35 protein-coding genes are annotated in these 47,385 nt (G+C 63.5%); 21 read left to right on the top strand and 14 right to left on the bottom strand.

Translation table 11 applies throughout. The features are described from left to right. Positions 1-341 precede the first annotated feature (341 nt). From lepA to KA354_18510, 3 genes are all read right to left on the bottom strand, one after another. The gene (gene lepA, locus KA354_18520) at positions 342-2,144 is read right to left on the bottom strand and encodes a translation elongation factor 4 (protein MBP7936641.1); all 1,803 of its coding nucleotides are present in this window, start codon (positions 2,142-2,144) and stop codon (positions 342-344) included. 95 nt (positions 2,145-2,239) lie between these two features. Beyond that, complete coding sequence (locus KA354_18515; GenBank protein ID MBP7936640.1) at positions 2,240-2,653, bottom strand: hypothetical protein; 414 nt, start codon at positions 2,651-2,653, stop codon at positions 2,240-2,242. Positions 2,654-2,671: 18 nt separating this feature from the next. Then, the gene (locus KA354_18510; protein MBP7936639.1) at positions 2,672-3,049 is read right to left on the bottom strand and encodes a sulfatase-like hydrolase/transferase; all 378 of its coding nucleotides are present in this window, start codon (positions 3,047-3,049) and stop codon (positions 2,672-2,674) included. A gap of 264 nt (positions 3,050-3,313) precedes the next feature. Between KA354_18510 and ugpC the strand changes: the two genes are divergently transcribed. The 8 genes from ugpC to KA354_18470 all read left to right on the top strand — a co-directional run bounded on the left by ugpC (position 3,314) and on the right by KA354_18470 (position 15,976). Next, positions 3,314-4,459, top strand: a complete 1,146-nt coding sequence (gene ugpC / locus KA354_18505; GenBank protein ID MBP7936638.1) for a sn-glycerol-3-phosphate ABC transporter ATP-binding protein UgpC — start codon at positions 3,314-3,316, stop codon at positions 4,457-4,459. A 188-nt stretch (positions 4,460-4,647) separates the two neighbouring features. After that, complete coding sequence (nusA, locus tag KA354_18500; protein ID MBP7936637.1) at positions 4,648-6,045, top strand: transcription termination/antitermination protein NusA; 1,398 nt, start codon at positions 4,648-4,650, stop codon at positions 6,043-6,045. A 15-nt stretch (positions 6,046-6,060) separates the two neighbouring features. Continuing rightward, the gene (infB, locus tag KA354_18495; GenBank protein MBP7936636.1) at positions 6,061-8,892 is read left to right on the top strand and encodes a translation initiation factor IF-2; all 2,832 of its coding nucleotides are present in this window, start codon (positions 6,061-6,063) and stop codon (positions 8,890-8,892) included. A 48-nt stretch (positions 8,893-8,940) separates the two neighbouring features. Beyond that, positions 8,941-9,363: a 30S ribosome-binding factor RbfA gene (gene rbfA / locus KA354_18490; protein ID MBP7936635.1), complete on the top strand. Its 423-nt coding sequence runs from the start codon at positions 8,941-8,943 to the stop codon at positions 9,361-9,363. Beyond that, positions 9,360-10,409, top strand: a complete 1,050-nt coding sequence (locus tag KA354_18485; GenBank protein ID MBP7936634.1) for a hypothetical protein — start codon at positions 9,360-9,362, stop codon at positions 10,407-10,409. Before rbfA ends, KA354_18485 begins: the two co-directional genes overlap by 4 nt. 42 nt (positions 10,410-10,451) lie before the next feature. After that, complete coding sequence (locus KA354_18480; protein MBP7936633.1) at positions 10,452-11,330, top strand: ATP phosphoribosyltransferase; 879 nt, start codon at positions 10,452-10,454, stop codon at positions 11,328-11,330. Positions 11,331-11,379: 49 nt separating this feature from the next. After that, a complete protein-coding gene (locus KA354_18475) occupies positions 11,380-15,060 on the top strand; it encodes a tetratricopeptide repeat protein (protein ID MBP7936632.1) in 3,681 nt (1,226 codons plus the stop codon). A 166-nt stretch (positions 15,061-15,226) separates the two neighbouring features. Then, positions 15,227-15,976, top strand: coding sequence for a YebC/PmpR family DNA-binding transcriptional regulator (locus KA354_18470; GenBank protein ID MBP7936631.1), 750 nt, complete (start codon positions 15,227-15,229; stop codon positions 15,974-15,976). On the opposite strand, the gene KA354_18465 is transcribed toward KA354_18470, so the two are convergent. The 4 genes from KA354_18465 to KA354_18450 form a co-directional block, all read right to left on the bottom strand. Continuing rightward, positions 15,954-16,529 carry a TlyA family RNA methyltransferase gene (locus tag KA354_18465; GenBank protein ID MBP7936630.1) on the bottom strand — a complete coding sequence of 192 codons (576 nt, stop codon included), beginning with the start codon at positions 16,527-16,529 and terminating at the stop codon, positions 15,954-15,956. The two genes, KA354_18470 and KA354_18465, sit on opposite strands and share 23 nt — an antisense overlap. Positions 16,530-16,704: 175 nt before the next feature. Continuing rightward, positions 16,705-16,977 (bottom strand): 30S ribosomal protein S20, encoded by a 273-nt coding sequence (rpsT, locus tag KA354_18460; protein ID MBP7936629.1) that lies wholly within the window; start codon positions 16,975-16,977, stop codon positions 16,705-16,707. Between the two features lie 99 nt (positions 16,978-17,076). After that, positions 17,077-18,561 carry a tetratricopeptide repeat protein gene (locus KA354_18455; GenBank protein ID MBP7936628.1) on the bottom strand — a complete coding sequence of 495 codons (1,485 nt, stop codon included), beginning with the start codon at positions 18,559-18,561 and terminating at the stop codon, positions 17,077-17,079. 231 nt (positions 18,562-18,792) lie between these two features. Then, positions 18,793-19,860 carry an aldo/keto reductase gene (locus tag KA354_18450; protein ID MBP7936627.1) on the bottom strand — a complete coding sequence of 356 codons (1,068 nt, stop codon included), beginning with the start codon at positions 19,858-19,860 and terminating at the stop codon, positions 18,793-18,795. Between the two features lie 292 nt (positions 19,861-20,152). Here KA354_18450 and KA354_18445 point away from each other — a divergent pair, with 292 nt between their 5' ends. From KA354_18445 to KA354_18405, 9 genes are all read left to right on the top strand, one after another. Beyond that, entirely contained in the window at positions 20,153-21,244 is a 1,092-nt protein-coding gene (locus KA354_18445) for a hypothetical protein (protein MBP7936626.1), read from the top strand. A gap of 13 nt (positions 21,245-21,257) precedes the next feature. Continuing rightward, a complete protein-coding gene (locus KA354_18440) occupies positions 21,258-21,641 on the top strand; it encodes a hypothetical protein (protein ID MBP7936625.1) in 384 nt (127 codons plus the stop codon). A 309-nt stretch (positions 21,642-21,950) separates the two neighbouring features. Continuing rightward, positions 21,951-22,583, top strand: coding sequence for a dephospho-CoA kinase (locus tag KA354_18435; protein MBP7936624.1), 633 nt, complete (start codon positions 21,951-21,953; stop codon positions 22,581-22,583). 62 nt (positions 22,584-22,645) lie between these two features. Further along, positions 22,646-24,244, top strand: coding sequence for a transcription termination factor Rho (rho, locus tag KA354_18430; GenBank protein ID MBP7936623.1), 1,599 nt, complete (start codon positions 22,646-22,648; stop codon positions 24,242-24,244). A 341-nt stretch (positions 24,245-24,585) separates the two neighbouring features. After that, entirely contained in the window at positions 24,586-27,321 is a 2,736-nt protein-coding gene (locus KA354_18425; GenBank protein ID MBP7936622.1) for an insulinase family protein, read from the top strand. Positions 27,322-27,367: 46 nt separating this feature from the next. Further along, a complete protein-coding gene (locus tag KA354_18420) occupies positions 27,368-28,111 on the top strand; it encodes a MotA/TolQ/ExbB proton channel family protein (GenBank protein MBP7936621.1) in 744 nt (247 codons plus the stop codon). Positions 28,112-28,192: 81 nt separating this feature from the next. After that, on the top strand, positions 28,193-28,585 hold the full coding sequence (locus KA354_18415; GenBank protein ID MBP7936620.1) for a biopolymer transporter ExbD: 393 nt from the start codon (positions 28,193-28,195) through the stop codon (positions 28,583-28,585). Positions 28,586-28,621: 36 nt separating this feature from the next. After that, complete coding sequence (locus tag KA354_18410) at positions 28,622-29,155, top strand: biopolymer transporter ExbD (protein ID MBP7936619.1); 534 nt, start codon at positions 28,622-28,624, stop codon at positions 29,153-29,155. Further along, the gene (locus KA354_18405) at positions 29,152-31,962 is read left to right on the top strand and encodes a hypothetical protein (GenBank protein ID MBP7936618.1); all 2,811 of its coding nucleotides are present in this window, start codon (positions 29,152-29,154) and stop codon (positions 31,960-31,962) included. The genes KA354_18410 and KA354_18405 overlap by 4 nt, the downstream gene beginning before the upstream one ends. Here KA354_18405 and kdsA read toward each other — a convergent pair. The 3 genes from kdsA to KA354_18390 are packed head-to-tail and all read right to left on the bottom strand — an operon-like array spanning position 31,910 to position 34,242. Then, on the bottom strand, positions 31,910-32,767 hold the full coding sequence (kdsA, locus tag KA354_18400; GenBank protein MBP7936617.1) for a 3-deoxy-8-phosphooctulonate synthase: 858 nt from the start codon (positions 32,765-32,767) through the stop codon (positions 31,910-31,912). The two genes, KA354_18405 and kdsA, sit on opposite strands and share 53 nt — an antisense overlap. 11 nt (positions 32,768-32,778) lie before the next feature. After that, complete coding sequence (locus KA354_18395; GenBank protein ID MBP7936616.1) at positions 32,779-33,675, bottom strand: diacylglycerol kinase family lipid kinase; 897 nt, start codon at positions 33,673-33,675, stop codon at positions 32,779-32,781. Positions 33,676-33,684: 9 nt separating this feature from the next. Further along, the gene (locus tag KA354_18390) at positions 33,685-34,242 is read right to left on the bottom strand and encodes a hypothetical protein (protein ID MBP7936615.1); all 558 of its coding nucleotides are present in this window, start codon (positions 34,240-34,242) and stop codon (positions 33,685-33,687) included. 130 nt (positions 34,243-34,372) lie between these two features. Here KA354_18390 and hslV point away from each other — a divergent pair, with 130 nt between their 5' ends. From hslV to KA354_18375, 3 genes are all read left to right on the top strand, one after another. Continuing rightward, the gene (hslV, locus tag KA354_18385) at positions 34,373-34,918 is read left to right on the top strand and encodes an ATP-dependent protease subunit HslV (GenBank protein ID MBP7936614.1); all 546 of its coding nucleotides are present in this window, start codon (positions 34,373-34,375) and stop codon (positions 34,916-34,918) included. A 126-nt stretch (positions 34,919-35,044) separates the two neighbouring features. Continuing rightward, complete coding sequence (locus KA354_18380; GenBank protein MBP7936613.1) at positions 35,045-36,253, top strand: PQQ-like beta-propeller repeat protein; 1,209 nt, start codon at positions 35,045-35,047, stop codon at positions 36,251-36,253. Positions 36,254-36,369: 116 nt separating this feature from the next. Continuing rightward, a complete protein-coding gene (locus KA354_18375) occupies positions 36,370-37,659 on the top strand; it encodes a PQQ-binding-like beta-propeller repeat protein (GenBank protein ID MBP7936612.1) in 1,290 nt (429 codons plus the stop codon). A gap of 122 nt (positions 37,660-37,781) precedes the next feature. Here the strand turns inward: KA354_18375 and KA354_18370 are convergent, their stop codons facing one another. The 4 genes from KA354_18370 to KA354_18355 all read right to left on the bottom strand — a co-directional run bounded on the left by KA354_18370 (position 37,782) and on the right by KA354_18355 (position 44,755). Then, a complete protein-coding gene (locus tag KA354_18370; protein MBP7936611.1) occupies positions 37,782-39,209 on the bottom strand; it encodes an amidophosphoribosyltransferase in 1,428 nt (475 codons plus the stop codon). 176 nt (positions 39,210-39,385) lie between these two features. Further along, the gene (locus KA354_18365; GenBank protein MBP7936610.1) at positions 39,386-40,573 is read right to left on the bottom strand and encodes a Gfo/Idh/MocA family oxidoreductase; all 1,188 of its coding nucleotides are present in this window, start codon (positions 40,571-40,573) and stop codon (positions 39,386-39,388) included. Positions 40,574-40,806: 233 nt separating this feature from the next. Next, positions 40,807-43,518 carry an amidohydrolase family protein gene (locus tag KA354_18360; protein ID MBP7936609.1) on the bottom strand — a complete coding sequence of 904 codons (2,712 nt, stop codon included), beginning with the start codon at positions 43,516-43,518 and terminating at the stop codon, positions 40,807-40,809. 175 nt (positions 43,519-43,693) lie between these two features. After that, entirely contained in the window at positions 43,694-44,755 is a 1,062-nt protein-coding gene (locus KA354_18355; GenBank protein MBP7936608.1) for an acyltransferase, read from the bottom strand. Between the two features lie 205 nt (positions 44,756-44,960). Here KA354_18355 and KA354_18350 point away from each other — a divergent pair. Further along, a partial coding sequence (locus tag KA354_18350) for a beta-galactosidase (GenBank protein ID MBP7936607.1) occupies positions 44,961-47,385 on the top strand: 2,425 nt, incomplete at its 3' end.

The following is a 47,385-nucleotide window of genomic DNA, read 5'->3' as shown; positions in this document are numbered from 1 at the left end:
CATCTTCAAGAGGGTAGGTTTCCACTACATCGCCGAAAACGCCATCCAACCCCGCTGATCGCCCGGAGAACGCGGATGCCAACCCGAAGATCTTTTCAAAATCGCAGTTGTTCAGTAACTTGGGCTAACCGGCTGGTTGTGGTCGTCCTGGTCCACGACTGGTGTACCGGCGACTCGGGCAAGCGTGACTACTGGCAGTCGTTCCTCGATTCCCTGGACGAAGCCGCGGGCAAGGGCACGTTCGTGACGACCCGGGTGCTGGTCGACGCCTCGAACCGAGGTGCCGGCATCGTTGCACGGGCAGGCGGTCCGACGGTGGCTGCGGCCGGTCTCGAGCCCGGTCAATCGTCTCCCGGGTCCAGAACGGCCATGAAGGCCTCCTGCGGGATGGTCACCGAGCCGACCATTTTCATGCGCTTCTTGCCCTCCTTTTGCTTCTCAAGCAGTTTCCGCTTGCGGGTGACATCGCCGCCGTAGCACTTGGCGGTGACGTTCTTGCGCATGGCCTTGATGGTCTCGCGGGCGAGGATCCGGCCGCCGATGGCGGCCTGCAAGGGGATGTCGAACATGTGCCGGGAGATCTCCTTGCGGAGTCGGTTGATCAGGGTCCGCCCTCGGCGTTCGGCCTTGTCGCGATGGACGATGATCGACAGCGCGTCGACCGAGGTGCCATTGACCAGAATGTCGAGCTTGACGAGCTTGTCGGGGTGATAGCCGGCCAGCTGGTAGTCCATGGTGCCGTAACCCCTGGTCGCGGCCTTGAGTCGGTCGTAGAAGTCGAAGATAGTCTCTGCCAGCGGGAACCGATAGGTCAGCATGACGCGCTGGGTGGAGAGATACTCGGTCTTCTTGTAGATTCCCCGGCGGTCTTCGGCGATCTGCATAATCGCCCCGATGGCGTCGGCTGGAACGATCAGATTGGCGTCGATCATTGGCTCCCGAATTTCCTCGACCTTCGACATATCGGGCAACTCGCTCGGCGAGTCGATGGTGAGCAGTTCGCCGTTGCTCGTCAGCACCTGGTAATTGACGGTGGGAGCGGTCTGGACCACGTCGATGTTTGCCTCGCGCTCGATGCGTTCCTGGATGATTTTCATGTGTAGCAGGCCGAGGAATCCGCAACGGAACCCGAAACCCAGGGCGGTGCTGTGCACGGGTTCAAACGAGAACGAACAGTCGTTGAGCCAGAGGTTCTCGAGGGCGGCGCGAAGTTCCGGCGCCTCGGTCATCGGGCCGGGGTAGAAATCGCAGAACACCATGCGTTGAGGCGGCTGATAACCGGGAAGGGGTTCCGCGGCCCGCGGGTCGTCGTGCGTGATGGTGTCGCCGATGGTGACGTCGTTGAGCGTCTTGATGCCGGCCACCATGTAGCCTACCTCGCCGGCGGCGAGGACATCGACCGCGGTCGGCTTGGGTGTGAACTTGCCGACCTCAATGACCGTGTAGGTTCGCTGGGCGGCCATGAGGAAGACCCTGTCGCCCCGCCGGATCTGGCCGTCCATGATGCGGAGGTGGCAGATCACGCCTCGGTGGACGTCCGGCTTGGCGTCATAGACCAAGGCTCGCAACGGGGCATCCAGGTTCGCCGTCGGCGGGCGGATCTTCTCGACGATCGCCCGGAAGACGTCGTCCAGTCCGACGCCGGTCTTGGCCGAGGTGAAAACCGCGCGATCGGCGGGAATGCCCAGGACGTGTTCCACCTCGAGGGCGGCGTCCTCCGCCCGGGCCGTGGGCAGATCGATCTTGTTGATGACCGGGATGATCTCCAGGTCGGCCTCGACGGCCTTGTAGGCGTTGGCTACGGTCTGAGCCTGGACCCCTTGCGTGGCGTCGACGAGCAGCAACACGCCTTCGCAGGCCGCCAGGGCCCGGGAGACCTCGTAGTGGAAGTCCACATGGCCAGGCGTGTCGATCAGGTTGAGCATGTACTCCTGGCCATTGCACTCGTAGAAGACGGTCGCCCGGTTGGCCTTGATGGTAATGCCCATCTCCCGCTCGAGTTCCATATCATCGAGGAACTGCTCGCGCATCTCGCGCTGGGCGACGGCTCCGGTCGCGACAAGAATGCGGTCGGCCAGGGTGCTCTTTCCGTGGTCGATATGGGCGATGATACTGAAGTTACGGATCAGCTGGCGGTCAAACATCGGTCAATGGTCTTTCGTTCTCGCTGCGAATCCTCAAACGCATAGTGTATCCGGATTCGCAGCCGGGGCCAAGGACGGCGGGAGCACAAGACGCGTCAGCAGAGTCGGAGCCAGTGCGTGCCTTCGGGGTAACCTGATCGGCCGGGTCGCGTTTCGAGGTAGGCGCCGCCCCGTGGCGTGACGATGAGCGGCGCGGTGGGATCGTGCTTGGGGTTGTGCCACGGGTTGCTGGTTGCCAAGCCGGCATGCTCGGCCTGGGCCTGGACTCGTGGATCATCGTCCCACGCTTGCCAATCCCAGTTGTCCCAGAAGCCCAACAGGTGGGCCGCCGCAATCAGACGCATCGCGTTCTGGCCGTAGCCCAGCAGGATAAGGCGTCGCGGGCTCGGGTGTCGACGTGCGAGGCGGTGGAGGGGGACGTTCTTGTCGAGGTGATCGTCATGGGGGTCGAAGTAGTGGAGCCAGCAGAAGACACGCTGACGACCGACGTCGGTCAGCAACTGGTCCACGGCTTGGTTGAGCCGGTCTCAGGTCTGCCAGCATCCTCCTCGGCAGGTCATGGTTCCGTCGTGGATGTCCCGGTAGAGATCGAATCCGCGGTTGAGCCCGGTTGGCGAGTTCAAGACAAGGGTGGAAGGGAACCCGGCGGTGAGGAATCCTGCCCGGCGGGTGTACTCGGCCAGGGTGGGGATCTTCTGGTTGCACAACTGGCCCAGGAGGAGACGCACGCCGGTTCGGAAGGGGTATACACCGGTCAGCAGGCTGGCGATGGCCGGCGTCGTGAAGGGCGCGTGGCAGACCGCCTCGGTGAAGATCGCCGCTCCCTGCGCCAGCTTGTTGATGACGGGGGGTTGCCGACCCTGCGGATCGTACACACCCAGGAAATCCGGTCGGAGGGAGTCCATGGAAATGGTGAACACCTCTCGCAGCATCTGGGTGCCCTGGAAGATCTGTATCGTTATTGACGACAATGAGTTACGGACGATCTGGGTATCCGCACGTCTCCTGGTTTAAGCTGTCGGAATGGTGGGGGAATTGGCTGCCCCGAAAGCTCGGTCGGGCGGCCTTGGTCGTCCAGGGCTGCTTGACGTGTGGCGGAGTGCATTTATAATCGGTGACACTCAAGGGCCCAACGGCGTGAAATCCGCCGTCGGGTGAGGTGTAACTCTATGGCAGAGGTGGTCTTAGAGAACGTTGTGAAGGTCTACCCTGGGAATATCAGGGCGGTGGACAACGTTTCGCTGGCCATCCGAGACGAAGAGTTCATTGTCTTGGTTGGGCCGTCCGGATGTGGCAAGAGCACGACGCTCCGGATGGTGGCCGGTCTCGAGGAGATCAGCGACGGCACGATCCGGATCGGTGAGCGTGTGGTCAACAGCGTTGCGCCGAAGGATCGCGATATCGCGATGGTCTTCCAAAACTACGCTCTGTACCCGCACATGTCGGTGTACAAGAACATGGCGTTTGGCCTGAAGCTCCGGCGGGTGCCCAAAGCGGAGATTGATGAGCGGGTGCGGGGGGCGGCCAGGATGCTGGGCATCGAGCACCTGCTGGACCGAAAGCCGAAGGCCTTGTCGGGCGGGCAGCGACAGCGGGTGGCGGTGGGGCGGGCGATCGTTCGGACGCCGAAGGCGTTTCTGTTCGACGAGCCGCTGAGCAACCTGGATGCGAAGCTGCGTATCGAGATGCGGGCGGAGTTGAAGAAGCTCCACCGCAAGCTACGGACGACGACGATCTACGTCACCCACGACCAGGAAGAGGCGATGACGCTGGGAGACCGGATCGTGGTCATGAAGGACGGCGTCATTCACCAGTGTGGCAGTCCGCTGGAGGTTTACGAGCGGCCGGTGAATCGCTTTGTTGCAGGGTTCGTGGGCACGCCGCCGATGAACTTCCTGAAAGGGCGTGTCGTGGGGGGGGAGAACGGCGGTTTTTGGTTCGACGAGGGATCCGGCAGACTGCGTTTGCCGGACCGTTTGGCCCGGGCCATGGCCGGTTGCAGCGGACGGGAGATGGTGCTGGGCGTGCGTCCGGAGGGGATTGGTCTGCGTTCCGAAGGCCGATTCGCAGGGCGAGAGAATGTCTTGAGCGTGGCGGTGACCGTGGTTGAGCCGCTGGGCGATCGAATGGACGTGCATGTTCAGACCGGGCGGCACGACCGTATCGTCTGCCGAGTGGATGCCGACCGGACGATCAGGGACGGGATGAGACTTCCGATGTACCTGGACATGGAGCAGGTGCATGTTTTCGAGCCGGGAGACGAAGGTGTGAACGTCAGCCTGACCGGAAGTGGAGACCACGCCAGTGCGGCCTAGTCGGGTTCAGCACTGGTCGAGTTGGTTGTGGGTGGGGTCGCAACGGATCGTCGGGAGGCCTGCGATGCGTTGACGGCGAAGCATCCACGTCTGGTGGCTGGTCCCGGGAAACCCGCGGGCCGGCGGCTCGAAAAGTGGGTCCCGAAGGCGTCCCACTTTTTTGTTTGGAAATATGAGGATGATCGCAGATGAACGCTGAGTTGGTTCGAATCGTTGACAGCATTGCTCGGGACAAGAACATTGAGAAGGACGAGGTCTACCTTGACCTCGAGCAAGCGATGGAATCCGCGGTCCGCAAGGCTTATGGGCAGCTCGATGAAGTCAAGGTCTCGATTGATCGCCTCACCGGAGACATCAGCGCGGCCCGCAACGGCCAGCCGATCGACATGCGCGACCTGGGGCGCATCGCGGCCCAGACCGCCAAGCAGGTCATGATCCAGAAGATCCGGGAGGCTGAGCGCGGCAGCATCTTTGACGAGTTTCAGGATCGCAAGGGCACGGTCGTGACCGGCACCGTCTCGCGATATGAGGGCGGGGCTTTGATCATCAATCTGGGTCGTGCGGAGGGATTCTTGCCCAAGAGCGAGCAGATCCCGGGTGAGACTCACCATCCTGGCGAGCGGATCCGCACGCTCATCCTCGATGTCCGGGAGTCGCCCCACCAGGTCAAGATCGTGTTGAGCCGATCGCATCCGGACTTCATCCGGCGGTTGTTCGAACTTGAGGTTCCGGAGGTTTCCGAGCGGATCATTGAGGTGAAGGCCCTGGCTCGCGAGGCCGGGTATCGGACGAAGATCGCGGTCTCATCGATTGACATGAAGGTGGACGCGGTGGGCGCGTGCGTAGGTGTTCGCGGGAGCCGCATCAAGAACATCGTCGTGGAGCTGGGTGGAGAGAAGATTGACATCGTGCGCTGGAATGAATCCTCCCAGATCCTGATTAACAATGCCCTCAAGCCCGCTGAGGTCGAAGAGACGGCCCTTTGCTTCGAACTGGGGAGAGCGACCGTCGTGGTTCCGGACGACCAGCTGTCCCTGGCCATCGGCAAGCGAGGCCAGAATGTTCGTCTGGCGGCCCGACTGACCGGCTGGGACATCGATATTCTCACTCCGAAGGAATACAACAAGGGCCTGGATGACATGGAGAAGGTGCTGTCCTCCCTTGAAGGCATGACCAGCGAGAAGATCGAGAAGATGATGGCCATGGGCATCATTTCGCTGGGCGATGTCGAGGAGATCGGGGTCGAGCCGCTGATGAAGGTTCTCGGATTGAGCGAGGAACTGGCCCAGCAGGTGATCAGCACGAGCAGTGAGGCTGCCAAGCGGTTGATGGCTGAGGCGGAGGCGGCGAAGGCCGCGGCAGTGGCTGCGGCCGCCGCGGAATCGGCAGCGACAAGCGTGACGGACGGGGTCGAGACGGACTCGGAGATCCGATCGGCCACGGCTGCGGAGGAGGCGGGTGCGGTGGATGGAGCGACCGTGCCGTCTGATGCCGGTGACGGGCCGAAGCCCGAAGCTCCGGCGGAGCCGTTGGGGACGGAGGGAGTCCAGACGCCGGAGACGGGTGCCTCGCAACAGCCGGCGTAGCCAAGGAGACTGATTTTGGCTGACAAGCTACGCGTTCATACGCTCAGCAAGGAACTGGGCGTGACCAGCAAGGCGATCCTCGACAAGTGCAAGCTTGAGGGGGTCGATGGGATCACGAACCACATGTCGACCGTTTCGGCCGGACTGGCGGAGACGATCCGCGAGTGGTTCAGCGGGGGAACGCACGCCACGGCGGTGGAGGAGGCCGCTCCTGTCGACCTGGACAAGGTTCGAAGTCGACGCCGAGGCGGAGCCCGCAAGTCGGCCAAAGGCGAGGAGGCTGGCGAACACGTCGAAGCCGAGAAGGGAGCGGAGACGGTGCCGGCGGGTCTGGAGACGACCGTTGTGGTGCCCGAGGTTGCGCCGCCGACGGAGGCGTCTCCGGCAGTCGTCCCCGCGGTCGCCGCTGAGGCCCCGGCGGTGATTGCCCCCGAGCAGCCGGTACCCGCCGTCCAACCGGACAGCCTCGCGGCTGTGGCCTCGCCGGTCACGGTGGCGGCGGCAGCGCCGGTGGTCGAGACGGTTGCGGCCGCACCCACCGACGCTGCGGCCGTGGTCGCGCCGACCCCGGCGGCTCGGACTCCCGCCCATGCTCATCCGTCGAAGGCGGCCAAGCCCGCTCCGCCGGCTCGGCCGGCGGCGGTGATTGCTCCGGCCGGTCCACAGAACGTTCCCGCGCCGGCCCAGATGAAAGGTCCGCGCGTCGTCGGCTTTGCCAAGCCGGATGTCATTCCCCGGCCTGTTCCGCGTGCCCGGCCCGGCGAACCCCTGGTTGCGCCCGATGATCTTGCGGAAACGGGCGAGGGTCGCGGGCGGCAGGGTCACGGCCGGACGGCGGCGAGGGATGACGAAGGGCGTAAGAGCAAGGTTCGGGCCAACCCGCGCCGGACGCGCGGGTCGCTGGCCGAGGTTGGCGAGCGCCTGCGTGAATGGAACGACCGGGATCTGCTCGAGCGGCAGGAGAGGCTTCAGGAAGCAACAGGCCGGGGCATTCACGCCCGGCGGGCTCGTGAGAAGGCGGCGGCCCACGCTCCGGGCGTGGTTGCTCCGCGCAAGACTCGTGCCCAGGTGACTGAACCGATCCTGGTGCACCAGCTGTGCGCGGCCACGGGCATCGGGCTGAACCAGCTATTCCCGAAGCTGAAGAACGAACACAATCTGATGATCAGCAGGAATAGCGTCATTCCGACCGACGTGGCCCAGGTGGTGATGCTTGACTTTGGAGTCGAACTCGAAGTGGTGAAACCGAAAACCGAGTTGGAAAGACTTAAGGACGAGTTCGATGCCCGGGAGCGTGGCAACCTGCAGCGCCGCCCGCCGGTGGTGACGATGCTGGGGCACGTGGACCATGGCAAGACCAGCCTGCTGGACGCGATTCGGAGGACTTCGGTGGCCAGCGGAGAAGCGGGCGGGATCACCCAGCACATCGGTGCTTACCGCGTCGAGCGGGGTGACCTGTCGGTGACTTTCCTCGACACCCCGGGCCATGAGGCGTTCACCGCGATGCGGGCTCGTGGCGCCCACATGACCGACGTGGTCGTGCTGGTCGTTGCCGCCGACGATGGTCTCATGCCCCAGACGATCGAGGCGATCAACCACGCCAAGGCGGCCAAGGTCGCCATCGTGGTTGCCCTAAACAAGATCGATCTGCCCGGGGTGGACATCAACAAGATTTACGGCCAGCTTTCGGAGATGGGGCTGGCTCCGACAGAGTGGGGCGGAGAGACGGACGTGATCAAGACCTCGGCCACGACCGGGACGGGCGTCGAGGCGCTGATCGCCCACTTGGCGACCCTGTCCGAGCTACTGGATTTGAAGGCGGATCCGACCGTTCCGGCGCGTGGAGCGGTGATCGAAGCCCAGATGCAGTCGGCGGTGGGGCCGGTGGTGCGCATGCTGGTTCAGGAAGGGACGCTGAAACGCGGGGACTACCTGGTCTCCGGCCCCGCCGCCGGTCGGGTGCGGATGCTGCGCGACGATCGCGGGCGGGTCCTGAAGTCAGCCGGACCCGGCGTGCCGGTCGAGGTGGCAGGTCTGGATGCCGTGCCCAACGCGGGCGACTCGTTCTACTGCGTCGAGTCTCTGCAGCGGGCCAAGTCGGTTGCGGCCGAGACCGGCAACCTGCGTCGCCAGGAAGCCCTGGTTCAGCTGCAGAAGCCGAAGACGCTGGATGACCTGTTCCAGCAGCGGGAAAGCGGCCAGATTCCGGAACTGAATCTGATCCTTCGAGCCGACGTGCAAGGTTCGGTTGACGCTCTGGTGAAGGTGTTGAAAGAGATTCCCAGCGAGGAGGTCAAGCTGACCTTCCTGCACACCGGGATCGGTGCGGTAAGCGAGAGCGATGTGGTGCTGGCCGCGGCGAGCGGGGCGATGGTGGTTGGTTTCAACGTGGCCGCAGACCCGACCGTGCAGCGGATGGCTGATGCCGAGGGCGTGACCGTCCGGCTGTACCGGATCATCTATGACGTGGCCGACGACATCCGCAAGGCGCTGGAGGGCCTGCTGCCGACGGAGAGCAAGGAAGAGAGCCGGGGCAAGGCCGAGGTTCGCGAGACGTTCCGGGTGTCGCGGGTCGGCGTCATCGCGGGCTGCCTGGTCACCGACGGCATCGTGGCTCGAGCGCACAAGCTGCGGGTGATCCGCGACGGGCAGATCATCGTCCCAACAGCCGATGATGTGAAGCGCGGGCGGCATCGGTCGGTGGGGTCTCTACGCCGGTTCAAGGACGATGTTCGGGAAGTGCGATCGGGCATGGAGTGCGGCATCCGGGTTGAGGACTTCGACGACGTCAAGCCGGGCGACGTGATCGAGGCTTACGAGGTAATTGAGACCGCGCGCAAGCTCTAGCTATCAGCCGGGCAAGGTGATGGGTTTGGCGCGACCGGGGTCAGGTGTATGAAGTCATTTCGGCCGGAACGGGTAGCCAGCGTGGTCCAACAGGTGGTGAGCGAAGCCATCGCGCAGAAACTGAGCGACCCGCGGATCGAGCCGATGACCAGCGTGACCCGAGTGGAGGTGACTCAGGATCTCGAGCATGCCAAGGTATTCGTGAGCGTGATGGGTGACGACGCGGTCCAACGGCGGACCATGCAGGGACTCAGGTCCGCGGCGGGTCTGGTGCAGAAGCTCTTGGCCGGGGAATTGCCGATCAGGCAATGCCCCCACCTGAGTTTCCATCTGGACGAATCGATCAAGCGGGCGGCGGAAACCTACCGCCTGATCGACGAAGCCATGGCCGAGATTCGCCGAGACGAAGCCTCCCGGGGGTCGGCGAAGGACGGGCAAATGATGGGTGAGTCTGGCGGAGAAGACGCATGAAGCATGGCAAGGAGTATGCCAAGCGAATCAAGCGGCTGCATCACGACCTGGTGAGCAAGTACGGGAAGCCAGCGGCAGTCGAGTCCGTCGATCCGCTCGAGCAGTTGGTGATCGGGATCCTGGCGATTGACAGTACGGAGACCAAGGCACAAGCGGTCTATCGGAAGATCACCCAGCAGATGGTCGATCTGAACGAGCTTCGGGTCACACCGGCTCTGGAGTTGGCCGAGATGATCGGGGACAGCGTACCCCACGCGACGGACAAGGCGAGGCGGATCGTTGAGGCCCTGAACGCGGTGCGCCGCCGGCAGGACACGCTGGATCTTTCCTTCTTGCAGCAGCGTGGGCGTCGTGAAGCTCGGGAATACCTTGAGTCACTGGACGGCGTGCCCCGGGCGGCGGCCGCTTCAGTCGTCCTGTTCTCTTTGGGCGGACATGCCATTCCTGTTGACGACCTGACGCTTTACATTCTTCGCAAGGAGGACATGATCGATCCGGCCGTTGACGGGGTTGAGGCTCAGGCCTTCATTGAGCGGCACATCACTGCCGCCGAGGCCCCGATGTTCGCGCTGCTGCTCAGTCGCTACGTCGCCGCGCATGCCATGCGGATTGATGTGGAGGCCATTCCGACGTTGATGCACCCACCGGCCTCCAAGCCGGCCCCCGACCAGCTCGCTCTCAAGGCAGAGCCCCAGCCGCCGCTGAAAGCGGAGACTACCCCGGCCAAGCCGGCCGGCAAGCCGGAGCCCTCCAAAGGTTCCCCCAAGGCCGAGGCGACCAAAACGGCTGCCAAGCCTGCGGCCGCGGCGAAAGCGACTGCGAAGCCGCGGCCGAGTCCCAAGCCATCGTTCAAGGTGGATGCAGCCTCTAAGCCGCCCTCGAGACCCGAGTCGGCGGTCAAGACCTCATCCGGATCTGAAACTGCATCCAAAGCGGGGGGTAAGCGCGATCCTGGGGCCAAGGGACGCGGCAAGGTGGAGCCAGCAGTCAAATCAACCGCAGGCAAACCCAAGAAAGCGGTCGCGACGGCCAAAACCAAGAGATGAGCCAGGCCGGCCGGCCATGCGTATGGACCAGGAGAAGCTCAAGTGACTGATCAGCGGATTCTGAAGGTGGGTATCCCCAAGGGCAGCCTTGCTGATTCCACCGTCGATCTCTTTGCCCGCGCGGGCTTCAGCCTGCAGATCTCCTCACGGGGGTACTACCCGTCGATCGACGATCCCGAATTGAGTTGCGTGATGTTCCGGGCTCAGGAGATGAGCCGCTATGTCGAGGACGGCGTTCTGGATGTCGGCCTGACCGGTCACGATTGGATCAAGGAGAACGGCAGCGACGTGCACGAGGTCTGTGAGCTGGTGTACTCCAAGACGAGCGCCCGCCCGGCCCGGTGGGTGCTGGCCGTGCCCAACGAGTCGAACGTGAAGCGTGTCGAGGATCTTGATGGAGGTATCATCGCCACCGAGCTGGTCAATGCGACCCGGCGGTACTTCGAGAGCAAGGGTGTCAAGGTCCGCATCGAGTTCAGCTGGGGAGCCACCGAGGTCAAGGCCCGCTTAGTGGACGGCATTGTCGAACTGACCGAAACGGGCTCGTCGCTGCGGGAGAACAACCTGCGGATCCTGGACGAGGTGCTCACGTCGACCACGCGGCTGATCGCGAATCGCCGGTCGTACGCAGACTCGTGGAAGAAGGAGAAGACGGACTCGCTCGCCTTGCTGTTGCGCAGTGCCATCGAAGCGAAGGCCAAGGTCGGCCTGAAGCTGAACGTGGGCAACGAGAACCTCGAGAAAGTGCTCGCCCTCTTGCCGGCCCAGCTGTCCCCGACGGTCTCGCCGCTGGCCAACGGGCGTTACAGTGCCGTGGAGGCCATCCTCGAGGCCAAGGCGGAGCGAGTGCTTGTTCCGCAACTCCTGAAGGTCGGAGCCTCGGGGATCATCGTCTATCCGTTGAGCAAGGTTATTCCCTAGCGATCGGTGGCAGGTGGCCGCCGGTTGCGAGGGCGGAGGTGAGATCGCAGTGCCGTCGCCGCTCATCCGACATCGTGGGTCGGGCATCCTGGCCTTTCTGGGTGCGGCTCTGCTCGGCGGTTGCTCCGAGTTGTCCGGGGCGGGGGCCGATCCGGCGACCACACGTTTTTTCGCGGCTCCCGAACGACCGGCGGGTTTTGACGTGGAGCGAGCCGAGGCGTCGCTCGATCAGATCGCCGATGATCCTCCGGCGCCCCCCAAGGACCGGTCTGTTCCCGATGTCGAACTGCCCCGCCAGGCAACTCGCCATGTCGAGGAAGCCCGGCGGTTGTTCGCGGAGCAACGATTCAGCGAGGCGATCAGCGAGTTGGGCAAAGCCCTTCGTTACCATGCCGCGATTCTCGACGCTCATCGCCTGCTGGCACTGTGCTATCAGCTCTCCGGTGACGACCCGAAGGCGGGCCATCACGCGGCCCGGGTCCTCGAGCTGAAGCCGGGGGATCTGGTAGGGCACTTCGTCCTGGGCCGGCTGGCGGACAAGGCGGGCAACCGGGAGGAAGCTCTGCGCCGCTACCGCACGGCCCTGAAGTGCGAAGCCGCTCCAGGGGATGCCGAGTATCGAGCGCTTAGCCATTTTCATCTCGGCAAGCGGCTGTTCGAGGAGCGCTTTTACGCCGCAGCCCTGGTCCAATTCAATGCCTTCGATACTAAGCTGGGGGCACTAGGCGGAGCGGTCGACAGCAATCCCGAACTGGCGACGATTGTCCGGGTCCAGCGGGTGCCGCTGGCGCTGCAACGAGCTGACGGCTACGCTCTGCTGGGCAAGTACGGGGCTGCTGCGGACGCGATGAAGGTGGCATCGATGGCCGCACCGGAGGACGGGAAGCTCCGCGCAGCTCACATCCGCATGCTGGTGCTGGCCAAGCGGCTGGACGAGGCTGCGGCCGCCGCCGATCGGTTTGTCGCCGACAGTAAGGCGAGCCGTGAATCCCTGGAACTGCTGGCCGCCCTCCATCGAGAAACCGGCCATCCCGAGCGGACGGTCACTTCGTTGCAGGCCATCGTGGCTCAGCAGGGAAACAATGTCGACCTTCGATTGTTCTACATTGACGCGCTCACGGCCGCCAAGCGGTATGACGACGCTGCGAACGAGATCCAGGGCCTGCTGGCGGATCATGCGGATCTGCCCGAGGTGCGCTGGAAGCTGGTGTATCTCAATGGGGCGCGAGGCGACTGGGCGGGCTGGCTGCGAGCCCTGGTTGAGGAGACGGTCAGACGGCCTGAGGGCTCGAGCCGGCTGACGGAGGAGATCGCCCGCTGTCCCGAGCCGATTGCGAAGGCGATCGTAGATGAATGCCTGACCCCGGCTGGTCGGGCGGGCAAATACCTGGGCACGATCGCCGCGGACCCTTCACAATCCGGGGTTCGAGATTACCTCGTGGCTCGGATCGCCCAGCGCCTGAACCGGTCACAGGAGGCCCAGGTCCTGCTCGAGCGAGCCGCCCGGCAGGAAGGCGGACACCTTCCGGCCGTGGTGACCCTGGCGGAGATGCAGCTGCAGAGCTGCCGGTGGGACGAGGCCCGCGGCATTCTGGAAGCGGCGGGGCGATCTTCGGCCAAGCCCGAGGGAATGATCGAAGCCCTCCTGGGGCGTTGCGACGACGGGCTGGATAAGGTCCATAGCGCGATCGAGCATTACGGGAAGGCTATCGAGCTCGCTCCGAACGACATCCGGCCGATGATGTGGCTGGCCAGCCTGTACGAGCGGATCGATAAGGTGGTTGAGGCCCGGAAGCAGTACGAGCAGGTGCTCCGAATTGCCCCGGACAGCATCGCCGCCCGGGATCGGCTGATCCGCATTTTGTGGAGTGCCCGCGAGCATCAGCGGCTTTCCGACGAACTCGCCGCGATGCAGCGGCTGGCCCCGAATGCCCCCGCTACGGTGCGTTGTGCGAGCATGGTCAAGTACCTCCGTCCCCCTCTGCTGGACTGGGGCCATTACGCCAAGGACCTGCGCGAGATCCTGGGAACGAGTCCGGATGACCTGGGCACTCGCGAGGACCTGGCCCGGGCGTTGATCGCGATGCGGGATTTCGATGCTGCCCGAGAGGAGATTCAGCAGCTTCTGAAGCGAGATCCGTTTTCCGCGACCGGCAACGAGCTGCTGGCCCACGTTCTGACTCGATCGCTGGAGTTCGAGCTGGCCCGCGCCCAATTTGAGCGGATGGTGCAGTTCTACCCGAACCGAGAAGGGTGGCTGCGGACGCTGGTTCGATTCCACATGATGGACCAGGATTACGATGTCGCCGCCACGGTTGCCAAGCGGCTTCTGGCCCTGGTCAAGCCCGGGGATCAGCAGGAGACCGCTTACCGGGCAATCCTGCTCGAGGCTTACCGTAAGGGGGGGCGCTTCGACATTGCGTTGAAGGAGACCGAGGCTTGGCTGGCTCAGGCGGCCGGCCGGGAGGACTTGATCCGTCATTGCCGCTGGTTTGTCCTCGTGGCCGATGCGGGAGCCAAGGAGCACGGTCGCTATCTGAATCGCGTGCGCGGCTGGCTGGCGGCGGATCCGGCCAACGTCGAGCTGCGTGGGTGGCTGCTCGGCCTGGGGGTGGATCGCTCGCAGGACGTCCTTGGCGCCCCGCCGGGTGAGGCCGGTCTGCTGGGAGCCAAGCGGTACGATGAGGCCGCCACGCAGGCCCTTGCGTGGTTTTCGAAGTCGAACGACGACTCGGTTCCGGTCGAGTGGATCGTCAGCGTCTTGCAGGCCGCCGGACGCCACGACGAGGCCATCGAGATCGCATCGAGTCAGCTCGTGCCGGGCCTGCCGCCGCAGGAGCGGGTCAGTCGGGTCAGCACGCTGCGGGATGCGTACATGCGGGGCAGGCGTGACGAGCAGGCGGTGGCCACGACCAAGGATCTGCTCTCCGAGCTTCGGAAGCTGTTTGAAGTCGTCGACGATCGTCAAAAAGGTGTGGTCGACGCTACGCTGACCGAACAGCGGCGAATGTACAGTCGGATCCTGGCCCGGGCGAGGCGATTCGATGAAGCGGTCGACAACCTGCGCGAGATGATTGCCCAGCTGGAGAGTCTCCGAGAGAAGGCTGCGGCGGTCCTGCCGCGGATCGAAGACCCGGCGCAGCGGGCCAGCATCTGGTACAGCGAGCGCGAGGTTCGCCGGCAAGAGGCCATCCTGCTCCAGACCTTGGCCTATGTTTACCAGCTTCAGGGCCAGATGGACTCCGCTATCGACACGCTGCGCGATGCCCGGCAATTGATGCCTGAGGACGTGGGGCTCAACAACGACTTGGGGTACACGCTGATCGAGGCGGGACGCGACGTGGATGACGCCGAGAGGATGGTCCGCTTTGCGGTGGGAGAGAGTCCCGAAGAGGCCGCGTATCTGGATAGTCTGGGCTGGGTGTTCTACCGGAAGGGACAGTTCGGGCTTGCTCGGACCTGGCTCAAGCGGGCGACCGGGATGGAGACCGGCGAGGATCCTGTGGTGTTCGACCACTTGGCGGACGCCTGCTGGCGATTGGGGGAAAAGGAGGAGGCCGTTCGATGCTGGCGGCGTTCCCTCGAGGTTTACGCGAACATCGCGGCCGAGGGGTTCCAGGACCGAGACGAGAAGGCGATGGAGAAGACGAAGGCCAAACTAGTGGCTGCGGAGAAGGGGGGCAAGCCACTCGTCGCCGAAGCGATCCCCGATACACAGCCGTCGCCGTAGAGAGTCCCGGACGTTCCGGGACTGGTGAAGTATAGGCAGGAACGACGGATGGGGGACGGCGTCCGGTGATCGACTTGACGTTCAATGCTCATCGTTCGTCACCGGTCAGAGGCGATCATAAGGCTGGAGGCTGCTTGCCGAAGCCTGATACTCAAGGAGAATCGTCATGTCTGGGCATTCACACTGGGCACGAATCAAGCACAAAAAGGGCGTGACCGATGCTCGTCGCGGACGCCTGTGGAGCAAACTCGCCAGGAACATCATCGTGGCCGCCAAACGAGGAGGAGGTGACCCGGACCAGAATCTGACCTTGCGCTACGCGATCGACAAGGCCAAAGGGGCCAACATGCCGAAGGATACGATCGAGAACGCAGTCAAGAAGGGCGTCGGTGGTGGCGAGGCCACGAACTACGAGACCGTCTATTACGAAGGTTACGGCCCTGGAGGGGTGGCGGTTCTGGCCGAGGCGTTGACGGATAATCGGAACCGGACCGCGCCTGAGATTAAGAAGATCTTCGAGCGACACGGAGGCAATATCGGGGCCGCCGGCTGCGTGCAGTGGATGTTCAGCTCGAAGGGGCTGATCATGGTGCCGGTTGCGGCCGCGGACGAGGACAAGATCGGCGAGATTGCCCTGGAATCGGGCGCGGATGATTACGTCAAGTCCGAGGACGTCTGGGAGATCGTCTGCGAGCCTGCCGCCTTCGAGCCGATTCGAGAGGCGCTGGCCAAGGCCGGGATTCAGACGCAGTCCGCAGAAATCATCCGCCGGCCATCAACCACGGTGACGGTGGACGCGGAGAACGGTCAGAAGCTGCTTAAACTGATCGAAGCCATCGAGGACCAGGACGACATCCAGAACGTGTATTCCAACTTCGACATTCCCGACGATGTCATGGCTGCGATGGGCAGCTGAGCAGGGCCAGGAACTCGGCATTGCCTTTCTGGCCGAGGATCGGGCTGGGGATGAGACTGTCGATGGCTAAGCCGAGCCCGCGGATACGGTCGAGGGTCTGAGCCAGAGCGGCCGTTGCCTCGGCCTGGGGAAGCACACCCTCGCGCAGCCTCTCGGGGCTAGATTCGTAGTGAGGCTTGATCAGGCTGATGATACGTCCTGCCGGCCGGAGCATCTTCGTCGCGTTGGGCAGGATATGCTCTTGCCGGGTCCAGCCGGCGTCGATGGTCACCAGATCGACCTGCTCGGGCAAGGCAACATGCATGGCGTTGGTGCGCTCCAGGACTCTCACCCGCGGGTCGACTCGGAGCGTGTAGGCAAGAACGCCGTGGCCTGTGTCGATCGCGTAGACTCGGGAGGCGCCGCGCCGCAGCAGGCAATGGACGAATCCCCCCACATTGCTGCCCAGGTCCGCGCAGGACATGCCCTTTGGGTCGATGCCGAAAGCGTCCAGGGCGGCCGCCAGCTTCTCACCGCCGCGACTGACATACGGTCGATGAGGATTGGGTGGCAAGAGGTGTTTCTCCAGACCTATGTTCGGCTGACACATGTAGCACTGCCGGGGCGCTCGGCGTGCAACCTCGGCCAAGACAAACCAGGCGAATGCCCCTGGAATCGTTCGCCTGGTACGGTGTTCCCATGGCTGATGGCTGTGGCTACGCTGAGCGCGGAGCTTGACGAACAAGTCATCAGGTGGTCTTACCGCTCGCGTTGAATTTCCGTTGCAGTCGGGATTTCCTGCGGTTGGCGGTGTTCTTGTGGATGGTGCCCTTGGAAGCCACCTTGTCCAGTTTCTTGATCGCGGCCTTGAGGGCCTCGGCCGACTTGGCCTTGTCCCCGGAGGACAGAGCTTCCTTGAAATTGCGGACGGTGTCCTTGAGCTCGATTTTCCGGGCGCGGTTGACGGCCCGGTGCTTGACACCCTGACGGATCCGCTTCCTGGCGGACAATGAATGAGCCACTTCGTATTCTCCTGGACTGACTGAATCCTCAGGTCGTGCGCCTGACTTCCGGTTCAACCTCGGGGCGGGCCGCCGAGGACCGCCACAACTCGGGAGGGCCTAATCCTTCGGATTCTCCCCCTTGGCGGCCTTCTCGTCCTCTTGCCGTTTGCGCAGGTCGTCGATACGTTTTCGGACCTCGCCGTTCCGGTAGTTGTAGTCCCATTGTATGATCTGGCCGTAGATTTTCAACGTTTCTTCGATCCGGCCGTCCTCTTCGAGCGCCCGGGCCAGCCTGTAGTGCAGGTCCTTTCCGAGCTCGTTATCCTGGACTTCATGGAGCTTGATCGCCTCCCGGAGCGTGTCGATCGCCGCGGAGTAGTAGCCTTTCTTGAAGAAACACTGGCCGATGAGCAAGCTACACTGCCCCCGGGTCTTGGGGTCGGCTCGAGCTTCCTGGAGGACCGGGATGGCCTCGTCGTAGCGCTTGGCCTGAAAAAGCCGTTGTCCGTACTGGTACCGGAGCCGGAGATCGGTCGGATACTGTTCGCAGCGTTCCTTGAAGACCGACAGTTCGAGTTTGAGCATCGTCGCGACCATCCTCTTAGCTTCCTCGGCGCTGCCCGAGGCCAGGACTTCGCGGGATCGTCGTTTGAGCTGGCGCATTCGGATGTCGTCGGCCTTGAGCTTGAAGCGATACTCCCGAAGCTCAGTAAAGGTTTTCTCGAGGATCTGGATGGCCTTGTTCTCGAGGTTTTCGTCGTCCCTGCGGCAGAGCAAGTCGACCAGCTCGTTGATCAGGCCTTTGTCGTTGGGTTTGACGCTGTAACGCCGTTCTGCTGCGGCGATGAGCTGGTCCAGGCGTTCGTCAGATTGGACGATGCGCTCCTGGTCGCGAATCTCGGCCTGGGCATCGCTATCGCGGATGGAGTCCTTGAAGGAGTCCGCCGAACCGTACTTGCCACGGAGGATGGTGAGTTTGCCGGCCACGTCGCGCAGATCGGTGGAAATGTCCAGATCCTGCGGCTTGAGAGCCTGGAGCCGGCTGAGAGCCTGTACCGCCCGCTCCAGACCGGCGATGGCCATGGGCGGATCGGTATTGGCGTTCCGGTCACCGAGTTCCTCGTAGATGGTGCGCATGAGCACGAAGCGAGCCGGCCTGGGTTTCGGCTCCTTGACGGCCGCGTCCGCGAGCAGTTCCCCTATCCAAAGCGTGGTCTGGTCAAAACGCGACTTGGCCGCGTTCTTGAACATGGCCTCCATGTAGTCGATGTTGCCGGGATCCTTGGAAAGGAGGACTTCCGCGTTGAGCATTGACCGCTTGGTGTCTTTGGCGTTGGTCTTATACTTGATTCCGTCGGTGAAGGATACCTTGCGGGGCCCGCGGAACAGGGCAGCCGCCCGGCAGGGCTTGTGGCCCTCCTCGACAGCCTCGGGCCAGAACTCGAGGCCGGTGATGTAACTCTCGATGGCGTAGTCGTAGTTCTTCTTCTCGACCAGTTGCTGACCGTGGCGAAACCACTGGCGGGCCCTGGCGATGTCGGCGTCGGTGAAGGTGGGCCGTGCGTCGTCTCCGCTGTTGCTCGGGTTTTCTGCTTTACTCATCGGCTTCGAAGGTCCAGCAATAAGCCAAGAAAGCGCCAGAGGTTACATCGTAATCGGTGGGGCAGGACGGGTCAAGCAGGTCAGCGGCCCCTCGGTGGATCTTCGGCCGACACTCAGGCTGGGGCCCAGGGGGTTCGCGCCGACCTAGCCGGAGGGGCCTTGGCCGTGGCTAGAATCGAGGGTGTCGGGAGGTGAATCGCGGGGTCCGATCTCGGGTGTTGACGACTCCGGCTACCGTTTGCCCTGGGAGCTAGAACCCAGGTGTTGGGCGACATACCCCACGTGCTCGGGGATGGGCAGCTTCTGCGTGCACTTGCTCTCACATTCGCCGCATTGGGTGCAGTTCTCGGCTGTTGTGTTCTTCGCCGGGTCGGCGATCCATCGGTAGTGGTTGGCGGCCGCTTCCGGGCATTGAAGCACGCGGTGGAGGTAGGCGGTGTGCATGATGCCGGGGATGTTGAGCCCCCGGGGGCAGGGCATGCAGTATTGGCAATCCGTGCACAGGCCGAGGTTCTTCTTGGACAGTCGGGCGTAGGCCTCCACGATCCTGGAGCGCAGGCCACCGACCAGTGGCGGCTTGGCGAAGTTGGCCAGCGTGTCGGTGATATCTGAGGGCTTTCGGATTCCGCAGAGCACCGTGTCCACATTGGGGTCGCCGCTCAGGAAGCGGTGGGCCGCCTCGATGGGTTCCAGCCCGCTGGCCGCGGCGGTCAGGACTAGCGAGTTCTCCGCGAGCATTCCACCGCCGATGGGGTTCATCACGAGGGTGGCGATACCCTTGGCGTGGGCCTTGGCGATGTTCTCCTGGTAGGTCTGGTTCATGACGTTGTATGTGAACAGGATGGCCTCGCACCAGTCAGCTTCGTCGATATAACGGCTGATGTTCTCGGGGCTGTCATGCGTCGTGAAGCCGATATGCCCGACAAGGCCTTCCTTCCTGGCTCGAAGGATGCCCTCGAGCATGCCATCCTTGCCGGTTGCCTGCTGCCAGTGCTCAAGGCTGTCGATGTTCCACAGCTGGTAGAAGTCCAGCCGGTCAACATCCAGGCGCTCCATGGATTCAAGAATCCGCTTGTAGGTGCACGCGGCCGTCGGCCGGTCGGTCTCCTCAACCATCTGGACCCAGGGCGACCATTTGGTCGACAGGAGGATCCTGGAGCGGTAGCCATCCTTGAGGCTCTTGCCGACTTTGATCTCGCTGTCTCCGTATCCGCGAGAGGTGTCAATGTAGATCATCCCCGCGTCGATCGCCTGACGAAGCAGGGCGACGGCCTCATCATCTCCCTTAGGTAGCCGCATCGCCCCGATGCTGACGCGATGCACCTTCAGCCCGCTGCGTCGCCCGAATGCTATCCCGTCCTGTTGAGCCATGGGAATGGACTATAGCCGATGCCCGGGAAGGGGGCCAGATTGCACGCCCTCTCGCCCCTGTCGACCTGGATCAGGATGAGTTTTTCCTGCGAGAATGGGCTTTACTTTCGTGCCAAGGCGGGTTTGAATATGAGCAGGAGCCGTGCGTGCACCGTTCCATGCAGTCTCGGCTCGTTGCACCGCGTCCTGTCATGGGGACACAGAAAACGAGGTACATCACATGCGGTTCCACGTCATGCTGTCGGTGGGGCTCGTGCTGGCCGGTTCGGGGGTTGCCTTGGGCTATGGCGAGCCGCTGGATGCTACGGTGAATGCCGAGGTCAAGGAGTACGTCGGCCTGAACGTGGTCAACGTTGACTACGCCTTCAAGGACCTTGGCCAGACGACCGACAACCTGCCTCTGCTGGCCGAAGCCCAACTCAAGCACAGCACTGATCCCATGGATATCAGCGGGGCGGCCGTGACCGCCACCTTCAGTGAGCCGAACTTGAGTACGCTGCCCGATCCGAACGAGTTTGGCCTCGTGGCCGCCGGCATCAGCCTGACCGAGGATGTCTCGTACGCGGGACGCGGGGAGACGGTGGAGGTGCGGCGGGTGACATTCCTGGACAGTGAGATCGGCGAGCCGAATGGTACCGCCCTGGAGGCTCACAGCTACTTCTTCCTTGATGGCATCGTGGTAGTATGGAGCAAATCGAGCGGCCTGGGCTTGTCGCAGGTCCTCGCGGATCTTTCGGTCAGCGTGGATCAGGTTCGCGGCACCGAGGAGGTGTCAACCCCGGTGCTCTCCGCGGGCCTGTCGCTCGTGGGCCACAGCGACGGCACGTTGGCGGTCACGACCAGTGGCGGGATCAGCGCCGACAACCTGCTTGAGCTGGACATCACGTCGTCGGTGGCGGATGTGGGCGTGGCTCGCGTGGTGGTCCTGCCGGAGTTGGCCATTCCATATACCTACCAGGCATCGGTGGGTGAGCAGTTTGATCTGAAAGCCCGGGTTCAGGGTTCTTTCGTCAATCGCAGTGGTACGGGGGTAGCGTTGTTGATCGGCGTACCGGCTTCTGACGTGCCGACTCTGCTGAATCAAATCGTCGGCCAGGGGACAGGCGGCTTGTTCGGAAACGCGGTCGTCACCCAGGTTGCCGCTCATCCCGCCCCGGTGAAACCCCTATCGGCGGCGGACCGAACGACCCAGGTGGTGGTGTTGCCGCAATCGCGTCTGATTCCCGCCTGGTGTGGGGCGATGGGTGTTGAGCTGGTGCCCGCGGTGTTCTTGTTTGCTCTGGTCCCGGGCTTGGTGCGACGCTTCCGATGAGGCTTGCGGATGCATGGAGACGCCTCGGATCCTGGCTATCGACGATGTCCATCTTTGGTCGCCACCGGACGCCGTGGAGGAGACCCAGGCCTTCTACGTGGATCTTCTTGGTTTTGACCTGCTGCCACGGGGCGGTGGCGCGGAAGTGATGCGATTTCGGGGGCGGCCGCGGAATGGCCCCAAGCTGGTCATCCGACTGGGGGCGGACCCGGCTCTGACTCCGGTTCGGCGGCAAGTGCTGATTCAGGTGGCCGACTTGGTCGGTTTTGCCGTGTCCTTGGGCGAGCGGCGTATCGCGTTTGAGCAGGCTCATGGCTGGTCGTTCTACGATCGGAGATTGACGATGCTCGATCCTGCGGGTAATCGTGTGGATGTGGTAGCCTACCACAGCTTCTGAGCTTGGCGGGGGGGTGAATTCCTTATCTTAAGCCCTTTTTCAACAGGCGCTTAGTGTGGTGACGGTTCGTCGGGCTGTTGGACTGCTGGAGAGCTCGGATTTTGACGAAAAAGGGAGTGACAAGGCCCGGGCGAACGGTTATACTTCAATGGCCTAACGTGCTCCGTGTGTTTGGATGACGGCTTGGGCGTCAATCACAAGGCCATGCCTCTGGCGGCATCTCCAGCACTTGTCAGCCTCCACTGTGCCGGGTGAGTCAAGCGTGTGAGCGGTAGGGCGGCTTGATCCCGAGGATGGAAAGGCGTCGGCGTGACCAGGGTTGGAAAACCGATCATTGGTATCGCCGGGGGGATTGGTTCAGGCAAGAGCACGGTGGCTGCGATCCTGCAGGACCTTGGGGCGAAGGTCATCGACGCGGATCGCATCAGCCACGAGGAGTTGGACTCGCCTGAGGTGCTGGAAACCCTGGTCGGCTGGTGGGGGGAAGGGGTGGTGTCTCCCGGGCCGCGGGCCAATCGAAGCGTTATCCGCGAGATCGTGCGGGAGAGCCCTGCCGAGCTTGGCCGTCTTGAACGGCTGGTTCATCCACGAATCGCTCGACGGTCCGAGGAACTGCTGGCTGCCTACGATCGGGACCCCAAGGTCCGGGCGATCGTGTGGGATGCCCCTCTGCTTTACGAGGTGGGCCTCGCCGAGCGGTGTGATGGTGTGGTTTTCGTGAATGCCGACGAGCAAACGCGGCTGAGGCGCGTTCGGCGGTCACGGGGATGGGACCTGCGGGACCTGGCGAGAATGCAGGCAGCCCAGAAACCACTTGACTTCAAGAGGAATAGAGCCGATTATACGGTAGAGAACAACTCCGATATAGACGATCTCCGCCGACAAGTGGAGAAGGTCTTTTCCCGAATACTCTCCGGTTGCCACGACGCATCTGGCCGATAGCCCGGGGCGGTTTCCGTTCTCGACACTCAGTAACGAACAGTCATCCTTTGGAGGATTCGTAGATGGCGCGAGCCAGTGACAAGTCCAAGAGCAAGACAACGCGCGGCGGATCACGCGGGGCTGCCCGCAAGAGGCACGAGATCGAGAACGATCTTCCGCAGGTCGAGGAATCGCCTGAACCGGCGGTCGAACCGGCCGATGGGAGCGATGGCTTCGCCGAAGGCCTCGGCGACAGTGAGCCGGCCGCGACCGCCCAAGGCGTGGCCGTGGCTGCCGAGCCTACCCGGCCGGCCGAAGTCGGTCGCTCGGCGGATTCCCAGTCCGCCATCGACGCCGAGACCCATGCCAAGTACGAGGAAGTCAAACGCGGTGAGCTGCACATCAAGGATCTGCAGAAAATCACCGTGGACGCCCTCCATGAGATCGCCAAGAACGAAGGGCTGTCCGACTACACCGGCCTGAGCAAGTCCGAGTTGATCTTCCGCATCCTGAAGGAGCGGATTCGTCAGAACGGTTTGATGTACGGTGAAGGAGTGCTGGAGATCCTCCCGGATGGGTTCGGATTCCTGCGAAACCCGGAGTACAACTATCTGCCTTGCCCCGACGACATTTACGTCAGCCCCTCGCAGATTCGCCGGTTTGGCCTCCGTACCGGGCACATCGTGGCCGGCCAGATCCGCCCACCCAAGGAATCAGAGCGGTACTTTGCCTTGCTGCGGGTCGAGGCGATCAACCTCGAGGATCCCGAGCGGGTCACGGAGAAGACCAACTTCGAGGATCTGACCCCGCTTCACCCCGGACCGAAGGACCCCGCCACGGCCTTGCTTGGAAATGAGGGTCGGCTGAGGCTGGAAACCGCCTCCGACGAGATCAACATGCGGATCGTGGACCTGGTCACCCCGATCGGCAAGGGCCAGCGCATGCTCATCGTGGCCCCACCGCGGACCGGCAAGACGGTGCTCCTGCAGAAGATGGCCAACGCTATCTCGAAGAACGACACGGACGCGTACGTCATCATCCTGCTGATCGACGAACGGCCGGAGGAAGTGACCGAAATGCAGCGGGCGACCAAGGCGGAGGTCATCTCATCCACCTTCGACGAACCCGCCAGCCGGCACGTCCAAGTGGCCGAGATGGTCATCGAGAAAGCCAAACGCATGGTCGAGTACGGCCACGACGTGGTCATTCTGCTCGACTCGATCACCCGTCTGGCCCGAGCGTACAACACTGAAGTGCCGCACTCGGGCAAGATCCTGACCGGCGGTGTCGACGCCAATGCCTTGCAGAAACCCAAACGGTTCTTCGGCGCTGCCCGCAACATCGAGGAAGGCGGCTCTCTGACCATCATCGGTACGGCCCTTGTCGATACCGGGAGCAAAATGGACGAGGTCATCTTCGAGGAGTTCAAGGGCACGGGCAACGCCGAGCTGCACCTCGACCGTCGCCTGGTCGATCGCCGGACCTGGCCTGCCATCGACATCAATTCGAGTGGTACGCGCAAGGAAGAGCTGCTGCTCGCTCCCGAGGAGCTTGAACTCGTGTACAAGCTTCGCCGCGTGCTGAGCGATATGAACCCGATCGAAGCCATCGAACTGCTTCGTTCCCGATTGCTCAAGGTTCGAACCAACGCCGAGTTCCTGATGACCATGAATTTCGGCTGACAGCACCAGCACCCCTTCGCTGGTCCGAGACCCAGAAGCAGGCAGGTCGCGAACCAGGGTTGACCGCCTGCCGGACAGGCGGGTGGTGACACTCCTGGGTATCAGGTCCTTTGACGGCCGGAACGACCCGCCTCGCGACCCGGGCGACGAAACCACCCTTGTACCGCGAGCACGATCCCGCGACCGGGAATGCCGAGCGGGTGTGGCCGCGCGGGCCGGTCGGGTGAACAACGACAGCAGGAACCCGGCTCAAGCCAAACGGCGGCGTCGGACCCCATCGTATCGCAACTGCAGCGCGTCCCCTGTACCGGGCCGGCGAGCCCGCTTACAATCCTGCCGCTATGAGATCGGTGACGGCAGCCTGGGTCGGGCTTGGGGGCGTATTCCTGGGAGCATCCCTGGTCATGGGCGACGCGCGCGAGGCCTGGCGGTTTCGGGACGACCGGTTGGAGAACGGCCTGCGGGTGTTGACGCTCGAGGACCACCATGTCCCGATTGTCAATGTGCAGGTCTGGTACCACGTGGGTAGCAAGGACGAGAATCCCGCCCGCCAGGGTTTCGCGCACATGTTCGAGCACATGATGTTCCGTGGCTCGGACCGAATCGGACCGCAGGATCACTTCAAGTACCTTCAGCGGTATGGCGCTCAGGTCAACGGCTACACCAGTTTCGACCAGACGGTGTATTGGCAGACGTTGCCTGCAGCCCAGCTTGACGTGGCCTTGTGGCTGGAGGCTGAGCGGATGGGGCGGCTGCGGATCGACGAGGAGTACTTCGCCGCCGAGCGTGAGGTGGTGAAGGAAGAGCTGCGTATGCGCGTGCTGAATCGCCCCTACGGTTCGCTGCATGAGCAGCTGCATGCCGCGGCGTTCGACGTACACCCATACAAATGGACGCCAATCGGCCGGCTCGATCACCTTAACGCGGCCACCGCGGATGAATTGCGCAGGTTCTTCAAGACCTTCTACACCCCCAACAACGCCACACTGGTAGTGGTCGGGGACGTCCGGCACGAGGAAGTTCTGGCCAAGGCGCGCCGGTATCTGGGACCGGTTGCCCGCGCGGCCGACCCGCCGCCCGTGACCGCGGTGGAGCCACCGATAACCGCCCCCAAGCGGGTCGAGATCACCGACAAGGCACCGGCTCCGTTGGCCGCCTGCGTTTACCACACGCCGTCCGCCGTCGACCGTGACTCGGTGTGTGCCGACCTGTTGTCCGGCATTCTCGGATCCGGACAGAGCAGCCGCCTGTATCGCCACCTTGTCCAGGGGCGGGAGATCGCAGTCAGTGCATCGGCCTACAACCATGCGATGGAACAGGCCGGCCTGTTGGTCATCAACGCGACGCTGAAGCCCGGTGTGACCGTGGAGGAGGGTGAGAAGGCCATCCGGGAGGAAATCAAGCTCCTTCTGGAGAAGGGCATCGAATCGTCCGAACTTGAGAAGGCACGAAACCAGGAGGTCGCCAATTACGTTCGGTTGGGTGAGACGGTCCAAGGCCGGGCGGGCCAGTTGGGCTATGCGGCCGTCATCCTCGGCGATGTCAACCGCGTTAACACCGACCTCGATCGGCTCAGGGGGGTGACGATCGACGAAGTGATGGCCATGGCCCGGCGGGTCCTCCGGGATAACAACTGTCTGACGCTACTGGTCCGGCCGGAGGCGAAGAGGGCCACAGATCAGGAGGTGGCAGACAAATCGGGCGGCAGGCAGGAACCGGTTCTCGACTGGCCGCGCCCGCAGGATATGCCGCAGGGGCAGGCTCCCAAGCCGATCGAGATTCCGCTGCCGTTGACGGACAGACTGGAGAACGGCCTGGAAATCCTGGTCGTCCCTGATTCCTCCACACCGGCGGTCACGGTCAGTTTCAGCGCCCGCATTGGAGCCCGGGAAGATCCAGACGAGATGGCGGGCCTTGCACAAGTGGTGGTGAACACGCTTCGTCGCGGAACGATCAGACACACCGGTGATCAACTGGCCGAGCGGCTTGATTTCCACGCGATTTCGTTGTCGGAAAACACCGACCACGAGGACGTCTCTCTCCGGATGTGGACCCTGAGCGAGCACCTGGACCTGGCCGTCGAGACGCTGGCCGAGATCGTACGCGAGCCCACCTTTCCGCAGAAGGAAGTGGCCGGCTACATCGCCCGATCCGCTGCTCGGCGGGCCATCGAGGAGAAGGACCCGTCCACAGTGGCTGACCGGTCTGCCGCCCGTGAGGTGTTCGGTGAGTACTTTCTCGCCCGACCGATCGAAGGCGACTCCGCGTCTTTAGGGAAGATCGACCGCGAGGCTGTGGTGGGCTTCTACAAGCGCTGCTTTGCCCCTGACGTCAGCGCCTTGGTCTTCTCCGGCGACATCACCCTGGACCGGGCGACAGCCTTGGCCCGTCGATGGTTCGGTGACTGGACGGGTAAGGCCGAGCAGCGGAAATACGCACCTCCGCAAGTCGGCCCGCGAACGCACATCGTCGTCGTGGACCAGCCTGACGCTGCCCAGTCGGAGATTCGGGTTGGCCAGATCGTTCCCTTGTCGCGGCGGGACCGGGACTACCCCGCGGCCCGTCTGGTTTCTCATATCCTCGGCTCGTCGTTTGGCAGCAGGCTTAACCGGGTGCTCCGCATTGAGAAAGGACTCACCTACGGCGCCCGCGGCAACTTTGACAACAAGTCGGAGGCGGCTCGCCTGCACATCACCACGTTCACGCGGACCGACCGGGCCGCCGAAGCCGTAAGACTTATTCTTAGCGAGGTAGCCAGGATCAACCGTCCGAGCGACATGACCCGGGAAGAGCTGGATCAAGCACGGGATACGCTGGTTGGCAGCTTCCAAGTGGACATGGAGACCTCCGCCCGAGCCGCCGCGATGCACTGGAATCTCAGGGTCTGGGGATTGCCGCCCACCTGGTACCAGGACTACCTCGCTCGGTTGGCGACCGTCACCGATCCGGCGGAGCTGACCGCAGCGGCTGCCCGGATCATCGATCCTTCCGGGCTGACGATTGTGGTTGTTGGGCGGGGCGACGAATTGGTGCCCGCGCTCTCGAGCATTGCTCCCACCGCCAGGAGCAGCAGGTAATCGGTGATTGGGATAAGGCAAGGCCAGGCGGATGGAAGGACCTGCAATGTCCGGTTCGACTGTGATGCTACAGGGGATCATGCTGGGGCAGGATACACAGCCGGTTTCGCTGTTCAAGCACTTTGTCATTGACGGCGGGCCGATCACCTGGTGTGTCCTGATTCCGCTTTCGGTCATTACCGTCACGCTCATCATCAACTACGCTTTCACCATCCGTCGCGGAACACAAGCTCCCGCATCGCTGGCCAGGGCGCTGGCCGCCGCCGCTCGGCAGGGTCAATCACGGGGCATTCTGGAGATCACCCGCGAGGAGACGAACATGCTTGGCCAGGCGGTCTATGCGGGCGTCTCTCAAATCGGATCCGGCTTCGAGGTCGCCATGGGAGCCGTGGTCGAGACGGTGGACGAGCAGGTCGGCCGGCTGCTGCGCCGGATCGAGTATCTCAGTGTGATCGGCAACGTGGCCCCGATGATCGGATTACTCGGTACCGTGGTGGGCATGATCCAGGCGTTCAACCGGATCTTCACCGCCGGCGGAGGTGTTCCCGAGGCAAGTAAGCTGGTTGGCGACATCGCCATCGCCCTGGTCAACACGTTCTGGGGGCTGTTCGTCGCCATACCCGCCTTGAGCGCCTTCGCGTTCTTACGGAATCGCATCGATGCCTACGGTGCCGAGTGTGTCAAGCTGTGCGATCAACTCGTGGCCACGGTGATCCAGACGGAAGGCCGGGCGGCGCCGGATGCTCTCAAGGGCCAGGAGGACACTCCGCGCGTGCGAGGTGCTCTCTAGACGCTGGTGTGGTAGGCTGTCCAGATGGCTGCGCGATCCTCAGTTTTTCGATCTCGTCGCTCGTCGGAGTGGCAGTTCAACATGACGCCTCTCATCGACGTTACGTTCCTGCTGCTCACCTACTTCATGCTCGCCAGTCACTACGCCTCTGCCGAGAAACCGGATATGTCCCTGCCCAGACCGCACGAAAGCCTGGCCGAAGACCGGAAAGTACCCGATAAGATCATTCTCAATCTACTGTACAACCAGGAGACCGGCGAGCCAGACTTGATGTTCGGCCCGGTGCCGGTAGCCTCTTGGAGCGAGCTGGACGCGAGACTTGGCGAGTTGGCCAGGGCTAACCCGAAAGTCGATGTTATCCTGCGAAGCGATCGCCGGGTCCATTACGGTTCGATTCGTCAGGTCATGGAGATGGTCGCGGCCAATCGGTTGACACGGCTTCAACTGGTCGCCGAACTGGATGTCAGCAAGTGAGCTGAGAGGCCCTGGATGACGGAGCGGTCTGACAACATGGCCCCTCATCCGCCGGCGACGCCGCTGCGGACCTATGGAGACTATCGGCGGAGGTACGGCCGCTACGGCTCTCGTCGTCGCCGCCGACCATCCAGCTGGGTCATGTCGCTGAACTTGACTCCGATGATCGACACAGTCTTCAATCTTCTCTTCCTGTTCATGGCTATCAGCCGATTCGGAGCGATCGAGGGTCTGCTGCGGTCGGATTTGCCGGTCAAGGGGCAGGTCGCCGCTCATGTCGCGGCGACCAGCGTTCCCCGTACACCGATCCGCATCCGTCTGGTGGCCGACCCCGCCGCTGAGAGGGGATGCTGCGTGACGATCGATAGACTCGCGGAGGCCGGAGTATCGCCCAGCTCTCTGGTCGCTCATCTTCGCAAGATCCGCAACGAGATTCCCGGCTATGACGAAGGCACCCCGGTGTACCTCGTGGCCGGCGACGACGTGCCCTGGGATGATGTGATCAACGCCTACAATGCCGCCATGGCGGCCGAGTTCCAGAGGATCATGTTCGCGGGGGCAGCGAGATGAGCTGTCACCGCCAGCGGTTGACCGCTGCCCTGCTCCTGGCCCTGAGCGTGTTATTGGCGAACCTTGTCGGGACTGCTTGGCCGGCAAGAGCGGAGAAGGCCGATTCCCCGCCGTCCCGAACGGCCTTGGACGAGACCGCCTTTCGCGAGGAGCTGCGCCGCCGGGGGCTCGCCGACTGGCTGGCTCAGTACGACACCGATAACCCGGCTGCCGATCTGGTCACGCGGCAGTCCCGGCGGCGCGACCACCTCCTGACCCAGGCGGAGGCCTCCGGCTTGCCCGCGTACGAACAGCGCGCCAAGGTTGCCGAGGCGAGCGCGATCCTGAGCGATCTGATTGCCCAGCGGCCCAACGACCCAAACCGCTTGAGGTGGCAGATCGAACTGGCCCGCGACCATCTGGAACGTCGAGCCCCCGACGCCTTCGAGGCAGTGCTGCTTCATGAATTCGGCGGCCGGGGGCGGACCAACGTTGCGTCGGCCGCCGACGCCGCCATTGAGGCGCTGGGTGGTCTGAGGAGAGATATCCAGGCCGCCTGGAACAGAGTGGGCGAGATGGACGAGCAGGCCGTTGTCCAGGCGACTGCTTCGGGTGCCCTGCGCGAGCTGGAGGCAGCCGATCGCCAGGCAATCATGCTCTCGGTCTGGGCCGGACTCTATCAGGCGTTGAGCACCGACCTCAACGAACAGCAGCGGTCGGCTGCGTTCATGGAGCTTCTCCAGGAGGTCACGGAACGACAGGGTTGGACCGAGCGTCAGAACCCCGGCCAGGAGGCACTGCGATGCAATGCCTTGGTGATCGCGGCTGTATCGTGCCGACAGCTCAAGCGCTTCGATGAAGGCGCCGCCCACGCCCGGCGGATCCTGGCCACGATGACCAAGGTCGCGGATCCGGCGGAGCGCCACCGACTCCGGCGTGCATCATTGCTGGGTATTCTCGAACAGATCCGTGGCCTCCGCGACGCAGGCAAGTTCACCGAGGCCCTCGGGGCTGTGGCGCAGGGCCGACAATGGGCCGAGCAGACACGGCCGGACGACAAGTCGGCGTCTTTGGCCATCGCGATCCTGGAATCGGACGTCCTTGCCCGTCAGGCCGATCCTCAGGCGGCGGCCAAGGGGTTCCATGGAATGGCCAGAGCCCTCGCCCCTGTTCAGCGGTTCGCGGATGTGTCCACCACACATCGCGAGATGGTGTACGCGGCTTTTGGTCTCGGGATGGACTCGCTTCCGGAACTGACCTCGCCGCCCGCCTTTCAGATGCAGCTCCTGGCGGGGGCCGCCCTGCGCAACCTGGTGACCGATTATCCGCCCGATCGGCGCCGCGACGACGCCGCCCTGAAGGGGGTGGTGCACATGTTGCTGGGTGTGGTCGCCAAACCGCCCGAGGGTACGCCGCCAGCCACCGTGGGCGAGCTGATGTTCCTGCTGGGGCGAGGGTTCTATCTGGCAGGAGACGCCCTTGAGGCCTGCAGCGTCCTCTGTGATCTGGCCCGGAAGTACCCTCAGCATGACCGGGCGCTGATGGGGGTCGGACAGGCCGTGGCCATTGCCCAGGAAATGCTGCGTCTGCCGGAACATGGGCAGACCCCTGAGGCGCGTGCGGCCTTCCTTCGGGCTGGCCGGCTGCTTCGCGACCTGGCCCCGAACACCCCCGAGACTAAGCGACTGCAGTACTTCATCGCCCGGGCGGTTGAAGATGGAGGACAATTGCGGGAAGCGGCCAAGGAGTATGCAGCCGTCGCCCCTGACGATGCCAACGCCCTCAAGGCGGCGGCACGGCGGGCCCGGTGTCTCCGAGTCCTGCTCCAGCAGGCGGCCGGTGACCCCAAGACAGGCAAGGCCGATCTGGGAGCGATGGCAGAGGAGGCTCTGAAGGCGGCTCAAGAGACGGTGGCCTTCGCCAGAGGCCGGGGGGCAGACAAGGCCGGTGATCCAGAACACTGTCTGGTGGCCGACACCGTGCTGCTGGAGGCGGACCTGCTCAATTCGCCGTTGATCGCTCGCCCGGCGGCGGCAGAGGAGGTCCTCGAATCATTCGAGGAGCGGTTCCCGGACTGTCCAGGGGCGGTGGGGGCGGCTCTGCGCGAGCGAGTCCTTGCCCTGCGGCAGCTCAAGAAACTCGCCGAGGCTCGCGAAGTGGTCGAACGGTTTCTCAGGGCCGACCCGGAGCACGCCGGACCGGTGATGGCCCGACTCCTCGAGACCATGCGCGAGGAGATCGCGGAGGCGAGCGACCGCGGCAACGATCAGGCAGTCACGGAACTGGCCGAGGAAGCGGTGCGGCTGGCCGACCGGCTCATCGCCTGGTTCCAGGACCGACCCGACCAGGTGACGCCCAGTGACACGATTCTGATCCGCGTCTGGCGAGCCTGGTCGCTGATTGATGCCGGTCAGGCTCACGCCGCTCTGCCCGTGTTTCGGGAACTGGCGACTCTTCCGAAGGACCAACTCCCGGACAACGCCGCTTCGCGGATCGATGTCCGGTTGGGTGAGGCCACCTGTTTGCTCATGACGGGCAAACCGGAGGAAGCGGTCACCCTGTTCAATGGGATCTGGCAGCAGGTCCCCGAGCATTCTCCTCCGTGGTGGCAGGCTTTCGCCGGCAATCTCCAGTGCCTGGCCAGGCTCGGAGCGGAACCGGCTTCGATCATTCTGCCTATTGCTCAACAGCGCTTTCACGATGCGACGCTGGGCGGGCCGCGGTGGAAGCGTGCCATCGAATCCGTGGAAAGGGATGCCGAGGCCAGCGCCGCGACTACGCGCGCGTCACCTCGAACACCCGCAAGCACTCAGCCAGCAGACCGCTGAGTCGGTCCAGCGGCCAGACGGTGGCCGAATCGCTCTTGGCCTCGTCGGGCCGGTCGTGGACTTCCAGGAACAGGGCGTGAGCCCCCGCGGCGATACCCGCCTTCGCGAGCACCGGAGTCATCTCACGCTGCCCCCCGGACTGTATTCCACCCTCGCCGGGCAATTGACAGGAGTGCGTGGCATCGAAGACCACCGGAGCCCAAACGGACATCCGCGGAATCGCGGTCATGTCGTTGACCAGCCGGCCGTAGCCGAAGAACGTACCCCGCTCGGTGAGCAGCACGCCGCGCCCACCCGCCTCCCTTACTTTCTCGACCGCCAGACGCATCATCTCGGGCGACATGAACTGACCCTTCTTGATGTTGACCGGTCGGGCAGTCTGCCCGGCAGCCTGGAGCAGATCGGTTTGGCGGCAGAGAAAGGCAGGGATCTGAAGCAGATCGAGCACGCCGGCGGCAACGGCCGCCTGCGCGGGATCGTGGATGTCCGAGACGACCGGCAGACCGATCGCCTGACGCACTTCGGCCAGGATCTTCAGTCCCTCGTCGAGGCCCGGCCCTCGGAAACCGCGCAGGCTCGACCGGTTGGCCTTGTCAAAACTGGCCTTGAAGATCAAGGAGAGGTTCAGGCTCTGGGCAACTCGCTGGACGCCTTCGGCCAGGCGGAGCGTGTGTTCGCGGGACTCGATGACGCAAGGGCCGGCCAGCAGGGTCAGCGGGCATCCCGGCCCGATGCGGACGGGTCCAATGGCGACCGGGCGAGCACCTGGCGTCGCATCCAGGTCCAGTGGAGTCTGCGTGGTCATGGTACCAGATTCTACCTGCTCGGCGGTGCGGGTGGAACCTTGACTCGGATGGCGGCCGGCCGGATCTCGATATCCAGGGGCAGGCAGCCGGCCGCTTCGCCATCGGCCTCATAGGGCACCCGGCTCGGGGAGGTGGCCCGCAGCCGTGTTACCCGTTCGTAGAGAACGCCGGGACGCTCAACGTGCCGCTTGGCCAGCGTGCGGAGCGAGTGGCCGATCAGCTGGAGGGGATTAGTGCAGGGCAGGATGCACAGGTCGAGCAGCCCGTCGTCCGGCCTGGCGTCACGGACCACAGGCAGTCCAAGGGCATAACGGGCCATGTTGCCGACAAAGACCATCCCGCGACCGTCCCACCGGATCGTCCCCGCCGGTGATTCCGCCTCGACTAGTATCCGTGGCCAACGATGCTCCCAGAACGTCCGCCACAATGGCCAAAAATAGGACAGATGGGTGATATGCCCGGTCCTCAGCCGCGTCAGTCGTTCGACCACCTCGGCGTCAAAGCCGACGCCGGCGACCACGGTGAAAGACTGCCCGTTGGCCTTACCCAGGTCGATCGTCATGGTCCGGCCACGGCTCAGGCAACGGCTCACTGTCTCTGGATCGGCCTTGAAGCCCAGCGACCGTGCCACGAGGTTCTCCGTACCCGCCGGCCATAGAACCATGGGAACCGTGCTGCCGACCAGACCATCGGCCGCCTCGCACACCGTGCCGTCGCCGCCGACAATCACGGCTGCGTCGGCCTGATGGGCGGCCATCTGGCCCAGTCGGCGGGCGTCACCCGGTCCGGCGGTCGGCCATCGTTCGACCTGATGACCGTCGCGTCGGAGCCGAGGGATGAGCTCGCGCAGCCGGGAACCGGTCTTACTGGCCCCGGAGACCGGATTGATGATGACGGCGACCTTCATAGAGATTCGCTACGGGAGAGACCTGGCGACATTCCATTCGCCGGTGGTGCGCCGTTCCACGATGACGTAATCCCGGTTCTTGCGGGCCAGCTCAATCGCCTGGTCGTCGATGCGGAGGATGATCCGTTTCCTCTCGGCCAGGGGCAAGTGGCTGATGTGGATGCGGATCTGTCGTACGTTGTCAGTTGTCACCTCGATCTGGTTCTTCACGGCAAACTGCCCGCTGCATGTGGCGGTAGTCTTCGGATCGATCAGCGACAGAATCTTGAGCCACCCGGGTTGCTCGTCCTCCGGCGAACGAACGAAGAGGCGAACCGGGTAAGGGGGCGTCGAGTCGTAGGTCGACGTGGGGAGTGACGCCGGAACCGGTTGCCGAGCAGCGGTTTGAGACGCCGAGCGGGCCACGGCAGGACCCAGGAACGGCTTCGTCTCAGCCGCGGCGGTCGGCGACGTAACCTGGTCGCTGGGGGCGGCACCCGTTCCCGCAGACCGCGGTTTGTTGTTGCAGCCGACCAAGGCCACCGCCAGGACCAGCCCTCCGATGCGGATCAGCGATCTGCCATCCATGCGCGCACCTCCCGCTGTCTCGACGGATACTTCGTTTCTGAGCCCACACATCATACGGCTTCTTGTGGATGAACACTACACGCAGGATCAGGTTGCGGAACACCAGGGTCGAGGTTACGGTAGTCTCCATATGAGCAGATCCGAGCACATCGTCCGAAGCACGACGATTCTGGCTGTCCGCCGCGACGGAATGACCGCCATCGGCGGCGATGGGCAAGTGACGCTCGGTTCAACGGCCGTCAAGCACGACGCGAGCAAGATCCGCCGACTGTGCGGCGGCAAAGTGCTCTGTGGCTTTGCGGGCGGGGCCGCCGACGCGTTCGCTCTTCTGGACCGGTTTGAACGCAAGCTCGACGAGTTTAAGGGCAACCTACGCAAGGCGGCCATCGAGCTGGCCAAGGACTGGCGGACGGATCGTATTCTGCGGCGGCTGGAGTCCATGCTCGCTGTCGTGGATCGGGACACGTCCCTGATTCTGGGCGGGGCAGGCGATGTCATCGAGCCTACGGACGGTATCATCGGCATCGGTTCGGGAGGGATGTACGCCGGCGCCTCGGCACGGGCGCTGCTGCGCCATTCGGCGTTACCGGCCGACCAGATCGTTCGCGAGTCGCTCCTCATTGCGGCCGGAATCTGCATCTATACCAACGAACACATCACCGTCGAGACTCTCTGACATGCCCACGAGATTTTGGGTGGTTGCCGGGGACTTCCCTGCAGCTTAGAATCCCGGGCGTGGGTCGGGGAATGCCTTGACGGGAGAACAAGATCGTTTCAGCTTTTCTTCGAAGGGAGATATCGTATGAAAACCGCCTGGATGGCTGGCCTCATTCTGCTCGCCGGCGTTGTTGCGAGTCCTTTGCCAGCAGCCGCAGGTGACTGGCCCCATTGGCGAGGGCCGAACCACGACGGCATCAGCTCGGAGACGGGCTTCGCTACCACGTGGACGGAGCCCCCGAAGATCATCTGGGACAAGCCCATCGGCGCGGCCTTCAGCTCGTTCGCCTGTGTAGGTGATAAGGTGTTCACCTGCGGCACGAAGGAAAGGAAACAGGTGCTCTACTGCCTAGATGCCGGAACGGGTGACGTCGTTTGGCAGAAGGCATTCGAGTCGGAGAGGAAAGACGGACAAGGCGGTGACGGAACACGGGCCACGCCGACTTTTGACGGCGGCCGAATCTACATTGTCGGCGGGCACGGCCTGGTCCTGTGCTTCGATGCGGCCAAGGGCGATGAGATCTGGCGGTACAAGGGAAACAACGAACCTCAGTGGGGCTACAGCAACTCGGTCCTCATTGAGGGCAATCTGGCTGTGGTGACGCCCGGCAACGCCGACGGCGGGCTCCTTGCTCTGGACAAGATGACCGGCAAGACGGTCTGGAAATGCGGCGACGAGCAGGCGGGATATGCCACGCCCTACCCGTTCACCTTTGAAGACAAGCGGTACATCGTTGGTTTCATGGGCAAGTGCGTGATCATCGCCGACGCCAAGACCGGCAAGCAGGTCTGGAAGACCCCCTGGAAGACCTCCTACGACGTTAATGCCTCGTCCCCCATTTTCCACGACGGCCATCTCTTTCTGACTTCCGGCTATGGTACCGGGTGTGCTCTGTTCAAGATGGCCGCGGCCGGGGACAAGCTGGAAGGCAAGGAGGTCTGGCGGAACAAGAACATCGTCAACAAGTTCCAGTCGTGCGTCCTCAGGGACGGTGTGTTGTATGGCGGAGATGAGAAGTCGCTGAAGGCGGTTGACTTCAAGACCGGGAAGATCCTCTGGGATGTCCGCGAGCGTACCGCCAACTCAACAGTTCTTCTGGCCGACGACCAGCTGATCGTCCTGACCGAAAGCGGCAAGCTGATGATCGCTCCGGTCTCACCGAAAGAGTTCAAGCCGACGGCGACGGCCTCGATCCTCGACGGACGGTGCTGGACGATTCCCGCGCTGCACCAGGGGAAGCTCTTCGCCCGTAACCTGAAGAAGGCCGTCTGCGTGGATCTGAGCAGGAAATGAGCCATGGAGGGAGCGGCGTCTCGGCGGTTCCAATTCCCCGCAGCGCAGCTGGCGGATCATCGCTGACCCTTCTTCTCCGCGGAGGTTCAAGTCGGATCGTGCGTTGCTCCCTGATCATGGGGTCACTCCTGGCAGTCCTTCAGGGGGGCGGTCTGTCCGTTTCGGCTGATGACTGGCCTCAGTGGCGCGGTCCGCTGCGCGACGGTATTTGGCGCGAGACCGGCATCGCCGACCGTTGTAAGGGCGGCCAGCTTCCGATCCGCTGGCGAGTGGCGATCAAGCCCGGTTACGCCGGCCCCGCAGTGGCAGATGGCAGAGTCTTCGTGACCGACCGCGACAGGAACAAGCCTACCGAGCGTGTACTCTGCCTGGATGCCGGCACGGGAGAGCTGCTCTGGCGGCACGAGTACGCCTGCACCTATGGCGTGAGCTACGACTCGGGCCCTCGGGCTACGCCCACGGTGCGCGACGCCAAGGTCTATACCCTTGGGGCAATGGGACACCTCTTCTGCCTCGATGCTCGCGACGGCCGCGTCCTCTGGACCAAGGACTACGTCAAGGATTACCGTGCTTCGGTGCCGGTGTGGGGCTTCGCCAGCGCTCCGCTGATCGACGGCGAGCGGTTGATCGCCCTCATCGGAGGCCCGGACACTGCGGCCGTGGTGGCCTTTCACAAGGACACCGGCCGCGAAATCTGGCGGTCGCTGTCAACCCGGGAGATCGGGTATTGCCCACCGGTGATCATCGAAGCAAGCGGGACACGGCAACTGATTGTGTGGATGCCAGAGGAGTTGTGTTCGCTCGACCCTGACAGCGGCGAACTCTACTGGCGACAGCCCTTTCATTGTGAAAGCGGTCTTTCGATCGCCACCCCGATTACTGACGGGCGCCGGCTCTTCGTCTCGACCTTCTACAACGGCCCGCTCATGCTCCGCCTCGCGGCCGACCGGCCGGCCGCGACCGTCTCGTGGAAAGGCGAAAGCGACAGCGAACTGGACACGGAGAAGGTCCATTGCCTCATGTCCACGCCATGGTTGAAAGACGGGTACCTGTATGCTGTCGGCGGCTACGGTGCCCTGCGATGCCTGGACGCCGAGACCGGCGGGCGAGTGTGGGAGACGTATCAGCCGACGGGCAATGACCGCTGGTGGAATGCCTTTCTGATTCCGTGCGGCGATCGGGTCTTCATCGCCAACGAGCAGGGCGAGCTCATCACCGCGCGCCTCAGTCCGAAAGGATATGAGGAATTGAGCCGGGCCAGACTCATCGAGCCTACGAATCGGGTGCGCCGACGCGACGTCGTCTGGTCGCATCCGGCATTCGCGAATCGTCACGTCTTCGCCCGCAACGACAAGGCGATCGTGTGTGCCTCCCTGGAGATCGCCGCATCCCAGCCTGGTCGATGATCGGGCAGGTACCTCTCGCGTAGGCCAGGGCATCGTCTCACCCCCGACTCCCGCCGGCTGCGCCGGATCGGAGTGGCGATCGCCTCAGTCGCGACCTTGCCTGGCGTTGAGTCGTCGTCGCGCTACTCGAGGATCTTGAGCTGCTGCTCAAAGGCGAGCTTGTTGACCGGATGGTCAACGGGCATCGGGTACTTGCCGGTGAAGCAGGCGGTGCAGTAGTGGTCGGGGGGATGCTTGACGCAGGACAACATACCTTCAACCGAGAGGTAGTGGAGCGAATCAACACCGAGATAGTCGCGGATCTGATCCACCGACCGGTTGTTGGCGATGAGAGTGGACGGGTCTGGGAAATCAATGCCAAAGTAGCAGGGATGGCGGATGGGCGGGCTAGCCACGCGGAGATGGATCTCCTTGGGACCGGCCTTGCGCAGCGCCCCGACCTTGCCGCGAGTCGTCGTCCCACGAACGACCGAGTCCTCGACGACGATCAGTCGCTTGCCCTTGACGTTGCCCCGGATCACATTGAGCTTCATCTTCACCGCCAGGTCGCGCATGCTCTGTTCAGGCATGATGAACGACCGGCCGGCGTAGTGGCTGACGGTGAAGCCGCGGCCGTAGGGGATGCCGCTGGCCTGGGAGTAGCCGATCGCGGCACAGCGGGCGCAGTTGGGCACGGCCATGACCATGTCGGCCTCGACCGGGGCCTCCCAGGCCAGCCGCCGGCCCATGGCCGCTCGAACCAGGTGGACATTCTCGCCGAACACGTCGCTGGCCGGGTCTGCGAAGTAAATCTGCTCGAAGATGCAGTAAGCCGGCTGGACCGCGCCGGGGGGGGCAATCCACTTGCTGCTTAAACCCTTGTCCCCAATGGTCACGACCTCACCCGGGGCTACCTCGCGGAGATACTCGGCGTCAACGATGTCCAGAGCAGTCGTCTCGCTTGCGGCGACGATGGCCCCGTTATCCAGCTTGCCAAGAACCAGGGGACGCAGCCCGAACGGGTCGCGAGCGGCCACCATGCGGTCGGTGAAAAGGAACAACAACGAAAACGCGCCCTGCAGATGACTCAAGATGTGGACGATCTGATCGGAACGATCCAGATGGCGAGGCTTGGCCAGCAGGTGAACGATGACCTCGGTGTCGCTGGTGGTGTTGAAGATCGCCCCATGCTCCTCGTACTCGTTGCGCAGCAGGGCGGCGTTGATCAGGTTGCCATTGTGGGCGACGGCTACTTGCCCGCGAGCGTAGTTCACCAGAAGAGGTTGAGCGTTGCTGGCCTGGCAGGAACCGGTGGTCGAGTAGCGCACATGTCCGATGGCCATCGTCCCGCGCAGCTGCTCGAGCTTCGACGGATCGAAGACATCGGTCACCAACCCCATGCCCGCGTGACGGTTGATCGGACCGTGGTCGCAACTGCAGATGCCGGCCGACTCCTGCCCGCGATGCTGCTGGGCATAGAGCCCCAGATAGGTCAGCTGCACGGCTTCGGGATGGCCAAACACGCCAAAGAGACCGCAATGGTGATGAATACTGGGGGGAATCACGCCGATGTACGTCCTTTGAAAAGGCAATTCGACGCTAAAAGGACAATCTAGCCGCAGTGCTTCACTGCGTCAAGGTCGTGAGCGGGGCCCGCTCCACGAGTCGGACAACCCGCTTGCAGACGGAGTAACCTACCCACCACTCGCCGAGGGTGTCACAGGCGACAGCCGACCGGTGAAGACAACTACGCTGAGTATCCCTGACTCAGCAGTTCCTTCATGGTTGCCGTACGTCCGGTATCCAGGGCCTTGAGGCCCAGGAGGCCGACCAGCGCACCGTTGCGTCCGCGGGTCACATCGGTCAGGGGGCGCCGGCCGTTGCGTACGCACTCGAAGAAATGGTTGACGGCCAATTGCGTGGAGTCGCCCTTCGGCTCCTCTTCGACCTTCCGGGGCTTACCGTCGCGCGGGTAGATCATGCCGTACTCGACGTCCACCACCCCGCCGGTACCGTAAACGAACTCCGACCGCCCGTCGCACGGTACGTTGGGTACGGATATGTAGGCATGCGAATAGGCGACCTTGCGGTCCTTCCCGTAGTCGAAGACGACGGCGTAGTGATCGCGTATGTTCCGGCCGGCGGGTTTGAACATCATGGCCTGGCCGCCGAAGCCGCACGCCTGTTCCGGGATGTCCTGGAGCAGGGCGTTGAAGATGTCAAACTCGTGGACCGCCTGCTCGAGGATGATATCCCCGCACTGTTTTCGGTCGAAGAACCAGGGAATGTGATGAGGCAGGTCGCCGCCATTCATCCGGTGGGCCCGGATCAGGATAGGCTTGCCGATGGCGCCTTCATTGACCGCCTTGATCGCTCCAAACCAGGGGGCCGCGTAGGGGAGTTGCGTTCCGACCTGGTAGACCCTCCGGCTGGCTTCGACCGCCCGAACGACCCGTTCAACGTCGGCCACACTGAGGGCCATCGGCTTCTCACCGTAACAGTGCCGCCCCGACTTCATCACCTCAACCACCATGTCGGCGTGCAGGTAGCAGGGTGTCTCCACGAAGATGACGTCGATGGGGCTGAAGCTGATCAGCTCCTTGTAGTCCTTGAACAGCCGGGGCTGGTCAGCAGCGACTTTCGCGGCGGCGGCCTTGGCCTTGGCCTCGTCGATGTCGCAGATGGCAGTCACCCGGACGCCGGCCACATGGTTGATCGCTTCCAGTACCCCTGTACCCCGCCCGCCGACGCCGATAATCCCACAGCGGATGTCCTCGCCGGGAGCGACCTTCAGGGCCTCAGGCTGCAGGATGGGTTCTGCAGGCCGGGCCAGGGCAAAGCGCTCGCGCCCCGAAGCCAGCAGAGCGGCCGACGCGACTCCCAAGCCGCCGGCAATGACGCTTCGCCGTGAGTGATCGTCCTGGTGATTGGTCATATCGTGTCCTTTCATCCCAAGTGAACTGTCCAGAACCGGGTCGGCGCGGCACGCGGCCTGCGGAGACCCTGCCAAGGCGCGCATTGTACTACCCTCGCCGACGCGTGTCAGGGGACAGGGCGAAGTGATGCGGGCTGAATGTCGATGATGTGAACCGTGTGCTTCCCATTGAGGATGCGTCGGCGGCTCCGGTCGCAGTGCTCCTCTGGTCTCGCTGCGATGACCGATCCGGGTCACGGTCTCTCATGTCCAAAACCACGGAGCGCCTTGCCCGCAAGAAGGTCGACGGGTTGGCCGTCTTTGAGAACGGGCCGGCCGTTGAGGAATACCCACTGGATCCCCCTGGGGGGCGGAGCCTGGTCGCGGAAGTCGCTTCCCGGGTCGAGCTTGGTTGGATCGAGCAGCACGAGATCGGCAAACGCGCCCGGTTTGAGCACCCCTCGATCAGTCAGCTTCAGTCGTTGGGCGGGCAGTCCGGTGCATTTGTAGACGCCCAGTTCCCAGGACAGGATCTTGCGATCGCGCACGTAACGGGCGAAGAACTCGGGATAGGTGCGGAACTTGCGCGGGTGGGCGTCGCTCACCTTGCCGCCGGCAATGTCCGCACTAGAAGCCAGCCCGGCGTCGGTGCAGACCATGACGATGTCCTCCTTCATGGCCCGGCACAGGTCCTCCTCGCCGATGCAGAGGTAGGTCGCATGAACCGGCGAATCCTCGGTTAGCTTGAGATGGTCGATCAGTTGCTGGGGCGTGATCTTCTCGGCGGCGAGGAGTTCGGTCAGCGGTCGTCCGGAGTATTTGGCGTATTGTCCGGGCATGTTCTTGAGCAGGATAACCTCGGGCGTGCCGGCACGGATCGCGTCCCGGACCAGCAGCTTGTGGAGCGTGTAGTGGGCCGCGGGGCCGGATGCTCGCCAGGGATACTGGTCGCCAGTGACGTCCATGCCACGCGTCCGCGCAGCCTTCATGATCTCCAGGTAACGCTCCATCGCCCCCCAGTTGCGCTTGTGGTTGGCCTTCATGTGCGAGATCTGGACGGGTACCTCGGCCAGCTCGCCGATGAACAGAGCCTCGCGGACCGCACCGAGTACACCGTCGGATTCGTCGCGGATGTGGCTGGCATAGAATCCGCCGTAGGGCTTGAGCTGCTTGGCGAGTTCTGCGAGTTCCAGAGGGAAGGCCTGCTCACTGATCGCGTAGATCAGACCGGTGGACATGCCGAACGCGCCTTCCTCCATGGCCAGGTCCACCAGCTCCTTCTGCCGGTAGGTCTCCTCGGTGGTGGGCAATCCCTTGCGTTTGCCCATCACCCGCTCGCGCACCGGAGCGTTGCCGATGAGTACGGCCAGGTTCAACGGGCTACCCTTGCGATCCACCTCGTCGAGAAAGGCGCCGATGCCCAGCGGAGAAGAGGCGCAGTTGCCGGCCAGTACGGTGGTGATGCCCTGGCGGATGTGTGATGGGGCGTCGGCAACCTTGAGCACGTTGTCATCGGCGTGACTGTGTATGTCTACGAAACCAGGCATGAGGAACAAGCCACGGCCCACGATTGTGCCTCGACGGGTCACGGTGGACAGATCGCCGATGGCCGCGATTCGCTCCCCGATCACGCCCAGATCGGCGGTGAATCGCGGCTTGTCCTTCGATCCGTCAAAGACCGTCGCCCCTTCGATCACGTAATCCATCACCTTGGCATCCGGCAGAACGGGCGGCGGCGGCCGATACTCATCCGGCAAGGGCAGGTAGCGGCTGTGTTTCCCCGGCACGGTTCGAACGATGCCCTGGCGCGAGCTGGTCACGAACGCAACCTCGTCCAGCTGACGAAGCGGGTGATTGCGATCCTTGCTGGTGTCGATGAAACGAATCACGTATGGCGCGAGCGGATCGAGACCGCTGATGACGTAGAGGCCGGATGGGGAAGGGCGAACCGTCGCGACCAGCTTACCGACCTGGTCGGGCGGTTCCTGGCCGGCAGCCTGGGCCGCCAGTCGGTCGGCCAGCTTCAAGGACTCCCTGTCCGGGTACTCGTACTTGAAGACGCGGACCTCAACGCTGCCAAGGAGCATTCCGTCGGTCACGGGCATCCCGAGTACCCGCTCTGTGCGTGCCCGAGCGAGCTCGTTCCCTTTTCGAATCAGAACCTTGGCGGGTAGCTGCTGGGCGAGATTCCCGATCACTTTCTCCGAAACGACACCCATCATATGACACGTGCTCGTCTGCTCTGAAAGGCCTGCTACAGCCTCTTTCACCAGTGACGCGAGCCGAACCGCGCGGCCAGTGGCGAGCGGCTTGGGTTCCTGGCAGACCAGACGCACCGTCCTGCCGAGGATTTCACGCGGCAAGTGCGGATTGGCGTCGGTAGCCATACGCATTTCTGTCTCGCCGAAGAGGGCCCGCTCGCCGCCGCGCGTGGACGCCAGAGACTGATGCAGGCTGATCGCCAGCAGAGCCGACCAGGAGGCAAACTTGAAGCTGTATTCCGGGCTCTCAAGGTGATCCCGGGCGATGGCTCCGAAGGGGTAGTGATAGGCCTCGATGAAGGCCTGCGAAGGCTTGTCGGGGGTGGCGCTGGAGCGGACGTCAAGCAGACCCTGCGGAAGCGTGCCGCCGTCGGCCCTCACGGCAAGTACCTTAGCTGCCAGCACTTTCGACTCGGCACCTTCGACCAGCACGAGCTCCGGTGCGTTCTTGTCGGCCGCAAAACGCCGCTTCAACTCCTCCTGGAAAACCTGGGCAGCCGGTCCGAATGCCGCCGGATCCACGATGATGACGAAGCGGTCGCGGCTACCGGCAGAGGCAGAACGTCCGCCGGACGCCTGCCCGAAAGCGGAGAGGGCGATCGCCAGAACAGCGATGCCCGCGAGAAGCAGAGTACCTTCAGGTCTTCCTGGTCGCCCGGTCCGCACGATGGCGTGCCAGCGGGACATGTATCGTGCTGTATTCATCTTCGCCACCCCGTCTGAGTCCGTGGTTGGTTGACCGAGACAGCATAATCCGAGGTGCCCTTCTCCGTCCATGAGGCGACCGGCCAGCCGGCAAGGGCGCCCTCTTCGCAGCGCGGAGGGAGTGCGTGGCTCCTCGTTGCTCCCATGGTCACACCGAATACTGCGGCTGGGCATGTCAGAACCCCAGGAACCGCTGGCAGATCCTCTGCGGCAATACACGCCGCACACCGGCGATGAAGAGCACAGACCCCACCAGTGTGGCCGTTGCCACCACGGTATGATAGAGCGGATGGAAGGCCCACAACCACTCCACCTGGCGAACCAGGGTGACTGCCAGGACAACGAACAGCATGTGGATCAGATAGATGCCGAACGAGTAGCCCCCCAGCCAAACCAGCCAGTCAGGTGCCCACCGAGATTGGGCCAGCAAGAGCATCAAGACAATCACGGAACAGGAATAGGCCGCTTCTACGGGCGCGATTCCGGACACCGCGGGTGCGGCCGCATATCCCCAGAGTCGAGCAAGGCCCGCCAGGATACCCAGGAAGCCGAAGACCACGACGGCCGCCACGATCAGCTTGCGGTATCGGCGGTAATTGAGTGTGGCGCGGCTGCCGACGTACATTCCCAACTGGTAATACAGCATCCAGGGGATGAGCAGGAGCACAGTCCACTGCGACAATCGCGGCTGCCGGAAAGCCAGCCACGCGATGCAGAAGGCCAGCAGCCCCAGCCGCCCCAGCTCCATCCGGTTCAGCCAGGTTAGCACCGGCAGTACGATGTACATCTGGGCCAGGACAATCAGGTAGTAGTACGGTCCTTGAATGAAGAAGGCGATCCTGAAGTAAAGCTCCCGTTGGGCTACGTCGGACATGTCGGTCTGTGCCGTGCGGAAGTAGGCGATCATGACCCCTGCCAGGATGAGCCGGCCCACAAGCCACCAGGTGACCAGGGGGATGAGAATACGAGGCAGACGCTTCGTGAGGTGCGCGCGGTACTCCGCCCAGCTGTTGATTCTGGTGTCGCATAGGAAGTAGCCCGATATGAACAGAAAGACCGGGACGGCGAATACCAGCCACGGTCGCCACAAGACAGGGAATGCCTGGTTCAAGCCCGCCAGGGCGCTGTCAGGCGCATCGGCTCGCTCCGGGGGCCTGTTTAGGCAGTGAAGGGCGATTACCGCGAGTATCGCCAAGCCGCGGAACGCGTCAAAAGTCAGGTGTCGGTCCTTGCTCATGATCCTCTCGAAGGTCGGCCGGAGGCACCCCGACCTGACCGGATGCGGGAATGGTACCATCCTCAGGCCGCATGCGGCCAGTAATAAGCCTGCATCCCCGGGTAACAACCCCGTCAGAGGTGCTGGACGATCGCCGGGAATAAGGCTACCTTCCTTTGGCCCTGTGCGTGGCGTGTCCGTTATGTGGCTCAATGGGAGGCCGGCCATGGTGGATCCTCGTGTACGGGTGACGACGTGGCTCGCCGCCATGTTGGTCGCACTGCCCGCCGCCAAACTCAAGGCGGGACCGATCAGCTTCGACGACGCGGGCTCGGCGAAAACCTGGGACTTCAATAGTGGGCCGGAGTTTCCCGGGGCCAAGGGAGCAATCGCATGGGATGGCCGTGAAGGCCACCTCGCTCGCGGGTGCCTCGCTCTGCAGTACGACTTTACCGGCGGCGGCAACTACGTCGAGGCCGGATTCGTACTGCCCGAAGGCAATACGGCTCGGACGGTGCGGCTCTGGATCAAGAAACCCGGCGGACACAAGCTGACGTTCCGAGCGACGGACGCCGGCGGCCAGACCTTCCAGAAGCCGCTCGAATACCATTTCGCCGACTGGCAGCAAGTGGAGGTCGATCTCGGGCACTGGCAATCCTCCTGGGGCGGGGCGAAGGATGGGAAGGTCAAGTTCCCGACCAGACGGTTCGGTGTGCTCATCGAGAACAGCGACGAGCCGCGGGTCGGCGTGCTTCGGCTGGATGATGTCGAACTGCTGGCCAGCGGTCGCCCAAACCGCACCGGTCTCTCGACCTACGTCCCGGACGACTTCTCCGGCAACACTCACTGGAGCGTCCGCGGCGGGGCCGGAAACAAACTGGACGGCCGGAATTGGAGGTTCGCCTTCAACCCCGGAGATACGCCAGGCCTGCGCCGGGACTTCTCGCTGATGGGTAAGCCGGTCAAGTTGAGGCTGGTGCTCGATACCGACACGGCCGGTGTCGCCGTCCACGCGAGTATGGGGTCGCATTTCCAGGTTTTCTCCCGCGAGATCGGTCGTCTCGATGGTAAGGGCGAGCAGACGATTGAGGTGGCACTCGGCTCAATGACGGACTGGGAGCATCGGGGTGGCCAAGACGACGGCGTGGTTCGGTTTCCGCTGCGCATGGTGGAAGTCCGGCTTGAACAGGCGAGCGGTCCGGCGCAAGGCCAGATCCGGCTCAAGCGACTGGAGGTGGACACAGAGATGCCCCCGGGGCACGACACGCTTCTTGTGCCCGACGCCCATCTCGACAAGGGGCAAGCTCGGTTCTCCGTGCGGGTGACAAACGTGAGACAGGAGGAGGTCATCGGGCGGCTAGTGTGCGACATTCGTGGTTTGGACCAACGCGCGAAGATGGATGCAACCGAACTGACCCTGCCGGCATCCGGTGGATCAGCGGTCCACGAGTTTGCCTGCCCGATGGGTGATTTCAATGCTTTGGATGCGGTTTTCAGATGGGTGGCGCCGGGCTCCGCCACTCCGCCCGCCTCTATCGGAGTGTCTCAGGAACCGGAATCGGTGGGCTCGGCGGATCTCGACCTCAATAGTCCCATCGGTATGGGTGTCTACCTCTACCGGTGGGGCGGCAACCCCGAGGGCATCGAGAACATGAACCGGGTGGCCGCCCTTGCCCAGCGCGCGGGCGTCAAATGGACCCGGGAGGAGTTCCAGTGGCATCGGATCGAGCCGCGGCAGGGCAAACTGGACTGGTCCTTCTACGATCAGGTCGTTGATATCCACCGCCGACATGGCATCCAGGTCTACGGCCTGCTCGCCTACTGGTCAGGATGGACCAAACCCAACACACCGGAGGGAATCCGCGACTACGCTAACTGGGCTCGGCAGGTCGTCCGGCACTACAAAGACCGGGTGAAACACTGGGAGATCTGGAACGAGCCGAACATCTTCTTCTGGACGGGACCCAAGGAGATGTACGCGGATCTACTGGCCCAGTCGTATGCGGCCATCAAGGCCGAGGATCCCGAGGCCGTCGTGATGGGCTGTTCCACATCGGGCATCGACAGTGCCTTCATCAAGACAACAATGGATAAGGGCGGGAAATTCGACGCGTTATCGATTCACCCTTACCGCGGAGGCCTGAACGACCAAGGCTACATCCGTGAACTCCAGGACGCTCATAGACTGGGTGGAGGCAGACCCCTGTGGCTGACCGAGATCGGCTTCCCGACACAGCTGGTCAGCGGCTACAGTGAGCGCAACCAGGCATCACTCGTTGCTCGCATCTACCTCGCCTCGCTGGCCAGCGGCGTGGCGACCAACATCTCCTGGTACGACTTCCGCAACGACGGCAACGATCCGTACGAAAGTGAGCAGAACTTCGGCCTGATCCGCAGCGACTTCAGACTCAAACCCGGGTACCGTTGCCTCGCGACGTTGGCCACCACTTTGGCTGGTTGCAGGCTGGCCGGAGTACTCGACGTCGGGGAAGGAGCTTACGCCTGCCGTTTTAAGGGGCCGGACCGCGATGTTGTCGTTGCCTGCGCGCCCCAGGGCAGCCGCGTGCTGACCTTCGATTCCGCCGGCAAGGTGGAGATCACCAACGGCATGGGCGAGCCCATCGCCCCGCTTCGGGCGGGCAATCGCCTGG

This window comes from Phycisphaerae bacterium (assembly GCA_018003015.1).
GTDB lineage: Bacteria > Planctomycetota > Phycisphaerae > UBA1845 > PWPN01 > JAGNEZ01.
This window is presented reverse-complemented; position numbering and strand designations above follow the sequence as displayed.

What these genes read in the sequence shown, in the direction of transcription:
- lepA (MBP7936641.1), bottom strand. Translation starts at nt 2,144, where the DNA reads ATGTTTGACCGCCAGCTGATCCGTAACTTCAGTATCATCGCCCATATC.
- KA354_18510 (MBP7936639.1), bottom strand. Translation starts at nt 3,049, where the DNA reads ATGGACTCCCTCCGACCGGATTTCCTGGGTGTGTACGATCCGCAGGGT.
- ugpC (MBP7936638.1), top strand. Translation starts at nt 3,314, where the DNA reads ATGGCAGAGGTGGTCTTAGAGAACGTTGTGAAGGTCTACCCTGGGAAT.
- nusA (MBP7936637.1), top strand. Translation starts at nt 4,648, where the DNA reads ATGAACGCTGAGTTGGTTCGAATCGTTGACAGCATTGCTCGGGACAAG.
- rbfA (MBP7936635.1), top strand. Translation starts at nt 8,941, where the DNA reads ATGAAGTCATTTCGGCCGGAACGGGTAGCCAGCGTGGTCCAACAGGTG.
- KA354_18485 (MBP7936634.1), top strand. Translation starts at nt 9,360, where the DNA reads ATGAAGCATGGCAAGGAGTATGCCAAGCGAATCAAGCGGCTGCATCAC.
- KA354_18470 (MBP7936631.1), top strand. Translation starts at nt 15,227, where the DNA reads ATGTCTGGGCATTCACACTGGGCACGAATCAAGCACAAAAAGGGCGTG.
- KA354_18455 (MBP7936628.1), bottom strand. Translation starts at nt 18,561, where the DNA reads ATGAGTAAAGCAGAAAACCCGAGCAACAGCGGAGACGACGCACGGCCC.
- KA354_18450 (MBP7936627.1), bottom strand. Translation starts at nt 19,860, where the DNA reads ATGCGGCTACCTAAGGGAGATGATGAGGCCGTCGCCCTGCTTCGTCAG.
- KA354_18445 (MBP7936626.1), top strand. Translation starts at nt 20,153, where the DNA reads ATGCGGTTCCACGTCATGCTGTCGGTGGGGCTCGTGCTGGCCGGTTCG.
- KA354_18440 (MBP7936625.1), top strand. Translation starts at nt 21,258, where the DNA reads ATGGAGACGCCTCGGATCCTGGCTATCGACGATGTCCATCTTTGGTCG.
- rho (MBP7936623.1), top strand. Translation starts at nt 22,646, where the DNA reads ATGGCGCGAGCCAGTGACAAGTCCAAGAGCAAGACAACGCGCGGCGGA.
- KA354_18425 (MBP7936622.1), top strand. Translation starts at nt 24,586, where the DNA reads ATGAGATCGGTGACGGCAGCCTGGGTCGGGCTTGGGGGCGTATTCCTG.
- KA354_18420 (MBP7936621.1), top strand. Translation starts at nt 27,368, where the DNA reads ATGTCCGGTTCGACTGTGATGCTACAGGGGATCATGCTGGGGCAGGAT.
- KA354_18415 (MBP7936620.1), top strand. Translation starts at nt 28,193, where the DNA reads ATGACGCCTCTCATCGACGTTACGTTCCTGCTGCTCACCTACTTCATG.
- KA354_18410 (MBP7936619.1), top strand. Translation starts at nt 28,622, where the DNA reads ATGGCCCCTCATCCGCCGGCGACGCCGCTGCGGACCTATGGAGACTAT.
- KA354_18405 (MBP7936618.1), top strand. Translation starts at nt 29,152, where the DNA reads ATGAGCTGTCACCGCCAGCGGTTGACCGCTGCCCTGCTCCTGGCCCTG.
- kdsA (MBP7936617.1), bottom strand. Translation starts at nt 32,767, where the DNA reads ATGACCACGCAGACTCCACTGGACCTGGATGCGACGCCAGGTGCTCGC.
- KA354_18395 (MBP7936616.1), bottom strand. Translation starts at nt 33,675, where the DNA reads ATGAAGGTCGCCGTCATCATCAATCCGGTCTCCGGGGCCAGTAAGACC.
- KA354_18390 (MBP7936615.1), bottom strand. Translation starts at nt 34,242, where the DNA reads ATGGATGGCAGATCGCTGATCCGCATCGGAGGGCTGGTCCTGGCGGTG.
- hslV (MBP7936614.1), top strand. Translation starts at nt 34,373, where the DNA reads ATGAGCAGATCCGAGCACATCGTCCGAAGCACGACGATTCTGGCTGTC.
- KA354_18380 (MBP7936613.1), top strand. Translation starts at nt 35,045, where the DNA reads ATGAAAACCGCCTGGATGGCTGGCCTCATTCTGCTCGCCGGCGTTGTT.
- KA354_18375 (MBP7936612.1), top strand. Translation starts at nt 36,370, where the DNA reads ATGGGGTCACTCCTGGCAGTCCTTCAGGGGGGCGGTCTGTCCGTTTCG.
- KA354_18365 (MBP7936610.1), bottom strand. Translation starts at nt 40,573, where the DNA reads ATGACCAATCACCAGGACGATCACTCACGGCGAAGCGTCATTGCCGGC.
- KA354_18360 (MBP7936609.1), bottom strand. Translation starts at nt 43,518, where the DNA reads ATGAATACAGCACGATACATGTCCCGCTGGCACGCCATCGTGCGGACC.
- KA354_18355 (MBP7936608.1), bottom strand. Translation starts at nt 44,755, where the DNA reads ATGAGCAAGGACCGACACCTGACTTTTGACGCGTTCCGCGGCTTGGCG.